The 56,425-nt window shown below is 69.7% G+C and carries 50 protein-coding genes and 1 tRNA gene (1 of these 51 cut by a window edge); 26 read left to right on the forward strand and 25 right to left on the reverse strand.

Annotated features, from left to right (window positions below; translation table 11 throughout):
• Positions 1–348: 348 nt before the first annotated feature.
• Both AB0I81_RS56455 and AB0I81_RS56460 read left to right on the forward strand, forming a co-directional pair.
• Complete coding sequence (locus AB0I81_RS56455; protein WP_360677312.1) at positions 349–792, forward strand: Rrf2 family transcriptional regulator; 444 nt, start codon at positions 349–351, stop codon at positions 790–792.
• Between the two features lie 90 nt (positions 793–882).
• On the forward strand, positions 883–2,316 hold the full coding sequence (locus tag AB0I81_RS56460) for an MFS transporter (protein ID WP_360677314.1): 1,434 nt from the start codon (positions 883–885) through the stop codon (positions 2,314–2,316).
• On the opposite strand, the gene AB0I81_RS56465 is transcribed toward AB0I81_RS56460, so the two are convergent.
• Both AB0I81_RS56465 and AB0I81_RS56470 read right to left on the reverse strand, forming a co-directional pair.
• Positions 2,295–2,371, reverse strand: a tRNA-Pro gene (locus tag AB0I81_RS56465). The genes AB0I81_RS56460 and AB0I81_RS56465 overlap by 22 nt on opposite strands.
• 85 nt (positions 2,372–2,456) lie before the next feature.
• Positions 2,457–3,926, reverse strand: a complete 1,470-nt coding sequence (locus AB0I81_RS56470; protein WP_360677316.1) for an ATP-binding protein — start codon at positions 3,924–3,926, stop codon at positions 2,457–2,459.
• A 122-nt stretch (positions 3,927–4,048) separates the two neighbouring features.
• Here AB0I81_RS56470 and AB0I81_RS56475 point away from each other — a divergent pair, with 122 nt between their 5' ends.
• Together AB0I81_RS56475 and AB0I81_RS56480 are read left to right on the forward strand one after the other, a co-directional pair.
• Complete coding sequence (locus AB0I81_RS56475) at positions 4,049–5,557, forward strand: ATP-binding protein (RefSeq protein WP_360677318.1); 1,509 nt, start codon at positions 4,049–4,051, stop codon at positions 5,555–5,557.
• Positions 5,558–5,577: 20 nt separating this feature from the next.
• Complete coding sequence (locus AB0I81_RS56480) at positions 5,578–8,691, forward strand: BTAD domain-containing putative transcriptional regulator (RefSeq protein ID WP_360677320.1); 3,114 nt, start codon at positions 5,578–5,580, stop codon at positions 8,689–8,691.
• A gap of 6 nt (positions 8,692–8,697) precedes the next feature.
• Here AB0I81_RS56480 and AB0I81_RS56485 read toward each other — a convergent pair whose 3' ends face one another.
• Positions 8,698–10,953, reverse strand: coding sequence for a DPP IV N-terminal domain-containing protein (locus tag AB0I81_RS56485; protein WP_360677322.1), 2,256 nt, complete (start codon positions 10,951–10,953; stop codon positions 8,698–8,700).
• The gene (locus AB0I81_RS56490; RefSeq protein WP_360677324.1) at positions 10,946–12,400 is read right to left on the reverse strand and encodes an MFS transporter; all 1,455 of its coding nucleotides are present in this window, start codon (positions 12,398–12,400) and stop codon (positions 10,946–10,948) included. Before AB0I81_RS56490 ends, AB0I81_RS56485 begins: the two co-directional genes overlap by 8 nt.
• A 166-nt stretch (positions 12,401–12,566) precedes the next feature.
• Between AB0I81_RS56490 and AB0I81_RS56495 the strand changes: the two genes are divergently transcribed.
• Together AB0I81_RS56495 and AB0I81_RS56500 are read left to right on the forward strand one after the other, a co-directional pair.
• Positions 12,567–13,091 (forward strand): RNA polymerase sigma factor, encoded by a 525-nt coding sequence (locus tag AB0I81_RS56495; protein ID WP_360677326.1) that lies wholly within the window; start codon positions 12,567–12,569, stop codon positions 13,089–13,091.
• Positions 13,088–14,221, forward strand: coding sequence for a CU044_5270 family protein (locus AB0I81_RS56500; RefSeq protein WP_360677328.1), 1,134 nt, complete (start codon positions 13,088–13,090; stop codon positions 14,219–14,221). The genes AB0I81_RS56495 and AB0I81_RS56500 overlap by 4 nt, the downstream gene beginning before the upstream one ends.
• Here AB0I81_RS56500 and AB0I81_RS56505 read toward each other — a convergent pair.
• Both AB0I81_RS56505 and AB0I81_RS56510 read right to left on the reverse strand, forming a co-directional pair.
• Complete coding sequence (locus AB0I81_RS56505) at positions 14,218–14,625, reverse strand: hypothetical protein (RefSeq protein ID WP_360677330.1); 408 nt, start codon at positions 14,623–14,625, stop codon at positions 14,218–14,220. The two genes, AB0I81_RS56500 and AB0I81_RS56505, sit on opposite strands and share 4 nt — an antisense overlap.
• A 13-nt stretch (positions 14,626–14,638) precedes the next feature.
• On the reverse strand, positions 14,639–14,884 hold the full coding sequence (locus AB0I81_RS56510; RefSeq protein ID WP_360677332.1) for a hypothetical protein: 246 nt from the start codon (positions 14,882–14,884) through the stop codon (positions 14,639–14,641).
• An 86-nt stretch (positions 14,885–14,970) separates the two neighbouring features.
• Between AB0I81_RS56510 and AB0I81_RS56515 the strand changes: the two genes are divergently transcribed.
• Together AB0I81_RS56515 and AB0I81_RS56520 are read left to right on the forward strand one after the other, a co-directional pair.
• Entirely contained in the window at positions 14,971–15,606 is a 636-nt protein-coding gene (locus AB0I81_RS56515) for a TetR/AcrR family transcriptional regulator (RefSeq protein WP_360677334.1), read from the forward strand.
• On the forward strand, positions 15,603–16,688 hold the full coding sequence (locus tag AB0I81_RS56520; protein ID WP_360677336.1) for an acyltransferase: 1,086 nt from the start codon (positions 15,603–15,605) through the stop codon (positions 16,686–16,688). Before AB0I81_RS56515 ends, AB0I81_RS56520 begins: the two co-directional genes overlap by 4 nt.
• Here AB0I81_RS56520 and AB0I81_RS56525 read toward each other — a convergent pair.
• A complete protein-coding gene (locus tag AB0I81_RS56525; RefSeq protein ID WP_360677338.1) occupies positions 16,685–17,293 on the reverse strand; it encodes a TetR/AcrR family transcriptional regulator in 609 nt (202 codons plus the stop codon). The genes AB0I81_RS56520 and AB0I81_RS56525 overlap by 4 nt on opposite strands.
• Positions 17,294–17,372: 79 nt before the next feature.
• Here AB0I81_RS56525 and AB0I81_RS56530 point away from each other — a divergent pair, with 79 nt between their 5' ends.
• Complete coding sequence (locus AB0I81_RS56530; protein WP_360677340.1) at positions 17,373–18,770, forward strand: DHA2 family efflux MFS transporter permease subunit; 1,398 nt, start codon at positions 17,373–17,375, stop codon at positions 18,768–18,770.
• A gap of 75 nt (positions 18,771–18,845) precedes the next feature.
• The gene (locus AB0I81_RS56535) at positions 18,846–20,033 is read left to right on the forward strand and encodes an RtcB family protein (protein ID WP_360677342.1); all 1,188 of its coding nucleotides are present in this window, start codon (positions 18,846–18,848) and stop codon (positions 20,031–20,033) included.
• A gap of 39 nt (positions 20,034–20,072) precedes the next feature.
• Here AB0I81_RS56535 and AB0I81_RS56540 read toward each other — a convergent pair whose 3' ends face one another.
• Together AB0I81_RS56540 and AB0I81_RS56545 are read right to left on the reverse strand one after the other, a co-directional pair.
• Entirely contained in the window at positions 20,073–20,753 is a 681-nt protein-coding gene (locus AB0I81_RS56540; RefSeq protein ID WP_360677344.1) for a hypothetical protein, read from the reverse strand.
• Positions 20,750–21,310 carry an RNA polymerase sigma factor gene (locus tag AB0I81_RS56545; RefSeq protein ID WP_360677346.1) on the reverse strand — a complete coding sequence of 187 codons (561 nt, stop codon included), beginning with the start codon at positions 21,308–21,310 and terminating at the stop codon, positions 20,750–20,752. Before AB0I81_RS56545 ends, AB0I81_RS56540 begins: the two co-directional genes overlap by 4 nt.
• 160 nt (positions 21,311–21,470) lie before the next feature.
• Here AB0I81_RS56545 and AB0I81_RS56550 point away from each other — a divergent pair, with 160 nt between their 5' ends.
• Positions 21,471–21,710, forward strand: coding sequence for a hypothetical protein (locus AB0I81_RS56550; RefSeq protein WP_360677348.1), 240 nt, complete (start codon positions 21,471–21,473; stop codon positions 21,708–21,710).
• A 52-nt stretch (positions 21,711–21,762) separates the two neighbouring features.
• Here the strand turns inward: AB0I81_RS56550 and AB0I81_RS56555 are convergent, their stop codons facing one another.
• A complete protein-coding gene (locus tag AB0I81_RS56555) occupies positions 21,763–22,131 on the reverse strand; it encodes a hypothetical protein (protein ID WP_360677350.1) in 369 nt (122 codons plus the stop codon).
• Between the two features lie 69 nt (positions 22,132–22,200).
• Entirely contained in the window at positions 22,201–23,190 is a 990-nt protein-coding gene (locus tag AB0I81_RS56560; RefSeq protein ID WP_360677352.1) for a LacI family DNA-binding transcriptional regulator, read from the reverse strand.
• A gap of 307 nt (positions 23,191–23,497) precedes the next feature.
• Between AB0I81_RS56560 and AB0I81_RS56565 the strand changes: the two genes are divergently transcribed.
• From AB0I81_RS56565 to AB0I81_RS56580, 4 genes are all read left to right on the forward strand, one after another.
• Positions 23,498–25,195, forward strand: coding sequence for a discoidin domain-containing protein (locus AB0I81_RS56565; RefSeq protein WP_360677354.1), 1,698 nt, complete (start codon positions 23,498–23,500; stop codon positions 25,193–25,195).
• Between the two features lie 38 nt (positions 25,196–25,233).
• Entirely contained in the window at positions 25,234–26,070 is an 837-nt protein-coding gene (locus AB0I81_RS56570) for a DUF1996 domain-containing protein (RefSeq protein ID WP_360677356.1), read from the forward strand.
• A gap of 61 nt (positions 26,071–26,131) precedes the next feature.
• A complete protein-coding gene (locus AB0I81_RS56575; RefSeq protein WP_360677358.1) occupies positions 26,132–26,659 on the forward strand; it encodes a DUF305 domain-containing protein in 528 nt (175 codons plus the stop codon).
• Positions 26,660–26,663: 4 nt separating this feature from the next.
• The gene (locus tag AB0I81_RS56580) at positions 26,664–27,335 is read left to right on the forward strand and encodes a phosphotransferase (RefSeq protein WP_360677360.1); all 672 of its coding nucleotides are present in this window, start codon (positions 26,664–26,666) and stop codon (positions 27,333–27,335) included.
• 122 nt (positions 27,336–27,457) lie between these two features.
• Here the strand turns inward: AB0I81_RS56580 and AB0I81_RS56585 are convergent, their stop codons facing one another.
• Genes AB0I81_RS56585 through AB0I81_RS56610 form a run of 6 tightly spaced genes read right to left on the reverse strand, consistent with a single transcriptional unit; the run spans position 27,458 to position 35,272 of the window.
• On the reverse strand, positions 27,458–28,249 hold the full coding sequence (locus tag AB0I81_RS56585) for an NAD(P)H-binding protein (protein ID WP_360677362.1): 792 nt from the start codon (positions 28,247–28,249) through the stop codon (positions 27,458–27,460).
• Between the two features lie 49 nt (positions 28,250–28,298).
• A complete protein-coding gene (locus AB0I81_RS56590) occupies positions 28,299–28,919 on the reverse strand; it encodes a phosphotransferase (RefSeq protein WP_360677364.1) in 621 nt (206 codons plus the stop codon).
• On the reverse strand, positions 28,916–29,647 hold the full coding sequence (gene narI, locus AB0I81_RS56595) for a respiratory nitrate reductase subunit gamma (RefSeq protein ID WP_360677366.1): 732 nt from the start codon (positions 29,645–29,647) through the stop codon (positions 28,916–28,918). The genes AB0I81_RS56590 and narI overlap by 4 nt, the downstream gene beginning before the upstream one ends.
• The gene (gene narJ, locus AB0I81_RS56600; protein ID WP_360677368.1) at positions 29,644–30,189 is read right to left on the reverse strand and encodes a nitrate reductase molybdenum cofactor assembly chaperone; all 546 of its coding nucleotides are present in this window, start codon (positions 30,187–30,189) and stop codon (positions 29,644–29,646) included. The genes narI and narJ overlap by 4 nt, the downstream gene beginning before the upstream one ends.
• Entirely contained in the window at positions 30,186–31,787 is a 1,602-nt protein-coding gene (gene narH, locus AB0I81_RS56605; RefSeq protein WP_360677370.1) for a nitrate reductase subunit beta, read from the reverse strand. The genes narJ and narH overlap by 4 nt, the downstream gene beginning before the upstream one ends.
• Complete coding sequence (locus AB0I81_RS56610; protein ID WP_360677372.1) at positions 31,787–35,272, reverse strand: nitrate reductase subunit alpha; 3,486 nt, start codon at positions 35,270–35,272, stop codon at positions 31,787–31,789. Before AB0I81_RS56610 ends, narH begins: the two co-directional genes overlap by 1 nt.
• Before the next feature lie 45 nt (positions 35,273–35,317).
• Here AB0I81_RS56610 and AB0I81_RS56615 point away from each other — a divergent pair, with 45 nt between their 5' ends.
• The 4 genes from AB0I81_RS56615 to AB0I81_RS56630 are packed head-to-tail and all read left to right on the forward strand — an operon-like array spanning position 35,318 to position 40,174.
• Positions 35,318–36,490: an MFS transporter gene (locus tag AB0I81_RS56615; RefSeq protein ID WP_360677374.1), complete on the forward strand. Its 1,173-nt coding sequence runs from the start codon at positions 35,318–35,320 to the stop codon at positions 36,488–36,490.
• 49 nt (positions 36,491–36,539) lie between these two features.
• A complete protein-coding gene (locus AB0I81_RS56620; RefSeq protein ID WP_360677376.1) occupies positions 36,540–38,228 on the forward strand; it encodes an ABC transporter ATP-binding protein in 1,689 nt (562 codons plus the stop codon).
• A gap of 21 nt (positions 38,229–38,249) precedes the next feature.
• Positions 38,250–38,381, forward strand: a complete 132-nt coding sequence (locus AB0I81_RS56625) for a hypothetical protein (RefSeq protein WP_360677378.1) — start codon at positions 38,250–38,252, stop codon at positions 38,379–38,381.
• 35 nt (positions 38,382–38,416) lie between these two features.
• Positions 38,417–40,174, forward strand: a complete 1,758-nt coding sequence (locus AB0I81_RS56630; protein WP_360677380.1) for an ABC transporter ATP-binding protein — start codon at positions 38,417–38,419, stop codon at positions 40,172–40,174.
• 361 nt (positions 40,175–40,535) lie between these two features.
• On the opposite strand, the gene AB0I81_RS56635 is transcribed toward AB0I81_RS56630, so the two are convergent.
• Entirely contained in the window at positions 40,536–41,435 is a 900-nt protein-coding gene (locus tag AB0I81_RS56635) for an MBL fold metallo-hydrolase (RefSeq protein WP_360677382.1), read from the reverse strand.
• Positions 41,436–41,500: 65 nt separating this feature from the next.
• Here AB0I81_RS56635 and AB0I81_RS56640 point away from each other — a divergent pair, with 65 nt between their 5' ends.
• Both AB0I81_RS56640 and AB0I81_RS56645 read left to right on the forward strand, forming a co-directional pair.
• Positions 41,501–41,944 (forward strand): MarR family transcriptional regulator, encoded by a 444-nt coding sequence (locus AB0I81_RS56640; RefSeq protein WP_360677384.1) that lies wholly within the window; start codon positions 41,501–41,503, stop codon positions 41,942–41,944.
• 320 nt (positions 41,945–42,264) lie between these two features.
• Positions 42,265–42,924, forward strand: coding sequence for an alpha/beta hydrolase (locus tag AB0I81_RS56645; protein ID WP_360677386.1), 660 nt, complete (start codon positions 42,265–42,267; stop codon positions 42,922–42,924).
• Between the two features lie 448 nt (positions 42,925–43,372).
• Here the strand turns inward: AB0I81_RS56645 and AB0I81_RS56650 are convergent, their stop codons facing one another.
• Together AB0I81_RS56650 and AB0I81_RS56655 are read right to left on the reverse strand one after the other, a co-directional pair.
• The gene (locus AB0I81_RS56650; protein ID WP_360677388.1) at positions 43,373–43,987 is read right to left on the reverse strand and encodes a hypothetical protein; all 615 of its coding nucleotides are present in this window, start codon (positions 43,985–43,987) and stop codon (positions 43,373–43,375) included.
• Between the two features lie 393 nt (positions 43,988–44,380).
• Positions 44,381–45,721, reverse strand: coding sequence for an alpha/beta fold hydrolase (locus AB0I81_RS56655; protein WP_360677390.1), 1,341 nt, complete (start codon positions 45,719–45,721; stop codon positions 44,381–44,383).
• A gap of 100 nt (positions 45,722–45,821) precedes the next feature.
• On the opposite strand from AB0I81_RS56655, the gene AB0I81_RS56660 reads away from it, so the two are divergent.
• On the forward strand, positions 45,822–46,061 hold the full coding sequence (locus AB0I81_RS56660; protein WP_360677392.1) for a hypothetical protein: 240 nt from the start codon (positions 45,822–45,824) through the stop codon (positions 46,059–46,061).
• A gap of 475 nt (positions 46,062–46,536) precedes the next feature.
• Here the strand turns inward: AB0I81_RS56660 and AB0I81_RS56665 are convergent, their stop codons facing one another.
• Positions 46,537–48,636 carry a prolyl oligopeptidase family serine peptidase gene (locus AB0I81_RS56665; protein WP_360677394.1) on the reverse strand — a complete coding sequence of 700 codons (2,100 nt, stop codon included), beginning with the start codon at positions 48,634–48,636 and terminating at the stop codon, positions 46,537–46,539.
• A 33-nt stretch (positions 48,637–48,669) separates the two neighbouring features.
• Here AB0I81_RS56665 and mshB point away from each other — a divergent pair, with 33 nt between their 5' ends.
• Genes mshB through AB0I81_RS56680 form a run of 3 tightly spaced genes read left to right on the forward strand, consistent with a single transcriptional unit; the run spans position 48,670 to position 50,515 of the window.
• A complete protein-coding gene (gene mshB, locus AB0I81_RS56670) occupies positions 48,670–49,575 on the forward strand; it encodes an N-acetyl-1-D-myo-inositol-2-amino-2-deoxy-alpha-D-glucopyranoside deacetylase (protein WP_360677395.1) in 906 nt (301 codons plus the stop codon).
• An 11-nt stretch (positions 49,576–49,586) separates the two neighbouring features.
• On the forward strand, positions 49,587–50,003 hold the full coding sequence (locus tag AB0I81_RS56675) for a DUF6113 family protein (protein ID WP_360677397.1): 417 nt from the start codon (positions 49,587–49,589) through the stop codon (positions 50,001–50,003).
• A 17-nt stretch (positions 50,004–50,020) separates the two neighbouring features.
• Positions 50,021–50,515: a flavin reductase family protein gene (locus AB0I81_RS56680; protein WP_360677399.1), complete on the forward strand. Its 495-nt coding sequence runs from the start codon at positions 50,021–50,023 to the stop codon at positions 50,513–50,515.
• Between the two features lie 121 nt (positions 50,516–50,636).
• Here AB0I81_RS56680 and AB0I81_RS56685 read toward each other — a convergent pair whose 3' ends face one another.
• Positions 50,637–51,611 carry a hypothetical protein gene (locus AB0I81_RS56685; protein WP_360677401.1) on the reverse strand — a complete coding sequence of 325 codons (975 nt, stop codon included), beginning with the start codon at positions 51,609–51,611 and terminating at the stop codon, positions 50,637–50,639.
• Between the two features lie 75 nt (positions 51,612–51,686).
• Between AB0I81_RS56685 and AB0I81_RS56690 the strand changes: the two genes are divergently transcribed.
• Positions 51,687–52,109, forward strand: coding sequence for a hypothetical protein (locus tag AB0I81_RS56690; RefSeq protein ID WP_360677403.1), 423 nt, complete (start codon positions 51,687–51,689; stop codon positions 52,107–52,109).
• On the opposite strand, the gene AB0I81_RS56695 is transcribed toward AB0I81_RS56690, so the two are convergent.
• From AB0I81_RS56695 to AB0I81_RS56705, 3 genes are all read right to left on the reverse strand, one after another.
• Complete coding sequence (locus AB0I81_RS56695) at positions 52,092–54,596, reverse strand: penicillin acylase family protein (RefSeq protein ID WP_360677508.1); 2,505 nt, start codon at positions 54,594–54,596, stop codon at positions 52,092–52,094. The two genes, AB0I81_RS56690 and AB0I81_RS56695, sit on opposite strands and share 18 nt — an antisense overlap.
• Positions 54,597–54,707: 111 nt before the next feature.
• Positions 54,708–56,075, reverse strand: coding sequence for a cysteine--tRNA ligase (gene cysS / locus AB0I81_RS56700; protein ID WP_360677405.1), 1,368 nt, complete (start codon positions 56,073–56,075; stop codon positions 54,708–54,710).
• 20 nt (positions 56,076–56,095) lie between these two features.
• Positions 56,096–56,425, reverse strand: the final stretch of a protein-coding gene (locus tag AB0I81_RS56705; RefSeq protein ID WP_360677407.1) for a sigma factor-like helix-turn-helix DNA-binding protein. Its footprint extends 1,524 nt past the window's final position; 330 of the gene's 1,854 nt are visible here — the last part of the coding sequence; its start codon lies off the right edge, out of view; it ends in the stop codon at positions 56,096–56,098.

Raw genomic sequence — 56,425 nt, forward strand, 5'->3', positions numbered from 1 at the left:
ACGGGGACCAGCGGGTACGGCGGAGGCGTTGCGCGAGGCTGCCAACAGATGTCCTTCCGAGGGCTCGCGGCGGACTGACTACACGCACGCCAGACGACCACGCAAAGTGAGCAAACATCGCGGGTCGCCAAAGAGGCGGCGTGGAAGCACGAGCGTACTCGCTCTAAGGCAATTTGTCCACGCTCACGCAGACCCAGCACTCCCTGCCGCCGCAATCAGGATCGCTCACGCCGCCCCCGCTTGTCAATTCCCTGCACCGTCTGTCATGTCCTCCCATCCGGGCGGCCATATTGACGCGAGATCGTAACTGCAACTAGCCTCGTATCAGTTTGAGCGGAAGGGGATCACGTGAGTCTCAGCAGCAGAAGCGCGGTCGCGATCCACGCGCTGACCATGTTGGCGCGCTGGGGCGATCGCTCGCTGACCTCGGCGGAGGTGGCGGACAGTCTGTCGAGCAACCCGGTCCTCGTGCGGCGCATCCTCGGCAATCTGCGCGACGCCGGCCTGGTGTGGTCCGCGGAGGGTCGCAACGGTGGCTGGTCCCTCGCCCGCGCCCCCCGCGAGATCACGCTCCACGACGCGTTCGCCGCCGTGGAGGCGGGGCCGATCCTGTCCAGGCACGCCCATCCGGCCAGCGACGCGTGCGAGGTCGGGCGGCACATGCAGGGCCTGCTCGAAACGGAGTTCCAGGAGGCGGAACGCGCCATGGAGGAACGCCTCGGCCGCACGACCATCGCCCACCTGCTCCAGCAGGTGCTGGACAGGGAGCGCGAGGTCGCCTCCCGTATGTAGCCGCCACGGCGGAGGTTACGACCTCCGCCCTTTTTCATCCCCAAACTGTAACCACATAAGTAGCAGTTAAGGCTTTGGAGGAACCCCGAAATGACACCCACTCCGGCGAGGGCTCTGCTGGCAGTGCTCCTGCCGGCGATGCTCATCACCGTCATCGCCAGCGACATGGTCAACCTCGTCCTGCCGTCCATCGGAGCGGAGTTCGGGGCCTCCGAGGCGGAACTCGCCTGGGTCGTCACCGGCTTCCTGCTGATGTTCTCGATCGGCATCCCCCTGTACGGGCGCGTCTCCGACCGCGTGAGCCTGCGGCGCCTGTTCTCCTTCGCCCTGCTGACCTACGCCGCCGGCAGCCTGATCAGCGCCCTCGCCCCGGACCTGCTCGTACTCGTGCTCGGCCGATTCGTGACGGGCGTGGGCGCCGCCGCGATCCCCGTGCTCTCGATCATCGCCGTGACCAGGCTGATGCCCGGGGAACGCCGGGGCACGGGCATCGGCGTCATCTCGGCGACCACGGGCGTCGGCACCGCAGCAGGCCCGGCCATCGGCGGCGGCATCGGCCAGTTCCTTGGCTGGCCCGCGCTGTTCTGGCTCATGCTCGTGGTCGCGCTGCTCCTGCTCCCCGCGGCACTACGCGTCCTGCCCGACGAGACCCCGGCGGGCGCGTCCCGCTTCGACCTCCCCGGCGGCATCCTCCTGGGCCTGGGCGCCGGCCTGATCCTGTACGGCATCACCCAGGCACAGGTCGCCGGCTTCACCGCCCCCTCCTCCTGGCTCAGCCTCCTGGCGGCGGTCGTCGCGATCGCCCTCTTCGCCTGGCGCACCTCCCGCGTCCCGCAGCCTTTCATCCCGCCCGCCCTGTTCACCAACCACGTCTATCGCAACGCGGTGGCCGTCGCCTTCCTGGCCATGATCGTCAACCTCGGCGGCCTGGTCTTCGTCCCCCTGCTGGTGGTGGACGTCAACGGCCTCACCCCCGGGGCCGGCGCCCTGGTCATGATCCCGGCCGGCGTCGCCGTCGCCGCCGTCTCCCCACTGATCGGCCGCCTCACCGACCGCATCGGCACCCGCCCCCTGGTACTGACCGGCCTCACCGTCATGGGCGCGTTCACGCTGTTCCTGTCCTCTTTCGCGGAAGTGCTACCCGCGGCGATCGGGATGCTCGGCCTCAGCGTCGGCTTCATCTTCGTACTGACCCCGATCATCACCGCCGCGGCCGGCGCCCTGCGACCCGACCAGGTAGGCGTCGGCCTCGGCATCCTCCAGGGAGCCCAGTTCCTCGGCGCCGGCACCGGCCCTGCCCTGCTCGGCGTGCTGGTGACCGCCCGGCAGCAGAGCACCGCCATCAACCCGCTGTACGCCGCCCACGAGGGCGCCGCCTACTCCGACGCCTTCCTCACCCTGGCCGTCGTCGTCGCCCTGGCACTGATTGCGGCGTACCGCATGCAACCCAAGGGGAGCCACACCACCATGGTCGGTGACACCCCTGCTCGACCAGCGAGAACTGGTCGGGACGACAGGATTTGAACCTGCGACCCCTTGACCCCCAGTCAAGTGCGCTACCAAGCTGCGCTACGTCCCGGTCACATCGGCCGTCCTGGGTGCGGACGGCGTTCTGAGCGATCAACACCTTACAAGAGGTCCGGGCCATTGCGTAAATTCCCGGATCAGTCCCCTGAGTAGAGGCGCCGCAGATCGATCAGCTCCACGTCGGCACGCCCGCGCGCCACCCCCGCGAGCGTCTCGGTGAACCCGGCGCGGGCGAAGAGCAGCAGTTTGGGCGGTGAGTCGATCTGGGCGTCCGGGAGCAGGGCGCGCAGGTGTTCCAGTCGCTGGAGCTGCGGAACGTCCATGGGGGTGAGGGTGCCCTTCGCCTCGCCGATCGCCGTGATGCGATCGGGGGCGGACGGGTTCGTCTCCGTCACCACGATGTCGAGCTCATGCCCCTGGCGGTGCGCACGGCAAGAGATCTCGCTCGGGCGTACGGCGCTCGCGGTCCCGCCCAGCGTGTCGCCGGACGCGTGCAGGAAGCACCACTCGCGGGCGAGGTCCTCGAAGTGCGGGCCGTAGATCTTGGAGGCGACCGTGTCGGCGTTGGCCTGCCAGACTCGTGCGGCCCGCCCGGCGACCAGCTCGGGTTCGCGCCGCTGGGTGATCAACTGGTGGAGCCGGACCACCGGTTCGGCGATTTGGTACACGCTGCGCTTCTGCCTCATAGCGTCGTTCACTTGCGCGACGAGGCCGATGCCCTGGAGGCCGGCGAGCAGATGGCCCAGCGCGCCGGCGGGCCGCCCGAGGACCGCGGCGATCTCCGAGCGGCGGTGGTTGCCCGCGCTGATGGCGGCCAGGACGGCGGCGTAGGAGGTGGGATCGGAGATCGACGGTTCCTCGCGCAGCAGCAGCCCGCCTTCGCGGAACATCGCCGAGGCGGGGTTCAGCAGCCGCCTGTGCACCCACCGGTCGAAGGCGTCGAGGTCGGCCGGTCCCGATCCGCCGCACATCTCCAGGTAGGCGGGAGTGCCGCCGACGAGCGCGTTGACCCGGAAAGCGAGCTCGGGATCCTGCGTCAGCCCCCAGAACGCGGCCGCGTCGCGGAACCCGAAAGGCCGCAGGATCAGTTCGAGCACCGCCCGCCCCCGTAGCGGCGCTCCCGCGCCGAGCAGTTGGGCCATCGTCGTGAGGGCACTGCCGCAGAGGATCAGACGCGTTCTGGTGCGCTCTTTGGCGTGCCCCGTCGGGCTGAGCGCTCGTTGCAGGTACGACGGCAGCGCCGGTGTGGTGGAGACCAGGTAGGGGAACTCATCGATGATCACCGGTGTGGCGCGTTCCTCACCGAGACGCAGAAGCTCGTCGAGCCCTTCCCGCCAGTCGCCGAACGAGACCGGCTGCCGCAGCCCGCGGTATTCGGCGTAGGCGGCACCGAGGTCGGCGAGGTTCTGTGCCTCGGTCTGCTGGGTGGCGGCGAAGAGCAGGCCGCCGGTTTCCCGGGCGAGAAGTTCGAGCATGAGGGTCTTGCCCTGGCGGCGGCGGCCGTACACGAGTCCGAGGGTGGCGCCGGTGGAGGGAGCCGCGACGAAGTCGGCGAGTTCGGCCCACTCGTCGTCACGGCCGAACAGCCGAGGTGGTTTGGTGAGCATGAAGCCTCCACGCTAATGATAGTCACAATTATGATAGCTGTACTTATCATTATCGGTCACAGACTTATCGAAGCGATGCGCCATTCTTGTATGCTTGATGACATACTAATCAGGTGACGTCAATGGAGAAGCCGCACAGGTTGCTGGCTCGCGAGGCAGAGTGGGCCGCTCTGACCCAGTTCATTCGGCATCCGGACCCTCACCTTCGCCTCGGCGTCGTCTCTGGGCGGCGCAGGGTGGGCAAGAGTTTTCTCCTGCGTGCTCTTGCCGAGGCCACAGGCGGACTGTACGTCACGGCCGTTGCCGAGGAGGGTGTCGTCGCGGCGAGGCGTCGCCTGGCGGCGGAGATCGCGCGTTATGCGGGGGTAGCGGCCGAGTTGATGGCCGACGCGAGCTGGGAATCGCTCCTCACCACGGCTGTCGAACTCGCGTCCGGGCGTGGTGGACGCGCGCCCGGCGTGCTCGTCATCGACGAGTTGCCGTACTGGATGGCTCATTCTCCCGAGGTTCCCGGCCTGCTCCAGTTGCTCTATGACCAGTCCCAGGCCGGACAGGGCGTGCCGGGCGGGCGCGTGATCGTCTGCGGCTCGGCCATGTCGGTGATGAATCAGCTGCTCTCCGGTACCAAGGCCCTGCGTGGCCGGGCGGCGCTGGACCTGCGCCTGCAGCCGTTCGATCTGCACACCACGGCCAGGCACTGGGAGATCGGGGATCCGGCGGCGGCTCTGCGAACGCACGCGATAGTCGGCGGTTCTCCCGGCTACCGGAATCTGGCCAATGTCCCGCCTCCCGCAAGCGCCGCCGACATGGACCGCTGGGTGCCGGCCACCGTCCTGGACCCGAGGCAGGCACTCTTCTCCGGCAGCGAAGCCGAGTATCTCCTGAGGGAGGACCCCAAGTTCACCGGTAGCGCCCTGCACTACGCGATCATCAATGCGGTCGCGAACGGGGCGACCAGCCCGGCGAAGATCGGCGGGTTGCTGGAACAGCCGCGCACTGCTCTGACGCGCCCCATCGACGCACTGGTGACTGCCGGATACCTGCGTCACGAGACCGACCCGCTATGGGAGAGAAGGCCCGTGATCACGGTTGCCGATCCCATCGTGCGCTTTCACAACCTCATCACCGTGCCGCAGCGCGATCTCGTCGATACGGGGCAGCCGGAGCAGGCCTGGCAGCGTTCGCACCCGACCTTCGTCGCGCGTGTCCTGGGGCCCCACTTTGAGCTCTGCGCTCAGGAATGGCTGCGTGGCCAGGCCGATCCCGCTCTTCGTGGCAACGCGAGTGTGGTGACCGCGACGGTGGTCAATGACAGGAACGGGCGGGCCAAGCACGAGATCGATGTCGTCGCCCTGGACAAGAGGTCGGGACGGGCGGACATCAGCGTCGTCGGAGAGGCCAAGGCGACGGTCACCCGGCGGACCATGGCGGATCTCGAACGGCTGGAACGACTCAAGGCGGTGCTGGCCGAGCATGGGCACGACACCGCGTCGGCCGTACTGGCGCTGTTCTCGATGGAGGGGTTCCAGCCCGACCTCATCGATGCGGCACGGCGCAGGGGAGATGTGCTGCTGGTCGACCTGCCCTGCCTGGTCGGCAGAGCCGATCCGGTGGCGCTGCCCCATGCGTAGCAAGGTGAGAGGCTGAGGCGGTGCGGGTTGAGTTGCTCGGGCCGGTGCGTGCCTATGACGATGACGGGACGCCGATAGAGGTCGGTGGTCCTCGGGTTCGTATGTTGCTGGCCAGGCTGGTGCTCGATCCGGGGCGGTTGGTGCCGGCCGAGGCGTTGATCGAGGAGTTGTGGGGGGCCGAGCCGCCGAGGGATGCCGCCAACGCGTTGCAGGCTCTGGTGTCCCGGCTGCGTAGGGCGCTGCGGGGAGTCGGTGAGCTGGAGTCGCGGGCGGGTGGATACCGGCTGGTGGTCCAGGGGCGGGATGTGGATGCGTACCGGTTCGAGGAACTGGTGGGGCAGGGGCGGCGGGAACTGGGCGCCGATCGGGCGCAGGCGGCGGCGGCGACGTTCGGGGCGGCGCTCGGGTTGTGGAAGGGTGCCGCGCTGGCCGATCTGAGCGAGGTGCCGTTCGCCGGGGCCGCCGCCGATCGGCTGGAGGAGCTGCGGCTGGGGGCGGCCGAGGGGCGGTTCGAGGCGGAGGTACGGCTCGGCAGGCACGAGGAGGTGCTGGCCGATCTGGAGGCGGAAGGGGAGCGGCATCCCCTGCGGGAACGGCTGGCCGCGCTGCGGATGCGGGCCCTGTACGCGGCCGGCCGCCAGTCCGAGGCGCTGGCCGTCTACGAGGAGACGCGGGCCGCGCTGGCCGGGCAACTTGGGGTGGATCCGTCCCAGGAGTTGCGGGAGACGCATCTCTCGCTGCTGCGGGGCGAGTTCGACAGGCCCGTCGAACGCGGTGAGCCGCGCCTGCCCCGCTGGCTGACCAGCTTCGTCGGCAGGCAGGAGGAGCTGAAGCTGGTCCTGGAGCTGATGGAGACCTCCCGGCTGGTCACCGTCGTCGGGCCCGGCGGGGTGGGCAAGACCAGGCTCGCGGTGGAGGCGGTGACCCGGCACCGCGCCTATCGCGGCGGGCGGGTGTGGCTGGTGCCGCTGACCGGGGTGGACACGCCCGGTCGGCTGCTGGACGTGGTGCTCGGCACGCTGAGCTCAGCCGCGCTGCGGCCGCCCGAGTGGCGGGGTACGCCGCAGGACCCGCTCGACGGGCTGGTGGACCTGCTCGCGGGTGGTGAGGCGGTGCTCGTGTTCGACAACTGCGAGCGGCTGGTCGAGGACGTCGCGGAGCTGGTGCATCGGCTGCTCGATCGCCTGCCGTACCTGCGGATTCTCGCCACGAGCAGGGAGTCGCTGGCGATCGTGGGCGAGGCGCTGTGCCGGCTCGGGCCGCTGGCGGTGCCCGCCGCGCCGGGGGAGGAGACGGCGTCGGTGCGGCTGTTCCTGGATCGGGCGGCGGGGGTGCGGCCCGGGTTTGAGCTGGACGGGTCCACAGCGGGGCCGGTGGTGGAGATCTGCCGGCGGCTGGACGGGTTGCCGCTGGCGCTGGAGCTGGCGGCGGCGCGGTTGCGTTCGATGAGCGCGGGGCAGATCGCGCGCCGGCTGGATGACCGTTTCCGGCTGCTCTCCTCAGGCAACAGGACGGCGCCCGCGCATCAGCGCACGCTGCGCGCGGTGGTCGAGTGGAGCTGGGAACTGCTGACGGAGGCGGAGCGGGCGCTGGCGCGGCGGTTGTCGGTGTTCCCCGCCGGGGCCGAGGAGGCGGCGGTGCAGGCGGTGTGTTCGGGGGGAGACGACGAGGACGCCGCGTACGTGCTGGCCGCCCTGGTGGAGAAGTCGATCGTGCAGGCGGGGCGCGAGTACCGGATGCTGGAGACGGTACGGGCCTACGCGGCGGAGGAGCTGCTGCACGCCGGTGAGCGGGAAGAGGTCGAGGCCCGTTTCGTGCGGTATTTCCTGGAGCTGGCTGAACGACACGAGCCGCTGCTGCGCGGTCACGGGCAGGCGCGTTCGATGGCGATCTTCGACGCCGCGTACGACAACCTGGTGCTCGCCCTGCGCATGGCGGTCGCGGCCGGGGACGCGGAGTCGGCGTGGCGGTTCCTGTCGGCGCTCAGCTGGTACTGGAACACCGTACGGTACGACGCCAGGTCCGGATCGCTGACGGAGGAGGTGCTCGGCTTCGGCGACGCGCTGCCCGGCGACGTGCGGGCCACCTTCACCGCCGTGCACGAGCTGGCCACCAACACCGGCGTCATGCCGGACGGCGAGCGGGCCCGTACGCTGATCGAGGACTGTGTCAGGACCGGCGCGATGGAGCGCTTCGCGATCCTGATGCCGGTGGTGCTGCCCGCGGCGTACCTGTTCGGCCTCGACGACCTGGCCGAACGGGAGGTCCGCAAGGCACGCGGCCACCGGGACCCGTGGGCGCGGGCGTGCGCGTGCTGGGTGGAGGCGTACGTGCGGACCGATCGCGGCGACTGGCAGGGCGGCGCGGCGGCGCGGGCGGAGGCGTTGCGGCGGTGCGAGGAGGCGGGCGACCGTCAGGGGCTGGCGATGGTGCTGAACAGCGCGGCCAGGGCGCATTCCGTGCAGGGCGAGCACGCGCGGGCGGTCGCCGCCGCCGAGCGGAGCGTCGCCCTGGCCGCGGAACTGGGCTCGGAGGAGGAGATCTGGTACCTGGCCTGGCTGGCGGGCGAGCGGATGCGCGGCGGTGACCCCGACGGCGCCTGGCGGGACGTCGCGGCGGCGCGGCGGTCGATGCGCGGCCGTGACCAGCGGCATTCGGTGCTCGCGCTGCACGCGTGCGTCGCCGACCTGCACCGGCGCGGTGGCGCGTGGCAGCAGGCGGAGCAGGCGCTCGATGAGCTGGAGGCGCTGGCCGGGGAGCTGGCGGTGCCGGAGAAGATGACCGAGATCCTGGTCGCGCCGGCGCGGGTGGCGAACCTGCTGGCGATCGGCGCGGTGGCCGAGGCGCGGCGGCGGTTCCCCGGCGCGGCCAGGGCCGCGATCGCCGGGCGGGACGTCGCCTCGGCGGCGGAGTTGCTGGCCCGGCTGCTTGCCGGGGAGGGCGATCCGGCCGGTGCGGCGACCGCGCTGGGGATGAGCCGGGCGATCAGGGGCGCGTTCGACGAGGGTGATCCGGAGTTGCGTGACCTCGTCGCCGGGCTGGTGGAAAGGCTCGGCGCCCCGGGGTACGACGAGGCGTACCGCCGGGGCGCGCGACTGCCCAGGGACGAGGCGCTCGACCGCCTCACCCCCTGAGGGCGGTCAGAACCAGGCCGCGAGGAACTCGGCGTCGAAGACGAGCGGGGTGAGGCGGTACGCGGGCGGTTCCACGCCCATCAGGTTCCGCACCAGGTAGTCCCACCTGCGCCGGTACAGGTGGTGTTCGTAGCCGAGGAAGAGGTGCTCCGCGCCGGGGATGATCAGCATCTCGACGTCCTTGTCCAGCAGGATGAGCCGCTCGGCCAGGCGCATCGTGTGGTCGGGCAGCACGTTGGGGTCCATGCCGCCGTGGATCAGCAGCAGCTTGCCCGCCAGCAGCTCGGCCCGCTCCACGTTCGACACCCGGCCGTAGTCGACCTCGTCCGGCATGCCCTGGTACGGCTCGCCGTACGCGGCGTGCAGGTAGCGCATCTCGTGGTTGCCGCAGCTCGAAACGCCCACCTTGTACAGGTCGGGGTGGTCGAGCATGGCCCGTACGGCCTGGTGGCCGCCGGCGGAGGGGCCGACGACGCCCACCCGGTCCAGATCCATCCACGGCCGGGTCTCCGCGAGCTGCCGGATCGCGGCGACCTGGTCGGAGGCGTCACCGAGGTTGCCGTGGGAGGCGTCGGAGAACGCCTTGTCGCGTCCCGGCGTCCCCCGCCCGTCGGTGGCCACCACCACGAAACCGAGCGCGGCCAGCGCCTCGGCCTCCATGCCGATGATGCCGGCGTCGAAGGTCGGGAAGACGCGGTGGGTCTGCGGGCCCGGATAGGGCGTGTCGATGACGGGGTAGCGCCGCGCGGGATCGAAGTGGTGCGGCCGGTGCAGCACGCCGTAGATGTCGGTGACGCCGTCGGCGGCCTTGACGCGGAAACGTTCCGGCGCGGTCCAGCCCGTCGCGAGCAGGCGGCTGATGTCGGCGCGCTCCAGCTCGGCGACCACCTTTCCGTCCCAGTTCCGCACGGTCGTCACCGGCGGGACGGCGGTGGTGGAGGCCGAGTCGACGAAGCAGGACCCGTCCGGCGACACCGTCACGTGGTGGTCCAGGTCGTCGTCGGTGAGCCGGGCGAACCCCCGGCCGTCCAGCCCGACGCGGCAGACCGAGCGGCGGTACGGGTCTTCGGCCACGAGCCCGGCGGCGGTGAAGTAGACCACCCGGCGGGCCTCGTCCACGTGCAGGATCTCCCTGACCGCCCAGTCGCCCGAGGTCACCCGGCCGCGCAGCGCTCCGGTGCGCGCGTCGTACAGGTACAGGTGTCCCCAGCCGTCGCGCTGGGAGTACCAGAGCACCTCGGTCCCGCCGGCGAGCACCTCGACCATCGGCGGCTGGCCCTCCGCCCACTGGTTCGGCTCCACCCGGGTGTCGCCGGTCTCGGTCAGCAGCATCGTGACCTCGCCGGTGTCCGGGTCGAGCCGGTGCAGCGAGAGGCGGCGGCCGTCGCGGGCCTGGCTCAGGTAGTACACCGCCGTGCCGTCGGCGGCCCACCACGCCAACCGTCCCATGAGCGGCGAGACCACGGACATGAACAGCGGCTCGGCCGCCGCCCGTACCACCTCGCCGCCGGAAAGATCGAGCACCACCAGCTCGGCCAGCGGCAGCCGCTCGTCCCCTGGGTAGGCGTAGCGCTGGCTGTGCAGCCGGGGCGCGCCACCGTCCGCCGGCAGGGCTTCGACCCGGTGGTTGAGGCGTACGCCCCGCTGGTCCGTCCGGTGGGTGAGCACGCGGGTCCCGTCAGGCGACCAGATCGCGGCCGGCGGCATGGTCGGGAAGCCGAGCTTGCGGACCAGCACGCCGTTCTGCCACCAGTCCGGCGCGGTGGCGTAGTCGTGGTCGGGCAGGCCGTCGGAGGTCAGCGGCCATTCCCGCGCGCCGTCCAGGGTGCGGACCCACAGGTTGTGCTCGCGCCGGAAGAGCGCGTGCCGCTGGTCGGGGGAGGCGGTCTCCACGAAGGCCGCCGCGGGGGCCGGCGTGCTCTTTGTCACGGCGTAGGAGTCCAGGTCGCAACGCCAGTACGCGTCGAAGGCGGCGAACTCGACGCCCCCGCCGGTCAGGATGATGGCCGTGAACGGCAGCGCCGCCGGGTCCACCTCCTGCCCGGACTCCCGCGCCAGCCCGGCGGCCAGCCGCCCGTGGTCGAAGGCGGGCACGCGGGTGCCCGCGGCCGGGTCAACGAGCACGAACCGCTTGTCCGTCCGGTACCAGAAGCGGGCACCGTCCCCGGTCCACATGGGCCGGATCCGGCCGCCGGGCACGAGCGCGGCGCGGTGGTGTGGCAGCAGGCTCTCCGCGGCCCGGTAGGTCGTCACATCAAGCATGAACTTTCCTTTCAGAGGATGACAGAACGAAGAAGGCCAGCACGGCTCCGGCCACCGAGAGCAGCGCGGCAGCCGTGTTGACCAGGGACATGGAGGACAGGAAGGCATCGCGCGCCACCCGGGCCACTTCGGGCGATCCCGTGCCGAGCGCGCCCGTCAGGGACGCCCTGGCCACGTCGGGCACGCCCGCGGGCAGCGCGGCGGTGTAGGCGGCAGACAGCAGGCTGCCGAGCGCGGCCACGCCCAGCGCCATGCCGCCCTGCTGGATGGTGTCGTTGACCGCGGAGCCCACCCCCGCGTGCTCCGGCGGGATGGCGCCCATGAGCATGGCGTAACCGCTGGGAGCGGCCAGGCCGGTGCCGGCCCCCATCACCACCAGCCCCACGGCCAGCAGCGGGTACCCGTCTCCGGGGCCGATCAGCGCCAAGACGCCCTGCGACGCGGCGATCACCAGCATGCCCGCCACGATCATCGTCTTGTTGCTGACACGCCTGGCCAGCGTGGCGCCGACCAGGTTGAAGACCGCCACGGACACGGCCAGCGGCACGAAGGCGAGCGCGGCCACCATCGCGCCGTAGCCGAGGACGAGTTGCAGGAACTGCGTCAGGGCCAGTTGCATGGCGGCGGTGGCGAAGACCAGCAGCACCACCGACGCGGCGGCCCCGCTGAACGCGCGCTGCCTGAACATCGCCAGCGGCAGCATCGGATTACGAGTCCGTGCCTGCCAGAGCACGAAGGCGGTGAGCGCGAGCACGGCCACGACCAGGCCGGTCACGACCGGCGCCGACCAGCCCTCGTGCGGCAGGGAGATGATCGCCCACACCAGCGCGGCCATCCCGGCGACGGACAACAGCACGCCCGCCGGGTCGGCCCGCCGTGCCGGCCCCCGTGACTCCGGTACGACGGCGCAGGTGCCGAGGATCGCCAGCAGCGCGAGCGGCACGTTGACCAGGAAGACCGATCCCCACCAGAAGTGCTGCAGCAGCAGCCCGCCCAGGGTGGGGCCCACCACGATGCCGACCATGCTGACCATGCCCCAGATCGACATCGCCTTGCGCCGCTCGGACTCGTCGAAGACGACGATGAGGATGGACATGGTGCTGGGCATGGCCAGGGCCGCGCCCACGCCCATCAGCGCGCGGCACGCGATGAGCTGCCACGACTGATCGGCGAACGTGGCCAGCAGGGACGCCCCGCCGAGCACGACCAGCCCGACGATCAGGAGCCGGCGGCGGCCGTACCGGTCCGACAGGCTGCCCGCGGTGATCAGCAGTCCCGCGAACGTCAGGATGTAGGCGTCGAGGATCCACTGCACGTCGGCGGGGCTCGCGCCGAGCTCCCGCATCAGCGCGGGGATGGCCAGCGTGAGGATCATGTTGTCGACGCTGAGCACGAGCAGCGCCGCGCAGAGAACGCCGAGGACGTACCAGCGGCGTGGATGAGCCATGAGGAATCTCCCGCATCGACCGTTTGTGACAACCGGAACGATGCGGGTTCGTGCTGATAGCGGCCTGACAGGCGGCTCGGGAACACTGTCAGGCCCTGTAACAAAGGAGGGCTTCGGACCACTTCCTGGTGTCAGAAGAACGTATTCCGAACGGAAGGGCTGGGCGGTGACGGATGATGCGCACCGGTTCACCGGCATCTACGACCAGTGCCGGCAACGCGTGTGGGCCTACGTGGTCAGCCGCGCGGGGCGGCAGGTCGCGGACGAGGTGGTGAGCGAGACGTTCGCGATCGCCTGGCGGCGGCTGGACGACGTGCCCGAGCCGCCGCTGCCGTGGTTGCTCGGGGTCGCCAGGAATGTGCTGCGGGACAACGTACGCGCGGAGATCCGCAGGCAGGCGCTGGCCGCCGAGCTCAAGGGCTGGACCGAGGGCGACGTGGCCGACCAGGTGACCGAGCGCCAGGCGGTGTTGCGGGCCCTGGCCTCGCTGCACGAGGACGACCGGGAGATCCTCGTTCTGCTCGCCTGGCACGGGTTGTCCCCCAAGGAGGCCGCCAAGGTCATCGGCTGCTCGTCGGCGGCCTACCGCGTACGGCTGCATCGGGCGCGCAAACGGCTCAAGCAGGCCATGGAAGCGTCCGCGGCGACGCCCACGCCCCACGTACGGAACCTGAGCGAGGAGTGGTCATGAACCCCATCGACGAACTTCGGGCCGCCAGGCCGGCACACCTCGGCGACCGGCCGGTTGATGCGGACACGAGGGCGGCGGAGCTGGCCAGGGCCATGTCCGGGCCCAGGCGGCGCAGGCGCGGGACGATCCCGCGGCCGGCCTGGGGGCTGGGACTGGCCGGAGCGGCGGCGGCCACGGTCACGGCGGTGGCGGTGGCGGTGATCATGTCGGGCGGCCCGGCGACCCCCACGGCGACGGCGCCCCCCACAGCTACCCCCACGGCGCCCCGGGTGACGCTGTCGGCGCGGGAGGTGCTGCTGGCGGCGGCGGACAAGGCGGACCGGCAGGTCGAGAAGGAAGGCGCCTACTGGCACAGCGTGACGGTGGGCAGGAACCTGTACACCGCCAAGACCGGCGGCTACGCGGTCATGGACCGGGAACGCAGCGAGGGATGGACGCCCAGCGCGACCGGGGGCGAGCAGTGGGGCAGCAGCAGGAGGCTCGGGGCCGAGCCCGCCACGGCGGCGGACCGGGCGGCGTGGGAGCGGGCGGGCTCGCCGTCCGAGATCGAGGTCGTCGTCCCGGGCAAGGGGCTAGGAGGGCTGACGTTGTCCACGTCGGAGGGGAAGGCGCGTACCAGCCACACCCCGCTGGTGGACGGCGACAAGGTGTTCTGGCTGGGCCGGAACGTGACCATGAAGGACCTGCGCGGGTTGCCGGGCGACCCGGCGAAGCTGAAGAAGTGGCTGATGGCCTCCTACGCCGGGCACGGCACCGAGTCCACGAGCGAGGAGATGTCGGGGGACGTGTGGCTGTTCAAGGTCAGCCTGGGGTTGATCATGGACATGCCGGTGACGCCGGAGGTTCGGGGGGCGGCCTTCCGCATGCTGGCCGAGCTCGACAGCGTCAAGATCACGGAGAACGTGGCCGACGCCGAGGGGCGCGAGGGCACGGCCGTGTCGGTCGAGGAGAGCTACCCGCGCGGCGGAGTCTCCGAGAACCGGCTGATCCTCGATGAGCGGACCGGGCGGGGCCTGGCCAACGAGTTCGTGGTGGTGAAGCCGGGCGGGCTGCAGGCCGACTTCGAGCCGGGCGCCGTGTGGAACTCCACCGCGCTGATCGAGGCGGGCTGGACGGACGAGAAGCCCTAACCGGTCTGGCGGGATTGGTCGTTGGCGTTGCTGCGGATCTGCTGGATGCGCTGCTTGGTCAGCCCGAGCAACTCGCCGATGTCCCCGTCGGACAACCCGAGCTCGTTCATGTGCTTGACCCGCTTCTTCAGCGTGCGCGTGTAGTCCTCGGCGATCGCCGCCGCCTGGCGCTGCAGGGCGGCGAAGTCGTCGAGGTCCTGCTCCGACAGCCCGGGCAGGGCGTAGTGGAAGACGGGGGACGGCGGCCGCTCGCGGTCGGCGAACAGGAAGGGGAGCCCTTCGGCGACGTCCGCGTGCAACTCCTTGAGCGTGCGGGCGGACATGCCGCCGGCCACGCCGTCCACCTGGGCCAGCCACAGATTGCCGGCCATGGTGACGTGCACGTCGACGCGGTCTGCGGTCATGCGGATGCTCCAGTCAGTCCTTCAGCCAGCCCTCGCCGAACAGGTGTGCCAGCCCTCGTTCGAGGGAGTCCACCAGGTACGGCGTCTCCCCGGGGTAGAGCGGGACGGCCGCACGGGCCGCGACCCGGCCGTCGGTGTCCCACAGCAGCAGGAATCGCTGGCGCCTGGTCGTCTCTGCCCAGTCGCAGCGCAGGCCCTGGGCGTGGGACAGCCCGATGATCCGATCGCGAATGGCCGCGTAATCGTCTCGTTCTACCACACGCGGCAGACTATATCCCTTGACTCCCATCGACAATGGGTCTTGTCGGCCGCGCGTTCTCTAGACGGTCGTACTAATATGTGTCCATGCGTACTAATATTCGCTCGACCGGACGAGACGCGACGTTCACGGAGACGGCCCGCCGATCCCAGATCGTCGAGTGCGCCATCGAGACGGTTTGTGAGTTCGGATACGCGGGCGCCTCCCTGAGCCGGGTGGCCGAGCGGGCCGGGATCAGCAAGGGCGTCATCACCTACCACTTCGCCAGCAAGGCCGAGATCCTTGAGGAGGCCGTGGCGGTGGTGTTCGCGCGCGGCGCCGAGTTCGCCATGCGGTCCGGCGCGTTCACCGGCGACTCGGAGCCGCACGACGCGTTGCGGGGATATCTGGAGAGCAACCTCGCCTACATTGCGGCGCACCCCCGGGAGATCAACGCCGTGGTCGAGATCACCCGTGGTCACCGGGACGCCGATGGGCGGCAGGTGTTCGGCACGGCCTGGGAGGAGCGGGAGGTGCTCGGGCTGCTGGAGGAGATCTTCCGCGAGGGGCAGCGGCTCGGCCATTTCCGCGACTTCTCTCCCCGGGTGATGGCCGTCGCGGTGCGGCGGGTGATCGACGGGTTCAGTTTCCAGGTCCTCGCGCATCCGGACACCGACGTCGCCGCCTACACCGCCGAGGTCGTCGCCATGTTCGAGCACGCCACCCGGGCCGGGACCGCATGACCGGGAGACTGGCCTTCGTCGACAACCTGCGGGTGTACCTGACGATCCTGGTCGTGGCCCATCATGTCGCGCTGGCCTACGGGAACCTGCGGGTCTGGCCGAACGCGGAGCCGCCGCCGACCGTGGCGGCGGGGCTGCCGCTCGACGCGCTCGTCTTACTCAACCAGACCTTCTTCATGGGTCTGTTCTTCCTGCTGTCCGGCTTCGTCGTGCCGGCCTCGCTGGAGCGCAAGGGCGCGCGGGCGTTCGCCGCCGACCGGCTCAGGCGGCTCGGGATCCCGTTCGTCGTCTTCCTCGTGTTGCTGCGGCCGATCTACACGCTGCCCACGTATCTTGACCTGCCGGTGGCCGGGCGGCCTCCGTACTGGCTGTTCTATCTCACCGAGTACGACATCGGCCCGATGTGGTTCCTTGAGGTGCTGCTGATCCTCTCCCTCGGCTACGCGCTCATCCGGCGAGATCGGCCCGGGCGCGCGATCGAGCTGCGGCCCCGGCACATCCTGGGGTTCGCGCTGGTGCTGGGAGTCGTCTCCTACGGGTGGCGAATTTTCGTGCCCATCGGGATGTACGTCCCCATCGCCGGTCTGCCGAGCGCCGCCTACCTGCCGCAGTACGTCGCGCTGTTCGCCGCCGGCATCGCCGCCCACCGGCATGGCTGGCTGCGGGTGCTGCCACGGCGGGCGGTGTCGCTCGGGTCCGGCCTGATCGCGGGTTCCGTGGTGCCGATGGTGGCGCTGGGCGGTTACCTGACGCTCGATCTGGAGCACCCGCCGCCCGCGACCTCCACGGCGCATCTGGGGTTCGCGCTCTGGGACTCGCTCTTCGCCACCGGCACGATCCTGGTGCTGCTCAGCCTTTTCCAGCGGTACGCGGACGTCACCGCGCCCGCGTTCCTGCCGGGCAACGCCTACGCCGTCTACCTCGTGCACGCGCCGATCATCGTGGGCGTCGTGGCGGCGCTGCACCCGGTCGAACTCGCCCCCGTACCGAAGTTCCTTCTCGCCCTTCCGGCCAGTCTGGTCCTGAGCTGGCTGACCGGGGCCCTCGTGAGACGACTGCCCCTGCTGCGATCCGTCCTCTAGGACGCCCAGGCCCGCAGGAAGGTCTCCACGGTCCCGCGGGCCATCGTGCGCAGCTCCGCCTCCTCCAGCTCGCGGGTGCCGAGCTGGGTGCGGGCCTCCAGCGGGCCGAGGAGCAGCGCCAGGAACTGCTCGGCCGTCAGGTCCGGGTCCGTGGTGCGCAGGTGGCCGGTCAGGGCGAGGCGGGCCAGGCGGTCGGCCAGCGCCTGGTTGAGGCGGTCGGGGCCGCTCTCCTTGACGATGTCGAGGATGTCGGGGAAGTGGGTGATCTCCGAGAACAGCAGGCGGCGCAGCGCGCACGAGCTGCCGTCGGTGTGCAGCTCCAGCAGGGCGTACGCGACCTCCTCCAGCGTGGCGCGCAGGTCGTCGCCGGGGGCGGCGAGCGGCTCCAGGGCGGCGATCCGCCGGTCGAGCGCGGTGCGCGCGGCGGCCTCCAGCGCGTGCCTGAACAGGGTGGCCTTGTCGGTCATGTGGTTGTAGACCGTCGGCTTGGCCACCCCGGCCTCGTGCGCGATGTCCTGGACGCAGGACTGCGCGTAGCCCAGCCGCGCGAACACGGTGAACGCGCCTTCCAGGATCGCCTGCCGCTTGTCGATGCGCCCCTTCATGTCGTCGATTGTACCCATGAGTTCAAGTAGCTGGACGTGCTGGTTGTGTCTGGACTGATGAGATAACTATGTTGAACCCATGAGTTCAAATAAGCTGGACGGCCGGTTGCTGAGGACGATCGCCGTGGTCCTGCTCGGCGGGTTGCTGGGCATCCTCAACAGCACGATGGCCGCCGTGGCCACCGGAACGCTGGCCACGGCGTTCGACACCTCGCTGAGCACGATCGGCTGGGCGTCCACCGGGTTCCTGCTGGCCGTGACGGCCACGATCCCGTTCACGACCTGGGCCGTCGATCGGTACGGGGGCAAACGCCTGTGGGTGGCCGGGCTGGCCCTGTTCCTGGTGGGCTCGCTGGCCGCCGGGCTGGCCTGGGACGTGGGCAGCCTGATCGCCTTCCGGGTCGTGCAGGGGATCGGGGCCGGGCTGCTCGACCCGCTCGTCCTGATCCTGCTGGCCAGGGCCGCCGGGCCGCGCCGGGCCGGGCGGGTGATGGGCCTGATGGGCGTGGTGTTGTCGCTGGGGCCGGTGCTCGGGCCGATCGTCGGCGGCGCGCTGCTCGGCGCGCTGACGTGGCGGGCGATGTTCCTGTTCAGCGTGGTCGTGGGCGTCGTGGCGCTGGTTCTGGCCGTGCGCGTGATCCCGCCTGACGAGCCGGTGCCGACGGGCCCGTCCCGATTGGATGTCATCGGGCTGGCGCTGCTCGGGCCGGGGTTCGCGACCGTCGTGCTGGCGTTGTCGCAGGCGGCGGAGCAGGGGGCGTTCGTGGTGTGGCAGGTGCTGCTGCCGCTGGCCGCCGGGGCCGGGCTGCTGATCGGGTACGGCCTGCACGCCCGCCGCCCCGGCCCCCTGATCGACCTGCGCCTCTTCCGCAGCCGGAGCTTCAGCGCCAGCGTCACGATCATGGGACTCGGCGGCATGGGCCTGTACGCCGGCCTGTTCGCGCTGCCCCTGTACTACCAGCAGGCGCACGGGCACGGCGTGCTGGCCGCCGGGCTGCTCATGGCCCCGCTCGGGCTCGGCGGCGCCATCGCCATGCCGCTGGCAGGACGGCTGTCCGACCGGCTCGGCGCGCGCGGCCTGGCCTTCGGCGGCGCGATCGTGGCCGTGCTGAGCATGCTCGCGCTCACCCGGGCGGGCCGGGACACCCCCGAGGTGTGGCCGGCGCTGGCGGCGCTCACGTTCGGGCTGGGCAGTGGTTGCTTCAGCGCCCCCACCATGGGCTCGCTCTACCGCACCCTGCCCGAACCCATGGTGGCGCAGGGCAGTTCCGTGCTCTACATGCTCAACCAGCTCGGCGGGGCGCTCGGCGTCGCCCTCGTCACGCTCGTCGTCCAGACCGCCTCCGCCGACCCGATCGCCGGGCTGCGCGGGGTCTTCTGGCTCTCCGTCGTCTCCAACCTGGTCGTCCTGGCCCTCATCCCGCTCCTGCCCGGCAGGGGCCGTACGCCGGAGCCCGTGGCAGCGCATCCGGGCTAAATCGGTTGCGGGGGGTAGGTGGATTCTGGCGTCATAGATCACGTTCGGGATGTGACCGGGAGGAGGCGATACGAGATGACGTACAACGAGGTGACCGGAACCCGGCGTCCGCTCAGGATGTGGGCGCAGCCGGAGACGGTGGATCCGCAGGCGATGCAGCAGCTGCGCAACGTGGCGAACCTGGAGTGGGTGCACGGTGTCGCCGTCATGCCCGACGTGCACCACGGCAAGGGCGCGACGGTTGGCTCGGTCATCGCGATGCGCGACGCGGTCTCGCCGGCGGCGGTCGGCGTGGACATCGGCTGCGGGATGACGGCCATCAAGACGTCGTACAAGGCTTCGCAGCTCCCCGACAACCTGGCCTACCTGCGTAGCAAGCTCGAACAGGCCGTGCCGGTGGGGTTCGGCCACCACAAGCGCCCGGTCGATCCGGCCAAGGTGCACGGGCTGAAGACGGCCGGCTGGGCGGAGTTCTGGAAGGACTTCGACGAGCTGGACCCGGCCGTGCACGCGCGGCGCGAGCGGGCCGAGGTGCAGATGGGCACGCTCGGCGGCGGCAACCACTTCCTTGAGGTGTGCGCCGACGACGAGGGCGCCGTCTGGGTCGTCCTGCACTCGGGCTCGCGCAACATCGGCAAGGAACTGGCCGAGCACCACATCGGCGTCGCCCGCGGGCTGTCGCACAACCAGGGGCTGGTCGACCGGGACCTGGCGGTCTTCCTCGGCAGCACGCCGGAGATGGACGCCTACCGGCGCGACCTGTTCTGGGCCCAGGACTACGCGCGGCGCAACCGGTCGGTCATGATGGGCCTGGTCTGCGACGTGCTGCGGCGCCACCTGCCCGAGATCACCTTCGACCAGCCCATCTCCTGCCACCACAACTACGTGGCCGAGGAGCGGTACGACGGGGTGGACGTGCTCGTCACCAGGAAGGGCGCGATCCGGGCCGGCAGCGGCGACCTGGGCATCATCCCGGGCTCGATGGCCACCGGCACCTACATCGTCAAGGGCCTGGGCAACAGCGCGTCCTTCAACTCGGCCTCGCACGGGGCGGGGCGGAAGATGAGCCGCAACAAGGCCAAGAAGACGTTCACGGTCAAGGACCTGGAAGAGCAGACGGCGGGCGTGGAGTGCCGTAAGGACTCCGGGGTCGTCGATGAGATTCCGGGGGCGTACAAGGACCTGGAGTCGGTGATGGCCGCGCAGACGGACCTGGTGCAGGTGGTCGCGCACCTGCGGCAGCTCATCTGCATCAAGGGCTAGTACGAAGCCGCCTCCCGCGGTCGGGAGGCGGCTTCGACCTCAGCTACCGGCCGGCGGGTACGCCTCCGGGTTCGTCTTCGGGTCGGGCATCTTGTCCCAGCTCGGGTCGTCGATGACCTTGCAGGGGGCCACCTGGCCGGTGACGAGGTAGCCGCCGAACTGCCACAGGGCTCTGGGCTTGTCCGGGCCAGAGGTCCGGTCCTCGTTCTCGGTGAACTCCATGACGGCCGTCTGGCCTCGCTTGATGTGCCGCGGATCGATCCGGACCTCGCCGCGGCCCAGCTTGAACGCCTTGCCGTTCGGCGAGTTCTCGATCGCCTCCCTGATCCTCTTCTTGATCGCGGGGTCCTCGCTCGCCAGCTCCTCCTTGGAGAACGAGGGCCCGTCGGAGGTGTCCCCGCGGCCGGGCTTGCACCGGGTGCCGGGCTTGACGTAGGAGACGTCGGCGGTCAGGCCGAGCCGCGCCAGGTCCTTCTCCACCTGGGCGGGGTCCCGGAATTCGTTGATCTTCAGAGTGATCGTGCCGTCGGTGTTCCTGGTGACCGCGTGGGCCGGGGTCTCCGTACCGCTCAGGAACGGCACCGCCACGGCCGCCACGGCGGCGATCCCGGCCACCGCGACCCCGGTGAACAGGCGCCTCCGGACTCGCGTGCGGCGAGTCTGGTTGCGGGCCACGATCTCGGCTTTGAGCTCCATCAGGACGTGCTCCTTGTAGTTCATCGCATTCCTTCCAAGACGAAGGGAGCCATCTCCGGCACGTCCCTGAGCGTGCGGCGGGCGCGGTGCAGCCGGGCTCTGGCGGCGCCCTGCCGGATGCCCAGAGCGGTGGCCGCCTCGCTGACCGAGAGCTGGTCCATGACGACCAGTTCGAGCATCGCGCGATCACCGTCCGGCAGTCCGGCCATGGCCTCGAAGGCGCGCCTGGCCAGGCTCTCCGCGTCGATGCGTTCCTCCAGCTCGGCGAGGTCGTCGGAGTCGAGAGGTCTTCGCCCGCTGATGCGGTCGGCCAGCCTCGTCTCCTTGAACGCCCGCCGCCGCTCGGCCGAGAGGGTGTTGCGGGCCACGCCGTACAGCCACGCGATCTCGCTGCCGCGTCCCGGCCGGTAGGTGTGGGCGGAGTCGAGCACCGCGACGAAAACCTCTGCCACCAGGTCGGCGACCGTGTTCGGGTCGGCGACCCGGCGGGCGAGGAAGGAGGTGATCGCATCGACATGGCGCCGGTAGAACGCCTCGAAAGCGTCCGGGTCTGTGGCGATGTCCGCCTGTCTGCGACGCACCGGCCGTGCTCCTTTCGTCGATTACACCCCTTCTTGGTCACTGGCCGCCGCAACGTTATGGCACACAACAGGGTTAGCTTTAAGTAACCATTAGCTACGGTGGGTAGTGGCTGCTTTGGGTGATGCAACTGGCGGTTCGTATTCACGCCAAGGAGGTTCCGTGCGCACATCCGTACGCAGGATTGCCGTCACCACACTGATCGCCGCAGCCTTCGGCATGGCCGCGCCCGCTGTGGCGGCCCATGCGGTCATCGATCCGTCGAAGGCATCTGTTGTGGAGTCGCTGCAGAAGGTCGATCCCATTCTGATGGCCAACTGCACGACGGGTTCCGCCGGCAATCCCGTCGGTGCGGTCGCCGTCCCGCCCGAGATCCCGCTGGTGGGCTGCCTCACGCTCTAGAGGGGTCAATGGAGAGACCAGCGCGAGGGCGCGCTCGCGCTGGTCCGTCCGGTTACGTCGCCACGCAGAACCCGGTGGGGGTGCCCCTCGTGCTCACACTGACCACCCGGATCGCCGGGTTGAACGACCTGGAGTCGCGCGGCGGGAGCGCGAAGCTCGGGCTGCCTCCCACGCAGTACAACATGGAAGTGTTGTTGACGAACTCGTAGGCCCTGATGCCTCCGGGGAACGTCTTGCTCTGCCCGGCCGGAATCAGCTGGTCGGGATTGGCTCCCGGTGCTGTCGTGGTGATGCACAGGTAGTTGTACGGGCACAGCGGCGCCTGCGCCGTAGTGGCCTCGCTCGCGGTGGCGCCGGCCGTCGAGACAATGCCGGCCAGCAGGAATGCGGAGATGAGAGACGCGGGCCGTAACTTCCTCATGTTCGGCTCCTTTCGCTGGGAACGCGCCTGCCGGGGGACAGCCTGGCATCCGCCGGCTTCAGAACGGCGTCAGGCCGAGGTCCGTACGACCAGATCGGCCGGGAGCAGGACGGGGTCGGAGGGCCCGCCCTCGAACAGGCCCAGGAGGAGGTCCACCGTCGCGGTGGCCCAGTCGGTCATCGGGCTGTGGATGGTGGTCAGGGGTGGGGTGGTGTAGAGGGCGGCCTCTATGTCGTCGAAGCCGATCACCGCCACGTCGTCGGGCACCCTGCGGCCCGACTCGCGCAGGGTGCGCAGCGCGCCGATGGCCATCAGGTCGTTGGCGGCGAAGACGGCGTCCAGGCCGGGGTCGTCCTGGAGAAGCTGGCGCATGGCGTCGGCGCCGGAGACGCGGGTGAAGTCGCCGAGCGAGACGATCGAGCGGTGCCCCGTCTCGCGCATGGCCGTGGTGTAGCCGGTGAGGCGTTCCTGGGCGGCGATCATGTCCAGCGGGCCCGTGATCGTGGCCACGCGGCGCCTGCCCTGCCGCAGGAGATGGCGTACGGCCAGGTCGGCGCCGCCGAGGTTGTCGTTGTCCACGTAGGGGACGGCCGGGTTCGTACGGCCGAGCGAGACGAGCGGCAGCCCCTTGCGGGCGAGCGTGGCGGGCAGGGAGTCGGCGCCGTGCATGGAGACGAGCATGACGCCGTCCACGTGACCGGCCGCCACGTACTGGGCCACCCGGGCGCGGCTGTCCTCCGAGCCCGCCAGCATGAGGACCACCTGCTTGCCGGCCGCCTCCAGCTTCCTGCTGGCCTGGCGCACCACCGCGGAGAACATCGGGTCGTCGGAGACCAGGCCCTTGGGCGGGTCGGAGACGACGAGAGCCACGGCATTCGTCCGGCGGGTGGCCAGGTTGCGGGCGGCGGCGTGCGGGACGTAGCCGAGCTCCCTGACCGCCCGCAGCACGACCTCGCGGATGGACGGGGCCACGGTGGTGGCGCCGTTGATCACCCGGGAGACGCTGGATTTGGAGACGCCGGCGCGGGCGGCGACGGCTTCCAGGGTTGGCCGGTTCACGTCCCTCCTTGGGGATGGGATTGAGAGAGCGCTCCCCCAGAAGGGTGCGGGGCGGGGTGCTGGAGAGTCAAGAAGAGACCGATTTTCGGTGTTTCTTGGGGGATCGGGGGGTCGGTTCGCGGTGAAACCCGTTGTGGCTGGTGGCAGGCGCGGAGGGTGTGCGGGGAGTCGTTGAGAGAGCGCGTTCTTTGGCGTCAGGAAGGTTTCGGAGGGGTTAACGCGTGCCTTGACAGAGGTGCGGTACGCGAGCACGCTCCCTGTCAGGGAGCGCTCCCTCGAACCAGCCCCCCAGTTTGACGGAGACGTTGTGAGTCCACCCCGCCGCCTGGCGACGCTCGTCGCCCTCATGATCACTATGTCGCTGGTGTCGGTGCTGCCCGCCGGCGCCGCCGACACCCTGTTATCCCAGGGCAGACCGGCCACCGCCTCCTCCACCGAGAACGCCGTCGCCTTCCCCGCCTCCGCCGCCGTGGACGGCAACGCCGGCACCCGCTGGTCCAGCGCCTTCTCCGATCCGCAGTGGATCCAGGTGGACCTCGGCACGGGCGCGACCATCAGCCAGGTCGAGCTGAGCTGGGAGGCCGCGTACGCGACCGCCTTCCAGGTGCAGGCGTCGGCCAACGGCACGACCTGGACCAACCTCCACAACACCACCACCGGCGCCGGCGGCAACCAGACCCTGTCGGTGTCCGGCAGCGGCCGGTACGTGCGCGTCCTCGGCACCCAGCGGGCCACCCAGTACGGCTACAGCCTCTGGGAGTTCAAGGTCTACGGGACCGCGGGAAGCGGCGGAGGCGAGCGGCTGCTGTCCTACAACAAGCCCGGCGTCGCCTCCAGCTCCCAGCACGACGCCAACTGCTGGGAGTGCACCCCGGCCAGGGCGTTCGACCTGGATCCCGCCAGCAGATGGGCGACCGCGGCCTGGTCCGACCCGGGCTGGATCTACGTGGACCTGGGCGCGACCGCGCAGATCAGCAAGGTCGTGCTGCAGTGGGACCCGGCCTACGCCCGGTCCTTCCAGCTCCAGGTCTCCGGCGACGCCGCCAACTGGACGACCATCTACAACACCACCAGCGGCAGCGGGTTCAAGCAGACGCTGAACGTCAGCGGATCCGGCCGGTACGTGCGCATGTACGGCACCCAGCGGGCCGGCGCCTACGGCTACAGCCTCTGGGAGTTCCAGGTGTACGGCACCGGCGGCAACCCCACCACCCCGCCCACCCCGCCGAAGGACCCCGGCAACCCGCCGGCCCTGGTGTGGAGCGATGAGTTCAACGGCGCGGCCGGCAGCAAGCCCGACGCGGCCAAGTGGCGGGCCGACCCGGGCACCGGGCCGAACAACGAGCTGGAGTACTACACCAACCACGACAACGCCTCCATGAACGGCCAGGGACAGCTGGTGATGGAGGCGCGCAAGCAGGCCACGCCGGGCTCCTCCTGCCCGACCGACCCGCTGACCGGCAGCACCACCTGCCAGTACACCTCCGCCAGGATGAACACCGGCACGAAGTTCCACTTCACCTACGGCCGGGTCGAGGCCCGGATCAAGGTGCCCAAGGGCAACGGGCTCTGGCCGGCGTTCTGGATGATGGGGGCCGACTTCCTGACCGGGCGGCCGTGGCCGTACAACGGCGAGATCGACATCATGGAGGTACTCGGCAAGGACGTGAAGACGTCGTACTCGACCGTGCACGCGCCCGCGTACAACGGGGGCGGCGGGGTCGGCGGGCCGTACACGCTGCCGAACGGCGCCGACTACTCCGACGACTTCCACGTCTGGGCCGCCAACTGGGACAGCAGGGGCATCGTCTACACGCTCGACGGCCGGACGGTGTTCACGATCAGCAAGGACCAGGTGGAGCAGACGCGCGGCCCCTGGATCTTCGACCACCCCTTCTACATCATCCTCAACCTCGCGGTCGGCGGCGACTGGCCGGGGCCGCCGAACGCCGCGACGCCGTTCCCGTCCCGCATGCTCGTCGACTACGTGCGGGTCTACCAATGAAGTCGACTACGCGCGGGTCTACCAATGAAGGAGCCGCCATGCGGACCTTAGCCCTGTTCTCACTCCTGCTCGGCCTGTTCACCGTGGCCGCGCCGCGCCCGGCCGAAGCCCAGGTCGTACGGGTGGCGGAGTTCCTCGCCGACTGCCCGTTCAGCCACCGGCTGCCCGACGACCCGATCATCTTCCCCGGGCTGCCCGGCGCCTCGCACATGCACAGTTTCTTCGGCAGCCGCGTCACCAACGCCCACACCCAGCTCAACGACCTGCTGAACGGCGCCACGAACTGCAACCCGGCCGTGGACAAGTCGTCGTACTGGGTGCCGACCCTCTACCGGGACGGCGCTCCCGTGGAGCCGGCCATCGTCACCTTCTACTACCTCGGGGAAGGGGTGCGTGACGACATCATCGCCAGGATCCAGTCGTTGCCGCTCGGCCTGCGGATCGTGGCGGGCAACGCCAAGGCGACCGGGCCCGACAACACGACGATCTCCCGATGGTCCTGCCTGCACGCCGGGCACGTGGGTGCCTCCAAGGACTTCGTCAACTGCCCGTCCGGCACGATGCTGGAGTCCTATCTGGACTTCCCGCAGTGCTGGAACGGGCGGGACCTGGACTCCGCCGACCACAAGAGCCACATGGCCTACCCGGTGGCGGGACAGTGCCCGAGCACGCATCCCGTGGCGGTGCCGAAGTTGCGCCAGGTGATCCGCTATCCGGTGAGCGGCGACCCGTCGCGGTTCCGGCTGGCGTCCGGTGGCGGGTTCACGATGCACGGCGACTTCTTCAACGCCTGGCCGGCGGCGGAGATGGACCGCCGGGTGCGTGACTGCATCCGCCCGATCATCAAGTGCGGCGCCGACGGACGGCCGTCGTAGATCCCTCCGTCCCGGGCGGGCTTCGTGCTCCGCCCGGGACCTGTTCACGAAGGTGGTCGTGTTGCTGTCGCGATGGTGGTTCGCGCTCGTGTTGTCGGTGGCGGTCCTGCTCGGTTGCGCCGCCGAGCCGCCCCCCGCCCCTGAGCAGAAGTTCTCCACGACCGACGTGGCGTGGCTGCAGCTCGCCGACGCGCTGCACACTCGGGCGTTGCCGATGCTGGAGCTCGTGCCCGGCCGCGCCGGCCGCCCGCTGGCCGACCTGGCGGCACGGCTCGGCGCGGCGCACGAGGCCGGGCGCGGGCGGCTGCGCGCGCTGCTCGTACAGGCGAAGATCACCGGGGACAATCCGCACACCCTGCACGACATGCCGGGCATGCCCACGGCGCAGGAGCTGGAGGCGCTGGCGAAACTGCGGAAGGAAGCCTTCGACCGGCGCTTCGCCGAGTTGTTGCGGGCCTATCTGGAGCAGCTCGTGCTGGTGGCGAACGGGGAGCGGAGCTCGGGCGGCGCGCCCGAGGCGCGGGAGCTGGCCGCCGCGATGGCCCGCGATCACGCCGCCGAGCTGGCCGATCTGGAGCGGCTAGGTTGAGGGGATGGAGATCGGAGAGTTGCTGGGGGTGGGGCGCAGCGCCGACGTCTACGCGATCGGCGACGGGCGGGTGTTGCGCCGCTACCGGTACGAGATCGACGCCGGGCGCGAGGCGGCGGTCATGGCGTACGTGGCCGGCCACGGATATCCCGTGCCCGAGGTCTATCTCGACGAGAGCAGCGCCACCGACCTGGTGATGGGGCGGCTGAGCGGGCCGACGATGTTGCGGGCGCTGCTGGACGGGGAGATCGGGCTCGACGAGGGGGGCCGGATGCTCGCGCGGTTGTTGCGGCGGCTGCACGAGATCCCGGCCCGCGTGTCCGGCGACCCCGGTGACCGGATCCTGCACCTGGACCTGCATCCGGACAACGTGATGCTGACGCCGCACGGGCCCGTGGTGATCGACTGGTGCAACACCGGGGAGGGTCCGCCCGCGCGCGACTGCGGCCTGTCCGCGCTGATCGTCGCGGAGTCGGCGGTGAATGCCGAGCGTGCGCTCGCGGGGCAGGCGCGGGAGTTGCTCGTTGCGCTGATCACGGAGCTCGGCGACGAGCTGGACACCGGCGACGCGCTCGACTGGGCCAAGGCGCAGCGCCTGGCCAACCCGACGCTCAGCGAACGGGAACTGGCGCTGCTGGACGAGGCGGTGGCGCTGATCAGGCGGCTGCGGGCCTGAGGTCTGCGGGCCTGAGGTCTGCGGGCCTGAGGTCTGCGGGCCTGAGGTCTGCGGGCCTGAGGTCTGCGGGCCTGAGGTCTGCGGGCCTGAGATCTGCGGGCCTGAAGGCTGCGCGCCTGAGGTCAGTGCCAGGCGTCGCCGGCCGCCGCCTGCTCCGCATAGGTCTCGAACGACTTCGGCGGGCGGCCCGTCACCTCGTCCACCGTGTCCAGCACCGGCTGGTCGCCGAGGTCGCGCAGGGCACTGAACGCCTTGGCCGCCTGGATCGCCGCTCCCGAGAAGCCGTTGCCCGCGATGTAGTCCTCGTCGCCGCCCAGATAACGCACCTCGCGGCCGATCGAGCGGCTGATGATCGCCACGGCCTCCCCGAACGACAACGAGCCTGGCCCGGTGATCTCGTACGTCCGCCCGGCATGACCGTCCTCCGTCAGAGCGGCGGCGGCGACGGCCGCGATGTCGGTGGCGTCCACGAACGCCTGCCGGGTGTCGCCGAGCGGCAGCAGCACCTCGCCCGCGATGATCGCCGGTTGCAGGAAACCCTCGTCGAAGTTCTGGTTGAACCAGCTCGGCCGCAGGATCGTCCATGCCGCCCCGCTGCGCCGTACCGTGCGCTCGGCCGCCAGCAGGCGCTCGTCGCCCATGGCCTCGATGCCCCCGCTCGACAGCAGCACCACGCGCTCGACGCCGCGCTCCACGGCCAGCGACACGAACCCCGGATCGACGGGCGTGCCGTCGGGGGCCATCAGGTAGACGGCCGACGCGCCGGACACGGCGGCCTCCCACGTACCCCGATCGGACCAGTCGAACGTGGTCTCACCGCTTCTGGAGGCGGCACGCACGTCATGGCCGGCGGCCCGCAGCGCCTCCGTCACGCGGCGGCCGGTGGAACCCGTGGCGCCAAGAACGAGGATCATGCTGTCTGACATGCCCTGAGGCAAGCAAAGGACACCGAAATCGGGTGGCTTACTCCGTCCAGGCCGCCGTGGTCGCGAGGCGTTCGTGCCACAACTTCTCCCCGCCGCCGCCCGGCTCCCAGCGGGCGCAGAAGCCGATCAGGTCACGGCAGCGCGCCACCATGGCCGCCTGCCGTTCCGGCCAGCCGGGCACCGGATCGCCGTAGGCGGCGAAGAAGTGCGGCAGCAGCGGGACGTGCTCGGGGTGGTGCGAGCGTACGATCCACTCCGTCCAGGCCAGGTCCTCGATCGGCCGGCCCGGGTGGGCCCACTCCCAGTCGAGGATCGCGGCCGTCTCGAACGTGTCCGGGTCGAACAACATGTTCTGCGGGCCGTAGTCGCCGTGCACGATGCCGAGCCGGTGGATGCGGGCCAGCATGCGCCCGCACTCGGTCAGCACCTCCACCGCCCGCCCGTCGTCGAGCAGGTCCTGCCCGTGGGAGCCGTCCACGAAAGTGGTGGTCAGGCTCGTGGAGGTGACCTGGTGGACGCGGGGGACCGGGAGACGGCCACGCAACCGGCGCAGGTATCTGCTCTCCGTGCTCAGCCTGAACGCCGCCTCCGGACCTTCGTAACACTTCACGACCAGGGCGCCGTCGCCGACTGTGCTGTTGGTGTACCCGTGCTTCACAAGGGACGATTCTGGCGTACTCGGACGCGTGCCGGGCGCCTTGGCGCGCCATCCGAGTGGCTCCGATACACGATGTAAGGACGGAACAAATAGCCCAACGGGGCGGAAAGTGCATGCACCAAGCGGCTGAACGGGAAGAGTACGAACAGCGCCATCCCGATCAGGGTGTGCAGTTTGTAAAGGATGCTCGCGTGTCCCATCGCCTCCGCGTCGGGCCGCAACATGAAGACGCCACGGAACCAGGGCGCGACCGTGGTCCGGTAGCTGACCTCGCTCGGCACGAACCCCGCCACCGTCGTCACCACGCCCGCCACGATCGAGGCGGCCAGCACCAGGTACATCACCTTGTCGTTGACCGTGGTCGCCAGGAACACCGGGCCGTTGGTGCGCCGCCGGTAGATCAGCAGCACCAGCGCCACCAGGGTGGCCACCCCCGCCAGGCCGCCCCAGACCAGCGCGTTGGCGTGGTAAGCCTCGTTGGACACGCCGACGGCGTCGGTCCAGGAGATCGGGATGAGCAGGCCCGTCACGTGCCCAACGATCACGAAGATCAGCGCGTAGTGGAACAGCGGGCTGGCCACGCGCAGCAGCGGGCTCTCGTAGAGCTGGGAGGAGCGGGTGGTCCAGCCGAACTTGTCGTACCTGTAGCGCCAGATCAGCCCACCCACGAAGATCACCAGCGTGACGTACGGGGCGATCACCCAGAGCAGGCTCTCCGCCCAGCTCATCGGCCCACGCTCTCGGCCGGCGGCCCGGCGGCGGCCAGGCGCTCGGCCTTCGCGCGGTCGGCCGCCGAGATCGGCGGCAGGTTCGCGCAGAGCGTGCCGATCACGAGCCGGTACGGCGACCCGCCCTCGGTCAGGGCGGCGAGCAGCAGCTCCAGCCCGGCCCTGTGCTCGGCGAGCAGGGCGGTCCCCGTGGGGTCGAGGGCGGCGAACTCCAGCATCACCGGCAGGAAGTCGGGCAGCTCGTCCTCCATCAGCTCCCAGCCCGCGGCGCGGTAGCGGCCCTTCAGCGCGGCCAGTGACTCGCCGCGGCGGCGGGTGTCGCCGTCGGTGTAGTAGGTCAGGTACAGGCAGCAGCGCCGCTGCAGGTCGAACGTCTCGACGTAGTGGGCGGCCAGTTCGCCGGGGCCGAGGGCGGTGACGGCGCACAGGAACGTGCCGAAGTGCGGCTCGGCGGCCTGCCTGATCAGGTCGAGCCGGCGCCAGAAACGTTCGTCGGGGTAGGCGAGCAGGTGGGCGGCGGCCTGCCAGATGACTTTGCTCACGAGTTCCTCCGTTTGGGCGGGAACAGGCCGGCGGGGGTGCCGCGGCCGTCCCAGTTGAGGAGGTTCACCCGGTCTCGGGTGACCTCGTCGCTGGTCTGGCGCTCCTTGAGCCCGTGGAAGTTCTCGATCGAGACCGGCACGGGACGGCCCGACGCCTCGCCGAACGGGCCCTGCATGCCCGGCCCGCCGTCGTAGTCGAGGCTGCAGCCGCCCTCCTCCACAACGCCGGGGACGTTGCCGTACGCGGTCGGGATCACGTAGCGATCCTCGTACTTGGCCAGGGCCAGCAGCCGGTACATGGCCCGCAGGTCCTCCTCCGACATCCCCACGTCGGGCAGCACCGGCTGTTCGCCGAGGTTGACCGCCCGCATGTAGGACCGCATCGCGGCCAGGCGGCGCAGCGCGGCCGTCACGGGCGCCGGGTCGCCGGCGGTGAACAACTCGGCGAGGTAGTCGATGGGGATGCGCAGCGACTCGATGGCGGCGAACAGGTTCGTGGCGTCCTCGCCGTCGTGGCCGGTGGTGGACAGGGCGTCCACGACCGGGGAGAGCGGTGGCACGTACCAGACCATCGGCAGCGTGCGGTACTCCGGGTGCAGCGGCAGCGCTATGCGATATTTCTTGATCAGGTCATAGATGGGCGATCTGCGGGCGGCCTCCAGCCACTCCGTGGGCAGCCCGGCCGTCTCGGCGGCCGGGGAGTGCGGGTCGACGAACAGGTCGAGCTGCGCCTCGTACAGGTCGCGCTCGTCGCTCACCGAGGCGGCCTCCGTGACGCGGTCGGCGTCGTACAGCAGCACGCCGAGGTAGCGCAGCCGTCCCACGCAGGTCTCGGAGCAGACCGTCGGCAGGCCCACCTCGATGCGCGGGTAGCAGAACGTGCACTTCTCGGCCTTGCCGGTCTTGTGGTTGAAATACACCTTCTTGTACGGACATCCCGTCACGCACATCCGCCAGCCCCGGCACCGATCCTGGTCCACCAGCACGATGCCGTCCTCGGCCCGCTTGTACATGGCGCCGGACGGGCAGGAGGCCACGCAGGACGGGTTGAGGCAGTGCTCGCAGATGCGCGGCAGGTAGAACATGTACGCCTGCTCGAACTCCAGCCGCACCTGATCCGACACCTTCGCCAGCACCGGGTCGGGGCTGGGGTCCCCGCCGAGGTTGTCGTCCCAGTTCGCGCTCCAGCCGATCTTCATCGGCTCGTTGCTGATCAGGGACCTGGGCGCGGCGACGGGCACGTCGTCGGTGAGCGGGGCGTTGGTGAGGTTGGCGTAGTCGTAGGTCCAGGGCTCGTAGTAGTCCTGGAGTGAGGGCATGAGCGGGTTGGCGAAGATGGTCAGCAACTTGCGCAGGCGTCCGCCGGCCCTGGGCTTGAGCCTGCCGTTGCGGGTCAGCCGCCAGCCGCCCCGCCAGCGTTCCTGGTCCTCGTAGCGGCGGGGATAGCCCTGGCCCGGCCGGGTTTCGACGTTGTTGAACCAGACGTACTCCACACCCGGCCGGTTGGTCCAGGTCTGTTTGCAGGTGACCGAGCAGGTGTGGCAGCCGATGCACTTGTCCAGGTTCATCACCATGGCGATCTGGGCCATGATCTTCATCAGTACCGCACCTCCTGTGACCTGCGCCGGATGGTGGTGATCTCGTCGCGCTGGTTGCCGGTGGGGCCCAGGTAGTTGAAGGCGTACGAGAGCTGGGCGTGTCCGCCGATCATGTGGGTCGGCTTGATCAGTACCCTGGTCAGCGCGTTGTGGATGCCGCCACGGTGACCGGTGGCCTCCGACTTGGGCACGTCGATCAGGCGATCCTGGGCGTGGTACATGTAGACCGTGCCCTTGGGCATGCGGTGCGAGACGATCGCCCTGGCCACGACCACGCCGTTGCGGTTGACCGCCTCCACCCAGTCGTTGTCGGCGATCCCCAGCCCGGCGGCGTCCTCGGTGGACATCCAGATCGTGGGACCTCCTCTGGACAGGGACAACATCAGCAGGTTGTCCTGGTACTCGGAGTGGATCGACCACTTGCTGTGCGGGGTGAGGTAACGCAGGGTGCCGCTCTCGCCGAACAGCGCGGCCAGGTCGAGCGGCGGGCGGTAGATCGGCAGCGCCTCGCCGTACTCGTGCATCCACTCGTGGTCGAGGAAGAAGTGCATGCGGCCGGTCAGCGTGTGCCAGGGCTTGTCGTGCTCGACGTTGATCGTGAACGGGGAGTAGCGGCGCTCGTGCGACTCCTTGCCCGACCATTCGGGGCTGGCGGCCACGTGCACCGGCCTGGCCTGGGTGTCGCCGAAGACGATGCGGTGGTCCTCGTTCGCCAGGCCCTCGAAGCTCATGCCCGTACGCTGTTCGAGCTGGCGGAAGCCCTGCACGGCCAGCCTGCCGTTGCTCACGCCCGACAGCGCCAGGATCGTCTCGCACGCCTTGGCGGCGGTGTCCAGCTCCGGTCTGCCCTTGGCCGTGCCGCGCGGCACCAGGCCGCAGCGCTCGCCCAGCCAGGCCACCTCCTTGTCCGGCAGGAACGTCACACCCTTGACCGGGATGCCCAGCTTCTCCGTGAGCGGGCCCAGCGCGGCCAGCTTCTCCGCCGTGGCGGGGTAGTCGCGCTCCACCACCTTCAGCGCCGGGCCGCCGCCGCCCGCGATCTCGGTGGGCGTGTCGTGCTGGTGCGCCACCGCCACGACGTCCCTGCGCACGCCGAGGTGGTCCTTGGCCAGGGCGCTGAAGGAGCGGGCGATGGCGTGGAAGGTCGCGAAGTCCGTCCTGGTCTCCCAGGGCGGGTTGATGGCCGCGTTGAAGGCGTGCACGAAGGGGTGCATGTCGGTGGTGTTGAGGTCGTACTTCTCGTACCAGGTGGCGGCCGGCAGCACGACGTCGGAGAAGACCGTGGAACTGGTCATCCTGAAGTCCAGGGTCACCAGGAGGTCCAGCTTGCCGCGTGGCGCCCTCGGGTCGGGGTTGGGCAGGTTGGACTTCGTGCCCAGGAGGTGGTGCAGGAAGTACTCGTTGCCCTTGGCGGAGGAGCCCAGCAGGTTCGAGCGCCACAGGGTGAGCACGCGGGGCCAGTTGCGCGGGTCGTCCGGGTCCTCGGCCGCGTGCCGCAGCCTGCCCGATTCGAGCTCTTCGCGGGTGTACGCGATCGGGTCCTCGGCGTCGCCCAGCTCCAGGGGGTTGCGGTCGAAGGCGGGCGACATGGGCATCCAGCCGTTGCGGATCGACTCCGTCACCAGGTCGGCGGTGTGCTTGCCGCGAAAGGCGCCCTTGGCCAGCGGGCTGGTCAGCTCACTGGCGTCGAAGTGGTCGTAGCGCCACTGGTCGGTGTGCAGGTACCAGAACGGGGTGCCGGGGACCTGTCTGGGCGGCCTTGACCAGTCGAGCGCGCCCGCCAGCAGGGCCCATCCCGACTGGGGGCGGCACTTCTCCTGGCCGACGTAGTGCGCCCAGCCGCCGCCGTTGCGGCCCTGGCAGCCGGTCAACAGCAGGAGCGACAGGAACGCCCGGTAGATCGTGTCGCCGTGGAACCACTGGGTGGTGCCCGCACCAAGGATGATCATGCATCGGCCCTTGGTGGCCTCGGCCGTCCTGGCGAACTCCCTGACGATCTTGACCGCCCGGTCCGCCGGGACGCCGGTGATGGGCTCCTGCCAGGCGGGGGTGTAGGGCTGGGCGGGGTCGTCGTGCGGCCAGGTGCCGGGCAGGCCGGGGCGGTGCACGCCGTACTGGGCCAGGAGGAGGTCGTAGACGGTGGTGACCGGTTTGCCGGCGATCCAGGTGATCGGGACGCCTCTGCGTAGATGGTCGCCGGTGTCGAAGCGGGGGAGCAGGACCTCGGCGTGGTCGCCGCCGTACAGGGTGAGTCTGGGGTCGGTGGTGAGGTTCAGGTTCCAGCGGCCCTTGCCGGAGTCGGTCCAGCGGAAGCCGACGGAGCCGTTCGGCACGACCGGCTCGCCGTCGCGGGACATGAGCACGGTCTTCCACTCGGCGGCCTCCTCCTGCGAGCCGAGGTCTTTTGCCGTGAGGAACCTGCCCGGCACGTACGCGCCGTCCCGTTCTTCGAGCGTGACCAGGAACGGCAGGTCGGTGTAGCGCTTGACGTAGTCGGTGAAGTACGGGGTCGCGCGCTCGACGAAGAACTCCTTCAGCAGCACGTGCCCCATCGCCATGGCCAGCGCCCCGTCCGTGCCCGGCCGCACGGCCAGGAACTCGTCGGCGAACTTGGCCGCGTCGCTGTAGTCCGGGGAGACCACCACCACCTTCTGGCCCCGGTAGCGCGCCTCGGCCATCCAGTGGGCGTCGGGGGTGCGGGTGACGGGGACGTTGGAGCCCCACATCATCAGGTACGCCGCGTCCCACCAGTCCGCCGACTCCGGCACGTCGGTCTGGTCGCCGAAGACCTGGGGGGAGGCGACCGGGAGGTCGGCGTACCAGTCGTAGAAGGAGATCATGGTGCCGCCGATCAGCGACACGAACCTGGCGCCGGTGGCGTGGGAGACCATGGACATGGCCGGGATGGGGGAGAATCCGGCGATCCGGTCGGGGCCGTAGGTCTTGATGGTGTGCACGTGGGCGGCGGCCACCATCTCGGTGGCCAGCTCCCAGGAGACGCGGACGAGTCCGCCGTGGCCCCTGGCGCTCTGGTACCTTTCCCGCTTTTCCGGATTTGTCGTGATTTCTGCCCAGGCGGCCACCGGGTCGCCGAGGCGCTGCTTCTCCTCGGCGTACATCTGGACCAGGACGCCCCTGGCGTACGGGTAGCGGATCCGGGTCGGCGAGTAGGTGTACCAGGAGAAGGCGGCGCCGCGCGGGCAGCCGCGCGGTTCGTACTCGGGACGGTCGGGGCCGACGCTCGGGTAGTCGGTCTCCTGCGTCTCCCAGGTGATGATGCCGTCCTTGACGTACACCTTCCACGAGCACGAACCCGTGCAGTTCACGCCATGGGTGGATCTGACCACCTTGTCGTGGCTCCAGCGGTCACGGTAGAAGGCGTCGCCCTCCGTGCCGCCCTTGATGAACAGGGTGTGCAGGTCGCCGCTGGTAGTTGACCGGCGAAGGAAGCGGCCGGTCTTGAGCAGGAGGTCCTCGGCGGTCATACCCCCACTTCATCACAGAAGGTGACCCTCTGTTACACAGGGTGTATGTCTGAGCTTCGTAAAGGTCAGGTGCGGAACCTGGTTCTGGCCACGGCGGCGTTCGCCGTGACGTTCTGGGCATGGAACCTCATCGGGCCGCTGTCCGGGAGCTACAGCGGGCGGTTGCGCCTGTCCGCGACGCAGACCTCGTTGCTCGTGGCGATCCCCGTGCTGGTCGGCTCGCTGGGGCGGATCCCGGTCGGGGTGCTGGCCGACCGGCTCGGCGGGCGGCGCATGTTCGCGATCATCTGCTTCGTCTCGATCGTGCCGGTGTTGTTCGTCGGATGGTCTGATTCGTACGGCTGGCTGCTGTTCTGGGGGTTCTGGCTGGGCATTCCCGGCACGTCGTTCGCGATCGGCATCCCCTTCGTGAACGCCTGGTACGAGCCCGCCCGCCGGGGCTTCGCGACCGGCGTGTTCGGGGCGGGCATGGGCGGCACCGCGCTGTCGGCCTTCTTCACCCCGCGCCTGGTCGAGGAGTTCGGCCGGCCACAGACGCACCTGCTCATGGCGGCGGTGCTGGCCCTGATGGGCGTGATCATGCTCGGCGGCAGCCGCAACTCGCCCCGCTGGACGCCCGCGACCGGCTCGCCGCTGCCGGGCATGTCGGCGGCCGTGAAACTCAAGGCGACCTGGCAGTGCGCCTTCCTGTACGCGGTCGCCTTCGGCGGATTCGTGGCCTTCTCCACCTACCTGCCGACGTTGCTGCAGAACGTCTACCACTTCGCGCAGACCGACGCCGGGCTGCGCACGGCCGGGTTCTCGGTCGCGGCCGTGTTGTCCAGGCCGCTCGGCGGCACGCTCTCCGACCGGATCGGGCCGGTCAAGGTGCTGCTGGCCTCGTTCGCGGGCACCGCGCTGATGGCGCTCGTGCTGGCGCTGCGGCCGCCCGTCGAGGTGCCCGCCGGGGTGAGCTCCGTACTCATGGCCTTCTTCCTCGGGCTGGGCACCGGAGGAGTTTTTGCGCTCGTGGCGAAGCTGGTCGAGGCGTCCAGAGTGGGGACCGTGACCGGGCTGGTGGGGGCGGCGGGCGGGCTCGGCGGGTATTTCCCGCCGCTGGTGATGGGGGCCGTGTACGCGGCCACGGGGGCGTACACGATCGGGTTCGTGCTGCTGGCCATCACGGCGCTGGCGGCGCTTCTCTACACGAAACGGGCCTTCCGCGCGCTGTCCGGCTAACGAAAATGGTTTGCCGGAAGCCCGGCCGCCTTGTCAAGGTTGTCAGGCCATGCGCTCCCTTCCCGAGGCCGATCCCGGCGTGCCCGACATCCGCAGCCCGCTGCGCTATTTGTGGTGGAACGCGCGCCGTCAGTCGAGGTCCCTGCTCGCGGGCATCGGCTTCGCGACCCTGTGGTGGCTCGTCCAGGCGCTGATGCCGGCCGTGCTCGGGCAGGGCATCGAGGCCGTCACCGCCAAGGACACCCGGGCACTGCTGATGTGGTCGGCGGTGCTGCTCGGGCTGGGGCTGTTGCAGGCGTTCACCGGGATCATGCGGCACCGGATGGCCGTCTACAACTGGCTGGCCGCCGCGTACCGTACGGTGCAGCTCACCTCCAGGCACGCCGCCAGGCTCGGGGCCACGCTGCCCAAACGCCTGTCCACCGGTGAGGTCGTCAGCGTCGGCAACTCCGACATCGCCCACATCGGCAGCTCCATGGACATCCTGCTGCGCGGCACCGGCTCGATCGTGGCCATCGTCACCGTGACCGTGATCCTCATCTCGACCTCGCTGCCGCTCGGGCTGCTCGTCCTGTTCGGCGTGCCCATCATGGCCGCCGCCGTCGGGCCGCTGCTGCGCCCGCTGCACCGCCGCCAGCGCACCCAGCGGGAGTTGTCCGGCGAGCTGTCCACCAGGGCCGCCGACATCGTGGCCGGGCTGCGGGTGTTGCGCGGCATCGGCGGCGAGCAGGTGTTCGCCGGCCGCTACCACACCGAGTCGCAGCGCCTGCGGCACGCCGGGGTGGGCGTCTCCAGGATCGAGTCGGTGCTCGAAGGCGCCCAGATCGTGCTGCCCGGCCTGCTCATCGCCATCGTCACCGGCATCGGCGCCACCTTCGCCGTCGAGGGGCAGATCCCCGTCGGCCACCTCGTCGCGTTCTACCTGTACGCGGTCTTCCTCATCGGGCCCATGCGCACCCTCACCGAGGCCGCCGACAAGCTCACCAAGGGGCACGTCGCGGCCGGCCGGGTGATCCGGATCCTGTCCATCGAACCCGAGGTCACCGGCGGCACCGGCGCGAGCGAGGGCGGCGTGCTGCGCGACTCCTACAGCGGGGTGACGCTCCAGCCCGGCACGCTGACCGCCGTCGCCGCGAGCGCCCCCGAGGACGCCATCACCATCGCCGACCGGCTCGGCCGCTACACCGAGGGCGATGTCACGTTCGGCGCGGTCGAGCTGCGTACGCTGCCCATCGACCAGGTCCGCAGCCGGATCCTGGTGGCCGACAACGGCGCCAGGCTGTTCAACGGCCGGCTCCACGACGAGCTGGACGTACGCGGCAAGGCCGCCCCCGAGCAGGTGCACCGGGCGCTGGAGGCGGCGTGCGCCACCGACATCGTCGAGGCCCTGCCCGACGGGCTCGACGCGGTGGTGGCCGAGGCCGGGCGGGAGTTCTCCGGCGGGCAGCAGCAGCGGCTGCGCCTGGCCAGGGCGCTGCTGACCGACCCGGAGGTGCTCATCCTGGTCGAACCCACCAGCGCCGTGGACGCCCACAGCGAGGCCCGCATCGCCGAACGACTGGCCAAGGCCCGCGCCGGGCGGACCACCATGATCTGCACGACCAGTCCGCTGGTGCTCGACCGGGCCGAGCACGTGATCTACGTCGAGAACGGGCGCGTACTGGCCGAGGGCACTCACCTGCAACTGCTGGACAGCTCACCCGAGTACGCCGCAACCGTGACACGCGGCGAGGACTGACCACATGGCTGGACCGACCGCATGGCTGGACTGACCGCATGGCTGGATCGACCACACGGCTGGATCGACCACATGGCTGAACTGGCCGCACGGCTGAACTGGCCGCTTGGCTGGACTGGAGACGCCGAGATCGTGACACGCGTCGAGGATTGACTGACCGCATGGGCATGGCTGGAGGACTGAGATAGATGGCACGGGAGATCCTGCCGGTCGCCGACCGGCGGCAAGTGCGTGCCTACGCCAGGCGCCTGACCCTGAAGTACCCGCGCGAGCTCGGCATCGCCCTCGTCCTGCACGGCCTGGCCGCCGTCGCCGGGCTGGTCGTGCCGTGGCAGCTCGGCGGCCTGGTCGAGAAGGTCCAGTACCGCGTCGGGGTCAACGTCCTGCTCGTGGCCGCCGCCATCGGCCTGTTCCTGCTGTTGCAGGGCCTCCTGACCCGGTACGCGGTGCTGGCCTCCGCCAAGCTCGGCGAGAAGGTGCTGGCCGAGCTGCGCGAGGACTTCGTGGGCCGGGTGCTCGGGCTGCCGCTGTCCACCGTCGAGCGGGCCGGCTCCGGCGACCTCATCACCAGGACCTCCCGCGACGTGGACTCGCTGTCGCGCACCGTGCGGCACGCCGTACCCGAGACGTTGATCGCCATGGTCACGTTCCTGATCACCATCGGCGCGCTGCTGCTGGTCAGCCCGCTGCTCATGCTGCCGATGTTGCTGGCGGGCCCGGTGATCTACATCTTCACCCGGCGCTATTTGGCGCGGGCACGCGACGGCTACCTGCGCGAGAACGCCGCCTACGCCGACGTGACGGAAGGGCTGGCCGAGACCGTCGAGGGCGCCCGTGCCGTGGAGGCGCTGGGGCTGCGGGAGCGGCGGCGGGAACGTACCGACCGGGACGTCGCCAGGTCCTTCGCGGCCGAGCGGTACACCCTGGGCCTGCGTACCGAGTGGTATCCCGCCGTCGAGCTGGGCTACGTCATCCCGGTCGTGGCGGCGCTGCTGGCCGGCGGGCTCTTCTACACCAGCGGCTGGGTGGGCCTGGCCCAGGTGACCACCGCCGCCCTCTACGCCCAGCAGCTCATCGACCCGCTGGACCGCTTCCTCATGTGGATCGACGAACTGCAGGTGGGCGGGGCCTCGATGGCGCGGCTGCTGGGGGTGGCCAACGTACCCGACGACCGGGCGGCCACCGCCGCGCGGCCCGACGGGGAACTCCTGGAGGCCGCCGAGGTCCGCTACGCCTACCGCGAAGGCCGGGACGTCCTGCACGGCGTGTCCCTGACCGTCCGCCCCGGCGAACGCCTGGCCATGGTCGGACCCTCCGGCGCCGGAAAATCCACACTCGGGCGCCTGCTGGCCGGCATCCACGGTCCGCGCACCGGGTCGATCACGGTGGGCGGCGTACCTCTGGTCGAGCTCCCGCTGCATGACCTGCGCGGCCACGTCGCCCTTGTCACCCAGGAACACCACGTCTTCAAGGGCACCCTGCGCGACAACCTGCTGATCGCCCGCCCCGACGCCTCCGACACGGCCGTACTCAAGGCACTGGAGGCGGTGGACGCACTGGACTGGGTGCAGGGGCTGCCCTCGGGGCTGGAGACCGAGGTGGGCTCGGGCGGGCTCGCGGTCTCGCCCGCGCACGCCCAGCAACTCGCCCTCGCCCGCCTGGTCCTCGCCGACCCCCACACCCTGGTGCTGGACGAGGCCACCTCCCTCATCGACCCCCGCGCCGCCAGACACCTCGAACGGTCACTGGCCGCCGTACTGGAGGGCCGGACGGTGATCGCCATCGCGCACCGGCTCTACACGGCGCACGATGCCGATCGAGTGGCCGTGGTCGAGGACGGTCGGATCACCGAGCTGGGTTCCCATGAGGAACTGGTGGCGGCAGGGGGCTCGTACGCGGCACTGTGGCGCAGCTGGCACGGCACCCCGACACCCACCCACTCCTAACCCAAGCTCGCACCCGGGTGGCGGGCTCCGGCTCGCAGCCCGAGACCTGCCGCCCGCCACCATCGCCATCGCCCCTTGAAACCCTGGCTCCTCTGAGTCCCCGGCCCCGTGAGTCCCCGGCCCCGTGAGTCCCCGGCCCCGTGAGTCCCCGGCCCCGTGAGTCCCCGGCCCTTGAAACCCTGGCCCCATGAGGCCCCTGCCCCCTGTGAGGCCCCTGCCCCCTGTGAGGCCCCGGCCCCCTGTGAGGCCTCGACCCCCCTGGAACTCTGGCTCCCCGTGAGGCCCGACCCCCGTGAGGCCCAGAGCCCTCTTACAGCCCGACCCCTCTCAGGGCCCAGGCCCTCACACAGCCTGGACCTCCTCAGGCCACGGGAAGCCAGTTCCGGCCATCCTCGGTTTCGGTCTCGGTCTCGGCCTTGTTCACGCGGCCGAACACCACGTCGGCGAAGTGCACGCCGAAGCCGATCGTGTCCGGCCGCTGCAATTCCTTCACCAACCGGTGCCGGTGCGCGGCCGACTCCACCGAGTCCAGGTCCGAGCCCGCCGACCATTCCGGGTGACGGATCTGGACCGGCGAGTGCAGGGCGTCACCGAAGGCGATCATGCGCTGCCCGCCGGACGTGATCGTGTAGCTCGCGTGCCCGACCGTGTGCCCCGGCGTCAACATCACCCGTACACCGGGGAAGATCTCCTCACCGTCCGCGATCGTGCGCACCTGAGGCGCCATGGTGGCGAGCATCTCGCTGGTGATGTCGTTGACGGCACTCAGATGGCGTTGCGTCCATTCAGGCTCGGCGATCAGATACTCGGCGGCGGCGAAGGGCGGCCGGTCGCTGCCCGGAGCCGGGTGATGAGCCCACCCAACGTGGTCGGGATGCAGGTGGGTGATGGCCACGGCCTCGATGTCCTGCGGCCGGCGATTCAGCTTGGCGAGGTTATCGAGCAGATCGCCGCCATGCAGAGCGCCGATCTTCGCGTTGGCCGGATCGTCGGGCATGGACACCGGCCCCACGCCGACGTCGATCATCATGGCCCGCTCGCCGTACTCGACCAGCAGCCCGCCGATCGTGGCCACCAGATTCCCGCCATCGTCGAGGTAGGCCGCGTTGTCCCGCCAGTCCTGCTCGGTCGCGGCAGGCAGCCAGCCGCGCGGCTTCAGCCGTACCGCTCCATCAGGCACATAGCTGATCTTGAGCTCACCAAGCTGAAGCGAACGGATGGGAGAGGTACGGCGCAGGCGGCGCTCATCATCGATGCTCATGCCGAGAAACTTACAACTAGAACTATTAAAGCTGCAAATATTATGACTTGAGGTAACGTAACCGTATGACGTCGTCGCATGAGGGTTCCGCTACCGACGCTGAGGCTCAGGCCATCGTTGAGCGGAACCTGTGCGGGCTCGTCAACGCGCTGTCCAGGCAGATCGAGCAGCATGTACGCGAACGAGCCGTCGCACTGAACCTGACCGCCCCGCAAGCAACCGCCCTGCGTGAACTCGGCGGCCCACTGACCATGCGCGAGCTGGCCGACCGGATGGCATGCGAACCCTCGAACGCCACCTTCGTCATCGACCGACTGGAGGAGCAGGGACTCGTCGAACGCCGGCCACACCCCCGGGACCGCCGTGCCAAACAGCTGGTCCTGACCCCCGAAGGCATCACCCTGCGTGAGCGCCTGCTCGAAATCCTCATGGAGGGCTCCCCCATGGCGGGCTTCACCCAGGAGGAACAGATCACGCTGCAACACCTGCTGCGACGCGCACTGAGCTGAAATCTACGGCCCTCGGATGCACGCCCGGCGCACCGCCGCGCCGCACACCGTCTGCCAACCCCTCGGCCGGTACGCCAGAAACAACTGAGCAGCTGACGCAGCGAAAGCAGGCAACGACGGCCATACCGCAGAAGCTCGGGGGGTATCCCTGAGCCCCACGGGTTACAAGCTCCAGCTCGCGGGGTGGTGTAGCTGGCTTTGGGGACGGCGAGGACCGCTTCGGGGGGCGGTGAAGATCTCATGGTTGGTGTGTCGCGTTGGTCGAGAAGTCGGTCTGGGTTGGCCGATGAGTTTTTGTGGTGCTTCGGGTCACAACCGGCATGACAACCTTCGCGCTCGTTCACGGTGGTGGTGGGAGTGCCTTCGACTGGCACTTGCTCGAAGCCGAGCTGCACGGACGTGGGCATGACACGGTTGCGGTGGACCTGCCCATGTCCGACCCGCAGGCAGGATTGTGGGACTACGCCGATGCTGTCGTTCAGGCGGTCGGTGAGCGTCAGGATCTTGTCGTGGTGGCGCATTCGTGGGGCGGTTTCGTGGGCCCTCTCGTGTGTGCGCGTACAGAAGCCGCTGCGCTCGTGCTGGTGACCGCCATGATCCCGAGTCCTGGGGAGACGCCGGACGATTGGTGGGAGCGCAGCGGCCGGCCATCGTCGGGCATCGACGACGACTACGAGCTCTATCTGCACGATGTTCCGCACGAATTGGCCGAGCGGGTGCTGGCCCACGACGAGGCGCTCAACGCGAACATGAGCATGGACCGGGCGGGACGCGAGCCTTGGCCGCTGGACGCCTGGCCGGACGTTCCGACCCGGTACTTGCTCTGTCGCGACGACCGCTGCTTCACCCCCGACTTCGTGCGCCGCCATGTGAAGGAGCGACTTGGCATCGTTCCGGATGAGATGCCCGGCAGCCACATGGTGATGTTGTCGCGGCCGGGCGAGTTGGCCGACTATCTGGTTCGAGTCCTGCCGCGATAGCCGGATATCTCCCGAGTGGCGGGTGGTGGCGTTCATCGTCGTCTCCGCCCGGGACATCGTCACCTGCCCCAGGACATTGTCACTGGGCCCGGGATATCGCTACCTGCTCTTGGGGCATCGTTCCTGTCCCGGGACATCGTTAATGGCCCCGGGGCATTGTCATTGGCCTCGGGACATTGTCGCTGGTACTGGGGCGTTGTCACTGGGTCCGGGGAGACCGTTACTGGTCCGGGGCATTGTCACTGGTCCGGGACGTGCCACTGGTCCGGGACGTGCCACTGATCTGGGACGTGCCACTGGTCCGGGGCATTGTCACTGGCGTTTTGTCCGTAGCGGTGCCCGAATGTCTTTGGGTGTCTGTCTAATGCACACTGCGTCGAAGTCGAGTGCCCCACCTTGCCGCGCGATGCGAATGGTTGCTGGCCAGGCTTGCTGAGTGCGGTGGGGGTCACTGGCTGCCTTCGTCGTCGTCTTCGTCTTCTTTGTTCCAGCCGTCTTCGTCCACCTCGAATCCGTTCTCTTTGATCTGGGTGATGGTGAACATGCCCGCATACTCGCCGTCCGCCTTGGCGGGGAACAGTTCAGTCTCCTCGTCCGGGTATTCAATAGTGGCTTTTCCGACGACCTCGCGCAGCAGATATGGCAGCCAGGCCTTGCTGAAGGTGAGTGCCGTCTTCTTGGTGAATGAGTCGAGCTTGGCCCCATCAGATCCCGAGGGCGGCGGCAGCTTTGTCTTGATGCGTGCCAGCCATGCCTCCCCCTTCTTGTGGTCGGCTTCCTTGCCGATCTTCTTGAGGAGCTTGATGGCGCTCCAGAGGTTGTCGGTCATCTCGAATTTGATGATCCGCAGGCCCCGCTCGCTCTTGTGCTCGTCGGCGTAGTACTCCGAATGGGTTGACTCGCCGAAGCTGATGCTGACGCCGCCGTCGTCAATCGCATTGAACGTCGTGATTTTCCCGTCGCTGTTCACCCGGATCTTGTAGGAGAGTGAGCGCTCCACGCGATACGCCATGACCATGATTTCCCCCTCGTTCGTCTCGATCAGTTCAATATGAACGAGCATGGAGATCGAAACAAGTGGGAGGGAATGTTTAGTTACGGCTTTTATTGCTGCGGTGAACTCTGTCAGTGGCTTGTCTGGCTCTAGATTTCGGCGAGCCTCTTTGGTGAGTGGCTTAATGCCTGGTGGTTGCGTCGAGTATGCCTTGGGATGCCATGGCCAGCCTCTCGGTCGTCGGGAGGTTTTCGCGGTTTCGGAGGTAACTTCGACTGATTTCTCGCGTGTTCTGCTCTTTTAGTTCATCGGCGTCGGCTCCGTGCGTTATGGAGTACGTACTGGGGCCACGGCTTGGACGTGGAGCGTAGGGCGTACAGGATCTGTGCGAGTCGGGGTTGGGTTGGGTTGGGTTGGCTGGCTATGGCGCCGTGTTGTGTGGTGGTTGCGATTGGCTGTGGCTCAGCAGCGGGTTTTCTGTGGGGGGAGGGTGGTGGTCGTGAAGTAGCGGTTGATGTGGTCGCGGGCGCAGGTGTTGGTGCCGTACAGGGTGTGGCCTGGGCCGTCGTGGCGGATGACGGCGCTGCCCGGTACTTGGGAGAGGATGCGGTCTGCGGACTCTGACTCGACCCACGCGCCTGCGCCGAGCAGGGGTGGCAGGTTCTTGGGGAGGGCGGTGGGTGGGTTGGTGACCGGCACGGGCCAGCCGATGCAGTTGAGCGTTGCCGAGGCCGGGGTGTTGGCGGTGCCCGTGTTGGGAGCGATCTTGCGCAGGCGTGCGACGGTGGCGGCCATTTTCTTGCGGTCGGTGAAGCGGGGCCAGTCGGTGCATTCCGTGACCGGGGTGGCCTGGTCGGGGTAGCGCAAGCCTCTGGCCGGTACGAAGTCGGAGGCGTCGCCCTTGCTCGCCTTGCGGATCGCCTCGGCCAGCTTGGGCCAGCCTGGGGTTCCTTGGCGGGCCATGCCCAGTGCGAAGGACTGGAGGTCGCGGGTTCTGTAGGCGACGTTCGCGGTCTTGGTGGGGATTGGGGTGCGGTCGGCCTGGGTGATCAGTTTGCGCCAGAGGGTGGGCACGTCCTTGCAGTCGTTGGAGGCGCACCAGGTGAAGAAGCGTTGCAGGGCGCGCTCGTTGGATTTGGCCATTGCCTCCAGTTCGCGTGACCAGTCGGTGGGGCTGTGGTTGATGGAGCCGTCCAGGACGATCGTGCGGACGCGGTTGGGGAAGAGGCGGGCGTAGGCCTGGCCGTAGAAGCTCGCGTATGAGGCGCCGTAGTAGTTGAGCTTGTCGTCGTCCAGGGCCTTTCTGACCGCCTCCATGTCTCTGGCGTGGTCGGCCGAGCTCATGTTGGCGAAGAGCTCAGGGTCCTTCAGGCGGCAGGCCTCGGCGTAGCCGCGGTTGGTGTCGGACAGGCGGCCGAAGTCGGCGTCGTCCTGCGGGAAGTCGGGGAGGGGGACGCGGGTCCAGGCGCATGGCAGGCCCGTGCTGAGGCCCTGGAACTGCTCGCCGCCGTAGCCGCGGGTGTCCCACGTTATGACGTCCATGTTCTTGCGCAGTTCGGTCCACCAGCCGTGAAGGTTCTGGGACATGGCGATGCCGGGGGCGCCAGGGCCGCCGTAGGCCACCAGGACCGAGCCTTTGGAGGCACCGGTGGCTTTCAGGCGGCCGATCTTGAGGGTGATCTTGCGGCCTTCGGGTTTCTGCCAGTCGGCCGGGACCTGGAGGTCGGCGCACTCCATGCCGATCTTGTCGTTGGGGCACGGCTGCCATGTGAGCGTCGAGGCTGGTTGCGTTTCGGCCGCCACGGCTGCCGCTGCAGGTGCCGCCAGGGTTGCCGTTACAGGTGCCGTTGCGGGTGCCGCTGCTGCTGGTGACGGTTGTAGGGCTGCGCTAAGGAGGGTCGATGTGAGGGCGATGGTGGCGGTGGTCCTGAGGCTTGTCCCGAGGGCGGTCCTGAGGCCTGATCTGGGGGTGGTCCTGGCTGTGGTCCTAGTGGAGACGGTGAGGGCGGTGGCGGTGAGGGCGGTGGCGGTGAGGGCGGTGGCGGTGAGGGCGGTGGCGGTGAGGGCGGTGGTGGTGAGGGGCTTTGGCATGGCGTTCACGATGCCGGGGCGGGGGGTTGGCGCGCGTCGGATCAGGGTTTGATCTTCGGAGGGGCGAAGTCGGACCTGGGCATGTCAAACCGTGGGTTGAGGTGGGCGTCGGAATCATCACGCTTTGGGTTGGCATCTGTAGAGACAGCGGAGGCGCGGTCAGGCTGGCGAGCTCTTTGACGGGTCTCGGGAGAGGGTTCGAGGGTGCGTGCGCGTTCGGGGGCGGGGACGGGCAGTAATGGGCGGTGGCGGTAGGCGGTGGCGGCTGTGACGGCGACGTTGGGCAGTGGCGGCTGTGACGGTGACGGCAGTGGCGGTGGGCGGTGACGGCAGTGACGGTGCGCAGTGGCGGGTGGCAGCGATGGGCAGCGGCGGCGGCACGAACGCAGGCTTCCGTACAACACCGAACGAACCGGGGCTCCGTGGTGGGGTCGTAGGTGGCGGTTGTCCGTGCTGGACCCTTCGGGTGAGGCTGTGGCGCATGCCGGGTGGGGTCGTGGCGCACGCCGGACAGGGGCGCGGCGTCGTCAGGTCAGGGACTTCTTTAGGAAGTCCACCTGGAGCAGGAGCAGGTTCTCTGCCACGACCTCCTGCGGCGTCATGTGTGTCACCCCCGACAACGGCAGCACGTTGTGCTGGCGTCCGGCTGCCAGTAGGGCGGAGGACAGGCGGAGGGTGTGGGCGGAGACGACGTTGTCGTCCGCCAGGCCGTGGATCAGGAGCAGGGGGCGCTCCAGCTTGGGGGCGTCGGCGAACAGGGAGGAGTTGTCGTACACCTCGGGCTGCTTGACGGGGTCGCCCAGGTAGCGCTCGGTGTAGCAGGTGTCGTACAGGCGCCAGTCCGTCACCGGCGCGCCCGCCACCGCGGCGTGGAAGACGTCGGGGCGGCGCAGGACCGCGAGTGCGGCCAGGAAGCCGCCGAAGGACCAGCCGCGGATGGCCACGCGGGTCAGGTCGAGGTCGTCGGGGTACTGTTCGGCCACGCCGTGCAGCGCGTCGATCTGGTCTTCGAGGGCGGGGGTGGCCAGGTCGTTCAGCACGGCGCGCTCGAACTCCGTGCCGCGGCCGGGGGTGCCGCGGCCGTCGGCGACGATGACGGCGAAGCCCTGCTCGGCGAACCACTGGCTCTCCAGGAAGGCGCCGCGCCGGTTGAGCACCCGCTGCGCGTGCGGCCCGCCGTACGGGTCCAGCAGCACGGGGAGTTTGCCCGAACCCTGCTCGTGCCACGAGGGCAGCACCACGGCGGTGGCCAACTCGCGGCGGCCGGAGCGGCCGAGTGAGACGCGCAGGTCGAGGCCGGGGCGCTCGGCGTACGACGGGATCGGTACGGCCATGCCGTCACGGCGTACGACCGTGGTCGAGACGCCCTCGGTGTCGAGGCTCTGCTCGGTCAGTACGCCGACCCCGCCCGACATCCGGCCCGAGAACACCCCGGATCGGGTCGAGACGGGCAGCAGCGAATGTCCGTCCCACGTCCACAGATGGATCTCGGTGGGGTCGCCGCTCGCGCTGAACAGCACGCTGTCGTGATCGACGTCGAGCACGGCCCGCACCTGCAGCGTCGGCGGCGTGACCGCCCGGTCGCCCACGAACAGCCGGTGGCCGCCCTCCGAGTTGGCCACCCAGACCAGCGAGCCGTCGTCGAGGTGAGCGGGCACGCCGCCGATGATGTCGATCCAGGCAGGATCGGTGTCCTCGCGCACCAGCGTGGAGGCACCCGTCGCCGGGTCGATCTCGAACAGCCGCATCGTGCGCTGGTCGCGGGTCAGCGTCACGATCGACAGGGCGTGGGCGTCCCAGCCGGCTGTGACCAGGTACTCCTCGTCGTATGGCACCGCCACCCGCGACCCGTCGAGCCCCAGCACGAACAGTTCGGTGTTCGCGTTGGGCGTACCCGCAGCCGGATAGCGCTGGGCCGACGGGGTACGGTCGGGGTTGGCCGGGTCGGCGATGTGCCAGACCTGTACGGGAGCCTCGTCGGCGCGTTCGACCAGCAGCGCGTCGCCCGAAGGCGCCCACCAGTAGCCGCGCATCCGGTCCATCTCCTCGGCGGCGATGAACTCGGCCAGCCCGTACGTCACCGTAGGCGACTCAGGCTCGGCCAGAGCGCGGTCCTCGCCCGAGACCAGGTCCTGGACCCGGAGCGCGCCGTCGGTGACATAGGCGACATGTCGCCCGTCGGGAGACAGGCGGGGGTCGATGACCGCGCCCGGCACGGTGAGCCTGCGCACCTGAGTCTGTCCGCCCGCCGGAGCCAGGCCGACAGCCAGACCGGCAGTCAGGTCGACCACGTACAGACCGCCGGACAGGGCGAAACAGGCCCTGGTCACGTCGGCGTCGGTGCCGTAGGCCACCACGCCGCCCGCCGACTCGCGGCTGCGCTCACGCCTGGCGCGCTCCTCCGGCGGCAGGTTCTCCTCGTCGGCGTGCAGCGTGCGCGGATCGACGACCAGCCGCTCGACGTGGGTATCGGTGTCGAGCTCCCACAGGCAGGTCACCGGGTCGGCGCCCGACCTCGTCCGCAGGAACACCACCCGGCCGCCATCGGGGGAGATCGTGAAGCCCCTGGGCACGCCCAGGGTGAACCGGCGGGTCCTGGCAGACAGGCGCGGGAAGCTCTCGCTCATGGTGCCAATCCTGCCATTGCTACGCTCGTGGGCATGACTGATCGACGGCTGCTGCTCGTGCACGCCCACCCGGACGACGAGTCGATCGGCACCGGCGCGACCATGGCCAGATATGTCGCGGAAGGTGCCCACGTCACGCTGGTGACCTGCACGCTCGGCGAGGAGGGGGAGATCATCCCCAAGGACCTCGCCCACCTGGCCGCCGATCAGGACGACGGGCTCGGCCCGTACCGCATCGGCGAGCTCGCCGCCGCCTGTCAGGCGCTCGGCGTCGAGGACCACCGCTTCCTCGGCGAGCCCGGCCGCTGGCGCGACTCGGGCATGATGGGCGTGGCCTCCAACGACCACCCGCGGGCGTTCTGGCGCGCCGACCTCGACGAGGCCGCGGGCGAGCTGGTCAAGGTCATCCGTACGGTACGCCCGCAGGTGCTCGTCACCTACGACGACAACGGCTTCTACGGCCACCCCGACCACATCCAGGCCCACCGCGTTTCGCGCAGAGCGTTCGAGCTCGCGGCGAACGCGGACTTCGGCGAGGGCGAGCCCTGGCAGATCGCGAAGTTCTACCACACGGCCGTACCCCGATCCGTCATGCTCCGCACGGCCGAGGCGCTGCGCGAGGCCGACGTGGACTTCATTACCGAGAACGTGGACGACATGCCGTTCGGCAGCGCCGACGAGGACATCACCACCGAGATCGACGCCCGCCCCTGGATCGGCAACAAACTGGAGGCGTTCCGCGCGCACGCCACCCAGATCAGCGTCGACCCGCCCTGGTACGCGCTGTCGAACAAGATCGGCCAGGAGGCCCTCGGCGTCGAGCACTACACGCTGGCCATCGGCGTGCCCGGACCTCCCGTGCCTGGTCCGCCGATCGAGGCCGGGGGTATCGGTGAGCCGCACAACCGCGAGAACGATCTCTTCGCGGGCATCCACTAACCTCGATCGTTATGGAACAACGCGGCCAGGCCGAGTCGGCGCTGGGTGGGGCGGCCTACGGCATGCTGTTCGTGCTCGGGGTCGTCATGGCGGTCGTCGGCGGCTTCACGCATCCCGTGTGGGACGTCGGCCCGATCCCGGGGTCGGCGATCGTCTGGGTGCTGATGCTGTTCGGGGTGTGCCTGGGGGCGGGCAAGCTCATGCGGGGGCGGCTCGGGGCGGTGGCGACGGCGCTCGGGTGGTTGCTGGTGACGATGCCGTTCACGCTGGAGTTGAAGGCCGGGGACCTGGTGATCGCGAGCGGTCCGCCCGGGTACGTCTACCTGTACGGGGGACTGTTGGGCCTTGTCGCGGCCTACATGCTTTCGCCCTCGTCCGGAGGGGGTTCGTGGCTCTTGCGCGGGTACCCTCCGAATAATCAGACGTAAAGGCATAAAGTGGCTAGGTGTATTCGACCGAGCGGCATGTGGACCCTGCTACGTACCGCCAGATCATCGGAAAGTTCGCCACCGGCGTAGCCATCGTCACGACCAGGCTGAACGACGTTGATCATGCGATGACCGTCAACTCCTTCACCTCCGTCTCGCTCGATCCGCTGCTCGTGCTGTTCTGCGCCGAGAAGGTGGCGCGCTTCCACGACGCGGTGATGGAGTCCGGGGTGTGGGGCGTGTCGATCCTGCCGGCCTCGATGGAGGACGCCTCGCGGTTCTTCGCCCATCGGGGGCGGCCCCTGAACGGGCAGCTAACCAGGTGGCCGCACCATCGCGGTGAGTCGGGGGCAGCGCTGTTCGACGGGGCGATCGCCACCGTGGAGTGCGCGACCACGGCGGTGCACGACGGCGGCGACCACTCGATCGTGGTGGGTGGGGTCCTCGCGCTGGACACGCCGTCGGACGGCGCGCCGCTGCTGTACCACGAGGGCCGCTACAAGTCCCTCTGACACCGACCAGAAACAGCTGACCAAAAGCAGCCGACCAAAAGCAGAAGTGAGGCGCTGGCCGCCCGGAAATGAGGCGGGCCAGGCCGCGTGGCCTGGCCCGGTCATGTGTCGCGGCTCCGCTCTACTGGGTCGTGGGGACCGTGGCCGATTGCGACGGCGTGGCCGTTGGAGTCGCGGTCGGGGTTGAGGTGGAGGTCGGGGTCGGGGTCAGGCTCTCGGTGGGGAGCTCCGCCGGAGGCTCGGACGAGGGCTGACAGGTCGGAATCTCGGTGGGGCTCGTCGTGGGCTCCTCCGAAGGCGGGAGGGTGTCCGTCGGAGACCCGGTGGGGGTCACGGTGGGCGTCACAGTGGGTGTCGCGGTCGGAGTGCCAGTGGCGGTGGCAGCGGTGGTGTCGGCCGCGGTGTCCGAAGGCGTCGGCGTGACGGTGGGCGTGACGGTCTCGGTCGGGGAGGTCGTGTCCGTCGGGGTGACGGTGCTCGTGGGCTCATCCGACGGCGGAATGGAGTCGGTCGGCTCGACGTACGGCTGACAGGTGACGGTGACCGTCGGACCAGGCTCGGTGACGGTGACCGTGGGACCTGGTTCGGTCACCGTGACCGTCTCGCGTACGGTGACGGTCGGCAGGGGCGCCATGCTGACGCCGGCCTGCCCGCGCTTCTTGTAGGTGCCGCCGCCCAGCCGGGCCCTGGTCTTACCTTCGCCGTTGACGACCGTGAGGTCCACGCTCGCGGTCTTGCACGATCTCCTCTTGCAGACCCTCTGCTCCACGTTGAAGAAGGCCGCTCCCTGGTAGGAGACGGAGACGTTCAGATAGGACACGCCTTTTCTCTTGACCACCTGCGTCTTGGCGGTGTACTCCCCGTTCGTGGGGGTCGCCGTCGGGGTGGGGGTCGCGGTCGCCGACGTCGTGGGCGAACCGGACGGCGTGGTGGGCGTCGGGGACGTGGTCGGTGCCCCGGCTAACACCATCTGCGCGCTGAGAGGAGTGTCAGTGAGTCGTAGGGATTCGGACGCTGACGTCTGGGTGATCGCTACTCCGCCGCTTCCTGCCAGTGCGACGGTGCCGAGCAGCGCGCCCAGGATGGAGAATCTCATAATCCTGCTCTTGTGGGAGATTTCAGGACGTGGATCATTATTCCGATTTGTCAAGATTGGTCAAGACTGGGACGCATGAACAGACGCCTCCGGTTCCGGCGCGTGGCGAACTACGTCAACCTCTCCACGCCGTTCGGTCTGCTGATCGCGGTGGTCGGCGGCGCGTCCAGGCAGCCCGGTCCCGACGGGCTCATCCTGGCCTTCGGCTACCGCTACCGCTTCCCCGTCGCGGGCGCGTTCACAGTCGGAAACGTGGTCCTGACCAGGAGGGACGCGCTGGGCGACCGGCTCATCCTGCACGAAGGACGGCACGCCACGCAGTGGGCCTGGTGCCTCGGGCTGCCGATGTTGCCGCTCTATCTGGTGGCCATGCTGATCTCAGTGATCCTCTGTGGTCATCAAGGTTCATACAACATTTTCGAGCGGCTCGCCGATCTGGATGACGGCGGTTACCCCCATAAACCGCTGTGGTGGAGAAAGTCAAGGGGTCATCCTTAAAGTGTGTACGGCCGCCTTCCGCACCGAATCCGGCCTGGAGCGCATCGGCAGCAGTTCCCCCCGCGCCCACGCCCGCGCCTGATCCCAGTAGTTGTCGTGGAAGGCGTGCCCGGATGCGCCCGTCAGGTTGATCCACTGGGACTTGTCCAGGTCCGAGAGATCGACGATCATGCGCATGGACGGCACGGTCGTGATCGCGTACCCCTCCTGGACGTTCCACCCGGTGGCGTTCACCGCGTCCTTGCCGCCGGGTACCGCGAGCGGCCCCCGGTTGAACAGCGCCTCGACCGGCGCGATGCCCGAGGTCCCCAGCGAGCCGTTGACCAGTTCGAGCCGGTGCAGGTCACCCCAGCGCCACGTCTTGAGGTCCTCCCCGAGCCGGTCGGCCAGCTCCTGGTGTGCCGTGGCCAGCGCCCGGCGCAGGATGTCGTCGCGGGTCTCCTTGAGGTTGCCGGTGCCCACATCGTCCCAGAACGGGTCCTCAGGGGCCGCCAGCAGCCGCCTGACGACCTCGTACCAGCGATCCCCTCCCGTGGGCCTGGCCGCCGGCGGCAGGTCGTCGTTGAAGGTCAGCATGAGCACCTGCCGCCAGACCGCGTTGTAGTACGCGGCGGCGGGCGATTCCAGGCTCTGCGAGCGGTCCCATGACTTCAGCAGTTCCCTGGCCTGCACGCTCGGGCCGGCCAGGTCCACCCGCATGAGGGCGGGGATCAGGGTGTCGGAGAAGCCGTCGTGGGCGTCCTGCTGGATCCGCGACATGGTGGCCGCGTCGATCGGGCCCTTGCTGATCGCATCCTTGAGCAGGGTGCGGATGCGCTCGGAGCGGTAGCCGTAGGACCAGTCCTCGGTCAGCAGCGGCCGGTACCTGCCGGGGTCGATGACGGCGTTGTTGGCGGTGATGACGAAGCCGTCGGCCGGGTTCAGCACGGAGGGGAGCTGTTCGAAGGGGATGGGCGCGGGCTGCCAGTCGTACTCGCCCGTCCAGCCGGGGACCGGCCAGGAGCCGTCGCCGCCGGCGCGTACGGGGATCCGCCCCGGCGCCTGATAGCCGATCCGCCCCGCCGTGTCGGCGTAGACCAGGTTCTGCGAAGGCACGTCGAACAGCGCCGCGGCCTGCCTGAACTCCTCCCACGAGCCCGCCCTGTTGAGCGCGAAGATGGCGTCGACCGTGTGTCCCGGCGTCAGCGCCGTCCACTGCAGCGCCACCGCGTTGGCCTCGCCGCCGGGCCGGGCGTCCGGTATGACCTCGTTGATCAGCGGCCCGTGCCGGGTGCTCTTGACGGAGATCGTGACCGGCTCGCCGCCGGCCACCTCGATCTTCTCCCGCCGGATCTCCAGCGGCAGCCGCGAGCCCTTGTACAGGTACGTGTCGCCCGCCACCTGCTCCATGAAGAGGTCGGCGACGTCGGGCCCCAGGTTCGTGAAGCCCCACGAGATCTTGTCGTTCTGCCCGATGATCACGCCGGGAACGCCGGAGAAGGTGAACCCCGTCACGTCGTACGGGCACGCCCGCGTGACCTTCCTGCAGTGCAGCCCCGCCTGATACCAGACCGACGGCATCTGCGCCGACAGGTGCGGGTCGTTGGCCAGCAGCGGCTTGCCGGATTTGGTGTACTCGCCGGAGATCACCCACGAGTTCGACCCGATGCCGTCCCGGTCGCGGGCGCCCATCGTGCTCGGCACCGACCCCAGCGTCTCGGCCGCCTGGCCAAGAGCCCTGTTGGTGCCGAGGGTCCTGTTGCCGCGCGGCCGGGGCTCGGCCCGCTGGTCGAAGCGGCCCCTGGTGAGCGAGCCCTCGTTGACGATCGGCAGGTGGCGGTCGTACGGGTAGCCGGGGTAGAGCTGCTCGACCCGCTCCTTGGGCAGCTTGGCCAGCGCGAGGGCGCGGTCGATCTCGTTCTCCACGTTGGAGCGCAGGTCCCACGCCATGGCCTTCAGCCAGGCCACGGAGTCGACCGGCGTCCACTTCTCCGGCTCGCCGCCGCCGCCCTGAAGCTTGAGCAGCGAGTATTCGAGGCTACGGTCGGAGGCGTTGGGGTTGGCGGTGAGCCAGGCGTTGACGCCCTTGGAGTAGGCGTTCAGGTAGCCCTGGGTCTCCTGGGCCAGGTTGGGCACCTCCAGCTCGGCCACCCTGCGCCAGCCCATGGTCCGCAGGGCCTTGTCGTTGGCCAGGGTGGACTCGCCGAACAACTCCGACAGGCGCCCGGCGGTCAGGTGACGGCGGAAGTCCATCTCGAAGAAGCGGTCCTGGGCGTGCACGAACCCCTGGGCCATGAACAGGTCCGCCGCACTGTCGGCATAAATGTGCGGAATCCCTGACTTGTCGCGGAGAATCTCGACGGTGCCGCTGAGACCCGGTAGCCGTATCGACCCGTCCACCTGCGGGAACGACTTCCGCACCGTGTGGACGAAGACCCCCGCCAGCACCACCAGCAGTGCGACAAGCACGGTCAACACCCGGGCGGACCACCGCAAGGGCCACGGCATCCACGCATAGGGCCGCACCGCCACCTCCTTCTCGCCGAACCGCCATCAAGTGTGGCAGTTCTTGATCACTCCTCTGGACGTGATCCCGGCGGCGGCGGTGCGAGAAGGGGCTCAGACCCAGGTCTGGCCCTCGGGTGTGTCGGAGACCTGCACCCCGAGCGAGGCCAGTTCGTCGCGGAGCCGGTCGGACTCGGCCCAGTCGCCGGCCTCCCGCGCCCTGGCCCGCGTCTCCAGCAGTTCCCCCGCCCCGGCGGGCAGCGCGCGGGTCCTGCCGATCTCGACGGACAGGTCCAGCCCCAGCACCTGGTCCAGATGCAGGAACGTCTCAAGCTTGGCCCCCGGCGCGACCGACTCGTCCCGCTCCAGCTCCCGCAGCGCGCGCAGCGCCGCCGGAGTGTCCAGGTCGTCGTCGAAGGCGGCCTCCACCCGGTCCAGGTGCTCCCGGGACAGCGGCGCGCTGACCGACTCGGCCCACCCGGCCACCCGTGCCCGCCACCGCCGCACCGTACGGTCGGCGGCCCGCAGCGTGTCCCAGGTCAGGTTGAGCTGCTGCCGGTAGCGGTGCTCCAGGAACGCCATGCGCACGGCCAGCGGATCGAGCCCGGCCGCCACCACGTCCGGCAGCAGCACCACGTTGCCGGTGGACTTGGCCATCTTGCGCCCGTCGAACAGCAGGTGCTCGCCGTGCGCCCAGCGCCGCACCACCTCGTGCCCGGCCACCGCGTCCGACTGGGCCCGCTCGTCCTCGTGGTGCGGGAAACGCAGGTCGATCCCGCCGGTGTGCAGGTCGATGTGCGGGCCGAGGAATCGCAGCGACATGGCCGAGCACTCCACGTGCCAGCCGGGAAAGCCACGGCCCCACGGCGTGTCCCAGGTCAGCTCGCCCTCGCCGGGCTTCCACAGGGCCCAGTCGGCGTGGAAGCGCTTGCGGGGATCGACGGTCTCGATGCGGTGCGCGGGCTTGAGCGAGTCGAGCCGGTTTCCGGAAATTTCGCCGTACGTCGGGAAGGTTCGTACGTCGAAGAACACCGACCCGTCCGGCAGCGCGTAGGCATGGCCCTTCTCGATCAGCTTGGCGATCAGCTCGATCATCAGGTCGATGTTCTCGCTCGCCCGGGGCTGGTGCTCCGGCGGCCGGAGGTTGAGCGCGGCGGTGTCGCTCACGAAGGCCGCCTCGTAGTGCCGCGCCAGCTCCAGTGGGGCGAGGCCCTCCGCCCGCGCCTGCGCGAGCACCTTGTCCTCGCCCCCGTCGGCGGAGTCGTCCACGAGGTGACCGACGTCGGTGATGTTCTGACAGACCACGACCCGCGTACGCCGCCGCTCCAGCACCCTTCTGATCAGGTCGGACAGCAGGTAGGTGCGTAGGTTGCCCACGTGGGCGCGGCGATAGACCGTGGGCCCGCACGCGTACATCCGCACCGCGCGCCCGGCGGCGATCTCCTCGACCTGCCTGGCGCGCGTGTCGTAGATCCGCAACATCTCCCGAGCTTAGCCCGGCGTCATCCGCCCAGGAAACCGAGTATGTCCCGGTCACCACGGTCGCGCAGCCTGCCCAGGATCTCCTCGCGGGTGGCCGTGTCGGGCAGCCCGATCCTGGCCCCGATCAGCCGCAGCCCCTCGATCTCCGAGCTGACCGGCGCGGTGTAGCCGAACAGGTAGAGCGCCCGGCTGATCGGCGGCATCGCGATCGGAGCGGCGGGCAGGAAGCGGGTCAGCAACTCGCCGCCGTCGGACACGGTGAGGAAGACGTGGTCGCCGTCGTTCGCCTTGTACTCGGCCAGCACGTTCCTGATCGACCCCATCGTGGGCTGGTTGTGCCAGCTGATCAC

The sequence above is a fragment of the Nonomuraea sp. NPDC050404 genome, from assembly GCF_040655495.1.
Taxonomy (GTDB): domain Bacteria; phylum Actinomycetota; class Actinomycetes; order Streptosporangiales; family Streptosporangiaceae; genus Nonomuraea.

Excerpts from the sequence above, each read along its gene's own strand:
- AB0I81_RS56460 (WP_360677314.1), top strand. The coding sequence starts at position 883 with ATGACACCCACTCCGGCGAGGGCTCTGCTGGCAGTGCTCCTGCCGGCG.
- AB0I81_RS56470 (WP_360677316.1), bottom strand. The coding sequence starts at position 3,926 with ATGCTCACCAAACCACCTCGGCTGTTCGGCCGTGACGACGAGTGGGCC.
- AB0I81_RS56475 (WP_360677318.1), top strand. The coding sequence starts at position 4,049 with ATGGAGAAGCCGCACAGGTTGCTGGCTCGCGAGGCAGAGTGGGCCGCT.
- AB0I81_RS56485 (WP_360677322.1), bottom strand. The coding sequence starts at position 10,953 with ATGCTTGATGTGACGACCTACCGGGCCGCGGAGAGCCTGCTGCCACAC.
- AB0I81_RS56490 (WP_360677324.1), bottom strand. The coding sequence starts at position 12,400 with ATGGCTCATCCACGCCGCTGGTACGTCCTCGGCGTTCTCTGCGCGGCG.
- AB0I81_RS56500 (WP_360677328.1), top strand. The coding sequence starts at position 13,088 with ATGAACCCCATCGACGAACTTCGGGCCGCCAGGCCGGCACACCTCGGC.
- AB0I81_RS56505 (WP_360677330.1), bottom strand. The coding sequence starts at position 14,625 with ATGACCGCAGACCGCGTCGACGTGCACGTCACCATGGCCGGCAATCTG.
- AB0I81_RS56515 (WP_360677334.1), top strand. The coding sequence starts at position 14,971 with ATGCGTACTAATATTCGCTCGACCGGACGAGACGCGACGTTCACGGAG.
- AB0I81_RS56520 (WP_360677336.1), top strand. The coding sequence starts at position 15,603 with ATGACCGGGAGACTGGCCTTCGTCGACAACCTGCGGGTGTACCTGACG.
- AB0I81_RS56525 (WP_360677338.1), bottom strand. The coding sequence starts at position 17,293 with ATGAAGGGGCGCATCGACAAGCGGCAGGCGATCCTGGAAGGCGCGTTC.
- AB0I81_RS56530 (WP_360677340.1), top strand. The coding sequence starts at position 17,373 with ATGAGTTCAAATAAGCTGGACGGCCGGTTGCTGAGGACGATCGCCGTG.
- AB0I81_RS56535 (WP_360677342.1), top strand. The coding sequence starts at position 18,846 with ATGACGTACAACGAGGTGACCGGAACCCGGCGTCCGCTCAGGATGTGG.
- AB0I81_RS56540 (WP_360677344.1), bottom strand. The coding sequence starts at position 20,753 with ATGAACTACAAGGAGCACGTCCTGATGGAGCTCAAAGCCGAGATCGTG.
- AB0I81_RS56555 (WP_360677350.1), bottom strand. The coding sequence starts at position 22,131 with ATGAGGAAGTTACGGCCCGCGTCTCTCATCTCCGCATTCCTGCTGGCC.
- AB0I81_RS56570 (WP_360677356.1), top strand. The coding sequence starts at position 25,234 with ATGCGGACCTTAGCCCTGTTCTCACTCCTGCTCGGCCTGTTCACCGTG.
- AB0I81_RS56580 (WP_360677360.1), top strand. The coding sequence starts at position 26,664 with ATGGAGATCGGAGAGTTGCTGGGGGTGGGGCGCAGCGCCGACGTCTAC.
- AB0I81_RS56585 (WP_360677362.1), bottom strand. The coding sequence starts at position 28,249 with ATGATCCTCGTTCTTGGCGCCACGGGTTCCACCGGCCGCCGCGTGACG.
- narI (WP_360677366.1), bottom strand. The coding sequence starts at position 29,647 with ATGAGCTGGGCGGAGAGCCTGCTCTGGGTGATCGCCCCGTACGTCACG.
- narH (WP_360677370.1), bottom strand. The coding sequence starts at position 31,787 with ATGAAGATCATGGCCCAGATCGCCATGGTGATGAACCTGGACAAGTGC.
- AB0I81_RS56610 (WP_360677372.1), bottom strand. The coding sequence starts at position 35,272 with ATGACCGCCGAGGACCTCCTGCTCAAGACCGGCCGCTTCCTTCGCCGG.
- AB0I81_RS56615 (WP_360677374.1), top strand. The coding sequence starts at position 35,318 with ATGTCTGAGCTTCGTAAAGGTCAGGTGCGGAACCTGGTTCTGGCCACG.
- AB0I81_RS56620 (WP_360677376.1), top strand. The coding sequence starts at position 36,540 with ATGCGCTCCCTTCCCGAGGCCGATCCCGGCGTGCCCGACATCCGCAGC.
- AB0I81_RS56625 (WP_360677378.1), top strand. The coding sequence starts at position 38,250 with ATGGCTGGACTGACCGCATGGCTGGATCGACCACACGGCTGGATCGAC.
- AB0I81_RS56630 (WP_360677380.1), top strand. The coding sequence starts at position 38,417 with ATGGCACGGGAGATCCTGCCGGTCGCCGACCGGCGGCAAGTGCGTGCC.
- AB0I81_RS56635 (WP_360677382.1), bottom strand. The coding sequence starts at position 41,435 with ATGAGCATCGATGATGAGCGCCGCCTGCGCCGTACCTCTCCCATCCGT.
- AB0I81_RS56640 (WP_360677384.1), top strand. The coding sequence starts at position 41,501 with ATGACGTCGTCGCATGAGGGTTCCGCTACCGACGCTGAGGCTCAGGCC.
- AB0I81_RS56645 (WP_360677386.1), top strand. The coding sequence starts at position 42,265 with ATGACAACCTTCGCGCTCGTTCACGGTGGTGGTGGGAGTGCCTTCGAC.
- AB0I81_RS56650 (WP_360677388.1), bottom strand. The coding sequence starts at position 43,987 with ATGCTCGTTCATATTGAACTGATCGAGACGAACGAGGGGGAAATCATG.
- AB0I81_RS56665 (WP_360677394.1), bottom strand. The coding sequence starts at position 48,636 with ATGAGCGAGAGCTTCCCGCGCCTGTCTGCCAGGACCCGCCGGTTCACC.
- mshB (WP_360677395.1), top strand. The coding sequence starts at position 48,670 with ATGACTGATCGACGGCTGCTGCTCGTGCACGCCCACCCGGACGACGAG.
- AB0I81_RS56675 (WP_360677397.1), top strand. The coding sequence starts at position 49,587 with ATGGAACAACGCGGCCAGGCCGAGTCGGCGCTGGGTGGGGCGGCCTAC.
- AB0I81_RS56685 (WP_360677401.1), bottom strand. The coding sequence starts at position 51,611 with ATGAGATTCTCCATCCTGGGCGCGCTGCTCGGCACCGTCGCACTGGCA.
- AB0I81_RS56690 (WP_360677403.1), top strand. The coding sequence starts at position 51,687 with ATGAACAGACGCCTCCGGTTCCGGCGCGTGGCGAACTACGTCAACCTC.
- AB0I81_RS56695 (WP_360677508.1), bottom strand. The coding sequence starts at position 54,596 with ATGCCGTGGCCCTTGCGGTGGTCCGCCCGGGTGTTGACCGTGCTTGTC.
- cysS (WP_360677405.1), bottom strand. The coding sequence starts at position 56,075 with ATGTTGCGGATCTACGACACGCGCGCCAGGCAGGTCGAGGAGATCGCC.